Genomic DNA, 44,816 nt, shown 5'->3' with positions numbered 1-44,816 from the left:
CCCGGAACAGATTTCATGCCGCTACAGGTAGAGTACAAAGAAAAATTCTCCGCATTCGGACGTTTTCCCGGCGGTTTTACCAAACGCGAAGGACGCGCATCTGACTACGAAATCCTGACTTGCCGCCTGGTGGACCGTGCTCTCCGCCCCCTATTCCCCGACAATTTCCACGCAGAGGTATATGTAAACATCATCCTTTTCTCGGCTGACGGCGTTGACATGCCCGATGCTTTGGCAGGACTTGCAGCTTCCGCCGCACTGGCAGTTTCAGATATCCCCTTCAACGGACCTATCTCCGAAGTACGCGTAGCACGCATCGACGGACAATTCGTCATCAACCCCACCTTCGAACAACTGGAGAAGGCAGACATGGACCTCATGGTAGGCGCTACATACGAGAACATCATGATGGTGGAAGGCGAAATGAGCGAGGTTTCCGAACAAGACCTGCTGGAAGCGATGAAGGCCGCACACGAAGCCATCAAAGTTCACTGCAAGGCACAGATGGAACTTGCCGAAGAGGTTGGTTCTACCGTGAAACGCGAATATTGCCACGAAGTGAACGACGAAGAGCTTCGCCAGGCCGTTCACGATGCCTGCTACGATAAGGCATACGCCATCGCAGCTTCGGGCAACAACAACAAGCACGAGCGCATGGCTGCTTTCGACGCTATCCGCGAAGAGTTCAAAGCTCAATTCACCGAAGAAGAGCTGGAAGAGAAGGCTCCGCTGATTGACCGCTACTACCACGATGTGGAAAAAGAAGCGATGCGCCGCTCCATCCTGGACGAAGGCAAGCGTCTCGACGGACGTAAGACCACCGAAATCCGTCCTATCTGGTGCGAAGCAGGCTACCTGCCCGGTCCTCACGGATCCGCCATCTTCACACGTGGCGAAACTCAATCCTTGTCAACCGTCACGTTGGGCACGAAGCTGGATGAGAAGATTGTGGACGACGTACTGACTCACGGAAAAGAGCGTTTCCTGTTGCACTACAACTTCCCCCCGTTCTCTACGGGCGAAGCAAAAGCACAGCGCGGTGTAGGCCGTCGTGAAATCGGTCACGGTCACTTGGCTTGGCGTGCATTGAAAGGCCAGATTCCCGCAGATTATCCTTACGTGATACGTGTGATGTCCGACATCCTCGAATCCAACGGTTCTTCTTCCATGGCTACCGTATGTGCCGGAACATTGGCACTGATGGATGCCGGTGTGAAAATCAAGAAGCCGGTATCAGGTATCGCCATGGGATTGATTAAGAACGCCGGCGAGGACAAATACGCCGTATTGTCCGATATCCTCGGCGATGAGGACCACTTGGGCGATATGGACTTCAAGGTAACAGGTACGAAAGACGGTATCACTGCCACCCAGATGGATATCAAGGTGGACGGACTTTCCTATGAAATCTTGGAGAAAGCATTGCTGCAAGCCAAAGAAGGCCGCGAATACATCTTGGGCAAACTGACCGAGTGCATCGCAGAGCCTCGTGAAGACCTGAAGCCGCACGCTCCGCGTATCGAGACGATGACCATTCCGAAAGAATTCATCGGCGCTGTCATCGGCCCGGGCGGAAAAATTATCCAGGGTATGCAGGAAGAGACCGGCGCCACCATCACGATTGAAGAGATTGACAACGTGGGCCGCATCGAGATTGCCGGCACGAACAAGCAGAGCATCGATGATGCCATGCGCTTGATCAAGGCCATTGTAGCCGTTCCCGAAGTGGGCGAGGTTTACAAGGGTAAGGTTCGTTCCATCATGCCTTACGGTGCATTCGTTGAGTTCCTGCCGGGCAAGGACGGCTTGCTCCACATCTCCGAAATCGACTGGAAACGTCTGGAGACTGTAGAAGAAGCCGGCATCAAGGAAGGTGACGAAATCGACGTGAAGTTGCTTGACATCGACCCGAAGACCGGTAAGTTCAAACTTTCGCACAAGGTATTGCTTCCGAAACCAGAAAGAGCCGAACGCCCCGAAAGAAGAGAGCGTCCCGAAAGAAGACAACAATAATTCTTTCTATCTCACATAAAGAATGAAGAAAGCCCGGTGGAGTTGTTCCATCGGGCTTTTATCTTTTTTCCACTCTGCCACTTCCAGCATTCGCTATTTTTTCGGAACTATTCACCTATCGTGACATGTATAACGTATTCATCATCAACGCAGAACTGCAACCTGTGCAACCGTGATTCCGATTATTGGCATGCGAATGAGGTCCATCCAAAATAAGGAGCAATAAGTTGCCGCAATTTGGTTGTCTTGACAAACTCTATTCCGACCATACTTTCATTGATAAACCTGTACCGGCAACTCTCCCCGCAAAGCGCCCAGCGCATTCTGCACCAACGCCTCCAACTCATCCTCACCGGGATAGACATAGACAGGAGCAAGGAACGAGACACGCTCCCGCAAACGGGAAGTGATGTACTCCGAATGTGCCATGCCGCCTGTCAGCAGGATGGCGTCTATCTTTCCGTAGAGCACCACGGATGCTGCTCCTATGCTCTTGGCTACCTGATAAATCAGGGCGTTCAGCACCAATTCAGCATGTTCGTCGCCCGCTTCAATGCGCTTCACAATGGCAGACACGTCTGTGGTTCCCAAGTGGGCGGCCAGACCGGCACGACCGGAAATGCGTTTCTTCAACTCCTCTTTGGTGTAGCGACCTGAGCTGCAAAGGTCTATCAGTTGCCCGGCAGGCAGGGTTCCCGCCCGTTCCGGCGAGAAAGGGCCCTCACCGTCCAATGCGTTGTTCACATCGATGGCACGGCCTTTGCAGTGCGTACCTACCGAAATACCACCGCCCAGATGGCAGATAATCAGGTTCAGGTCTTCGTAGCGCACGGGGTGTTCGGGATTCGCCACCGTGCGTTCGGCAGCATAGCGACGGGCAATGGCACGTTGGTTCAGAGCGTGCCAGATGGTGATGCGAGGCATCAAAGGCGAACCGGTGATGCGCGATATTTCGTCCAGCTCGTCCACCACGCCCGGGTCGGCGATGAACGCCCGGCAACCGGGAAGCAACGCGGCGAGTTCGGAAGCAATGAGGCAGCCTAAGTTGCAGGCATGACTGCGCATGGCGTGGGCGATGTCATCCAGCATCGCGTCGTTCACCTCATAGACACCGCCGGGAATGGGCTTCAGTAGTCCTCCCCGTCCCACGATGGCATCGAACTCAAAAGGAATCCCATTCTTCTCCAACGCCTCCAGCACCAAGCTCTTGCGAAACTCGAACTGGTCGATGATACGGGGAAAATCAGAAAGCTCCTCCACCGAATGGCGGATGTTGAGCACCAGACGGGGAGTCTCATTTTCATAAGTAGCTATCTTAGTCGAAGTGGAACCGGGGTTTATGGCTAGTATTTTCATGAGTTACGAGATACGAGATACAAGTTACGAGTTACAAGATACGAATTACGAGGTATAAAATAGTAAATGAAATCAGCTTGTCAGGCACGCCATGGCAATGCTATAATATTTAGACAAACCGGAATCGCTGCGCGAAGGGAGCACCACCGGACAGATGGGTCCTTGAAGCAGCCCCGCCATATCGGCGTGCGAAAAGAGGGAGACCGCCTTGTAGAAGGCATTACCCGACTCAATGTTGGGAAAAATCAGCACATCCGCTTCCCCGTCAATGGGCGACACGATTCCCTTGATGTTGCCACTCGTCTTTTCGCACGAGGTCTTTACGTCCAACGGTCCGTCAATGATAACGTTGCCAAACTCTCCCGCTTCCGCCAGTTCCACGATGTTCACATAGTCCAACGAATGAGGGAACTTAGCGCTCACCTTCTCTGTGCAGTGTATCAGCGAGATGCGTGGTTGTTCAATGCCAAAATGATGGCAGGCGCGAATGGCATACCAAATCATCTCGATGCGTTGCTGAAGCGTGGGACGGGGGATGACCGCAGCATCGGAAAAGAAGAGCAGTTTATCGTAAGTGGGTATCTGCATCACCGCCAGATGGGTCAGGATTTTTCCTTTGGGCAGCAATCCCTTCTCCTTGTCGAGGATGGCATGCAGCAGGTTGTCGGTATTGATGATGCCCTTCATCAGGATGTCGGCACCGCCTTCGCGAACGATGCGCACCGCCTCACGTGCCGCCTCGTCAGGGTCTTCGATATGCAGCGTCTTCACGTATTGGGGATATTGCTTCAGGGTGGGATATTTCTCCAGAATGGTAGAGTCGCCAATCATCAGGAATTCAGCGATGCCTTCCTCCAAGGCACGGGCGATGGCATACTCCGTATTGGGGTCGTTGGCACAGACCACTGCAATGCGTTTCCGCTTGTTCAGGGTCTTCAGGTGGGCTGTTAGTTGGTCAAAGTTCCGTATTGGTTCCATAATGTTAGTTTTTAGCAAATATCTAAAAAAACATCGAGATACACACCATTTTCCCTGCTATTTTTTTACACTTTGTTCGAAGAAATGGTTCTTTAAGGAGTTATCAGCCGACAAGTCAATTTAGAAGTTAAAGCCAATACTTTCGTAACGGCATCAGGCACAAGAGTATCGGTTTTAACTCCTAATGAAGCGAAGCGAAGTGATAACTCCCGTAATTCCCGTAAATGAAAAAGCCATGCCCCTCTCTGGTAAAATAAACTAAAAAGGCTGTGCATTCTATGGTGAATTGTGTACATTTGCGGAAAATTCATTGAAAGCATACGATATGGACAGTCTTATTTTCCCTCCATCCCTACAAGAAGGCGACCGGGTCATCATCCTCTCCCCCTCGGGCAAGATTGACAAGTCCTTCCTGAAAGGCGCGGAAAAGCGGTTGAAGTCTTGGGGTCTGGAAGTGGTACTTGCCAAACATGCGGACGGTTCGAACGGGACCTATGCGGGAAGCATCCGGCAACGTCTGGATGACCTGCAAAACGCACTGGACGATAAAAAGGCAAAAGTCATCTTTTGCAGCAGGGGCGGTTATGGTGCCGTGCATCTGGTAGGCAAATTGGACTTCACCCGATTCAAGGAACATCCCAAATGGCTTGTCGGATTCAGCGACATCACAGCCTTGCACAACGTACTCCAGCAACAAGGATTCGCCTCCTTGCACGCCCCTATGGCACGCCATCTGACGGTGGAGCCTGAAGACGATTTCTGCACGCAGGCATTAAAAGACATCCTCTTCGGCAACTTGCCATGCGAAGAAGAACGCTTCTGCCACACCTGCCCGGCACACAAGCTGAACCACCGCGGAGAGGCAGAAGGCATCCTGCGCGGCGGCAACCTGGCGGTGGCCTACGGTCTGCGCGGCACCCCCTACGACATCCCCGCCGAAGGAACCATCCTCTTCATCGAAGACGTGGGCGAACGCCCGCACGCAGTAGAGCGCATGATGTATAACCTGAAACTGGGCGGCGTGCTCGAAAAGCTGTCGGGACTCATCATCGGACAGTTCACCGAATATGAGGAGAACCACTCCTTGGGCAAAGAACTGTATGGCGCACTGGCCGACTTGGTGAAGGAATACGACTATCCGATATGCTTCAACTTCCCCGTCGGACACGTCACGATGAACGTGCCGCTGATAAACGGCGCCGCAGTGAAGCTGGAAGTTGGCAAGAAAGAAGTGAAACTAAGTTTTAACACCCATAAAGAATGAAACGGAATTATACCTTTATCCCGCTGTTCCTGCTGCTGATAGTAGCCGCAGTGGCATGCAGTAATCACAGCGGCAAGGCCGCCAACAGCGCCGACGAAACACCTGCGACAGCAGGAGCACCCGCCAACGTCCCCCAGTTCAATGCAGACAGCGCCTACCGATACATCCAAGCACAGGCGGATTTCGGCCCGCGGGTGCCCAACACCGATGCACATAAGGCTTGTGGAACGTTTCTGGCCGGCAAACTGGATCAGTTCGGAGCGAAGGTCTATAACCAATACGCCGACCTGATGGCGTATGACAACACCATCCTGAAGGCACGCAACATCATCGGAAGCTACAACCCCGAAAGCAAAAGACGCGTCCTGCTCTGCGCCCATTGGGACAGCCGCCCCTACGCCGACCAAGACAGCGACAAGAAGAAGCACCGCACCCCCATTTTGGGAGTAAACGACGGTGCCAGCGGAGTGGGCGTACTGCTCGAAGTGGCACGCCAACTGCAACAGCAGGCTCCCGCCATCGGCATAGACATCATCTTCTTCGATGCCGAAGACTATGGCATGCCCTACTTCTACAAAGGGACTTACAAGAACGACACATGGTGCCTTGGCTCGCAATATTGGGGACACGTGCCCCATGTGGAGAACTACAACGCCCGTTTCGGCATCTTGCTTGATATGGTAGGCGGCAAAGAAGCCACCTTCTACAAGGAGCAATTCTCCCAACGGACCGCAGGCAAGTATGTCGATAAGATATGGAATGCCGCACACAGCCTGGGCTTCGCTAGATTCTTCCCCAAAGAAAAGGGCACCGAAGTGACGGACGACCACCTCTACGTCTATAACCTCCGCCAGATTCCGTGCGTGGACATCATCAACTACGACCCGAACGGCGACAGTGGCTTCGGCGATTTCTGGCACACGACGAACGACAACATGGACATCATCGACAGAGCTACGCTCAACGCGGTGGGACAGACCGTGCTGGAGGTGATTTACAGGGAACAATAATGAAGTGGAAAGAGTCACCCGGAAGTTAACTCCCCCTAAAAAATAAACTATAAAACCAAAACAATATGAGCATCAACGAAGTACAAGAAGAAGTAATCGCCGAATTCAACGATTTCGACGACTGGATGGACCGGTACCAGCTTCTCATCGACTTGGGAAACGAACAGGAACCGCTTGACGAACAATATAAGACAGAACAGAACCTGATTGAAGGCTGCCAAAGCCGCGTATGGCTACAGGCAGACGAAGCAGACGGAAAAATCATCTTCCGGGCCGAAAGCGACGCGCTGATTGTGAAAGGCATCATCGCCCTGCTCATCAGAGTCTTCTCCGGCCATACGCCGGACGAGATACTGGAGGCCGACCTCTACTTCATCGACCGAATCGGACTGAAAGACCACCTCTCCCCCACCCGCAGCAACGGATTGCTCTCCATGGTGAAGCAGATGCGAATGTATGCGCTGGCCTATAAGGCGAAAAACGAACGGTAAGCGGCAATGGTGAAGAGCGGGCAGGCTAATCTGCTATCGCCAATGTCAAAACGCTGAAACGCACGTCCTCCACTCCCTGAAACGCGTCGGCGCAAGCGGTGGTGGTGGCTCCTGTGGTCAGCACATCGTCCACCAGCAGGATGTGTTTTCCGACAAAGCGTTCGGGACAAGAAAGAGAGAAGATGCCTTTCATATTCTCCCAACGCTCATAGACGGACTTGCGGGTCTGCGATTCTGTATATTTGCAACGCCGCACGGAAGAAGCGTCAACAGGAATGCCGGTCACGGCAGAGATGCCGCGGGCTATGCACTCGCTCTGGTTATAGCCCCGCTCCCGCTGCCGAAAGGGATGCAGGGGGATGGGAATCAGTACATCCACCCCGCGGAAGAAGCCGGCCTCCGACAATTCCGCCGCCATCAGACGCCCCATAATCTCGCCCAAATCTTTCCGGCCGTTATACTTCAGCAGATGCACCACGTGGCGGAAGTCGCTTCCTTTGCGATAAAAGAACAAGGAGGTGGCACGCTCCGGCGACATTCCCCCCAAAAACAAGCACTCCGCAGGATTGTCCTTGCGACGATGATAATTCGTCCGGGGCATATCCATGTTGCAACGGAGGCAGATTCCCTCCTCAGCCTCCAGCAAAGGCCTCCCACACACCACACAATGGCGCGGGAAAAACAACCGGACAAAAGAAGTGAGCCAGACGGTCAAGGTATTTTTCATTATAATAAGATTATCAGATAATAGTTTCTACCGGAACGGCATCGCCGCATCCATCACAAAAGAGTCCCCAAATATAAGCCTTCTCACGATTCCTCCCAAATAATCTTGCAATACATCCGATTTACACTACCTTTGTCTCCCGAAACCAAACGATTCACAAGCATGGAACATCCTCTTACTCAATTCAGATACTGTCCGAAGTGCGGCTCCGCCCGTTTTGAGGTTCACAACGAAAAATCGAAGCAGTGCGCCGACTGCGGTTTTGTCTATTATTTCAATCCGTCATCGGCCACGGTGGCACTGATTTTCAATGAGCAGGGCGAGCTGTTGGTGTGCCGCCGCGCCAAAGAGCCCGCCAAAGGCACCCTCGACCTACCCGGCGGCTTCATCGACATGTTCGAGACAGGCGAAGAAGGCGTAGCCCGTGAGGTTAAAGAAGAGACGGGGCTGGACGTGACGCAGGTAGAATACCTCTTCTCGTTGCCCAACATCTACATCTATTCCGGCTTCCCGGTACATACGCTGGACATGTTCTACCGCTGCACGGTGGCAGACACCCGCCACTTCCAAGCGATGGACGATGCCGCCGATCTGTTCTTCCTTCCGCCGGATAAAATCAATCCCACCGACTTCGGGCTCGCCTCCATCCGAAGAGGAATAGAGAGGATCTGCGAGACAACTGTTTAGAACGCCCGGAAGCCCGTGTTTTCCTAAAAAAAACAAATATGTAAAACAAAAACGGACTAAAACCCGTATTTTTGCGAAATACCTATTCAGATAGAAGATGAAACATCGAATTTCACGCATACTTTGCACGGCGCTTTGCTGCGCCCCCCTACTCGTCCACGCACAAACCGACGAGAAAGAGACTTCCCCCCAACGACTCTACAAGGAGGGACAAACCCTGTTCCAACAGAAGGCATACGCCGCCGCCATCGCCCCGCTGAAGAGCTACATCGGCCTGATAAGCAAGGAAAACCAACCGCTGCCCGACGTAGGCGACCGACTGGAAGCGGAATATATGCTGGTGTGCGCCGCCTATGAGCTCAGAGATCCGAAAAGCATCGGCCTGCTGCGCGCCTTCCTGAACGAATATCCCGACACCCCGCACGCCAACCGCATCTACGCCCTGATAGCCTCGGCATATTTCTTCGACGGTGACTATGACAATGCGCTTGCCATGTTCAACTCCGCCCGACTCGACCTGCTGAGCGCGGAAGAGCGGGACGACATGACCTACCGCCTTGCCACCTGCCACCTGAAAACGGGCAATGTGAAGGAAGCGGCCGCCTGGTTCGAGACCTTGCGCAGCACCGGCAGGAAGTATGCGGCAGACTGCAACTACTACCTCTCTTATATACGATACACGCAAGGACGGCTGGACGAAGCCCTGGAAGGATTCCTCTCTTTGCAAGACCATGCCAAATACAGAAGCTTGGTCCCCTACTACATCGCCGAAATCTATTTGCAGAAAAAGCAGTACGACAAGGCGGAGATTGTGGCGCAGAACGCACTGTCCGCCCACTCCCGCGGATTGGATGCCGGACATGCCGCGGAAATGAGCCGCATCATCGGTACGGCGGAGTACCACTTCGGCAAGTACCACGAAGCGATGAACTCGTTCCAAACCTATCTGGACCAGAACGGTGAGTCCGCCCCCGACAGACGGGACGCCCTCTACATGATGGGTATGGCATGCTACCAATGCGGTGTCTATTCGCAGGTGCCCGTCCATCTCGGCAAAGTGACCATCGAGGAGGACGCCCTCTCGCAGAACGCCTACCTGCACATGGGGCTCGCTTATCTGCAACTGGCCGACAAGCCCAAAGCACGTATGGCGTTTGAACTCGCCGCCGCCAGCGACGCCGACCTGAAAATCAAGGAACAGGCCGCCTACAACTATGCGCTGTGCATCCACGAGACCTCCTACTCCGCTTTCGGCGAATCGGTGACGGTATTCGAGAAATTCCTGAACGACTTTCCCAACTCACCCTACGCCGACCGCATCAGCAACTACCTGGTAGAAGTCTATATGAATACCCGCAGCTACGAGGCTGCCCTGAAGTCCATCGAACGCATCACCCACCCGGGCAAGTCAATTCTGGAAGCCAAACAGAAGATTCTGTTCCAACTTGGGACACAATCCTTCGCCAACACCCAATTTGAACAGGCAATCGGCTATTTCAACCAGAGTGTAGCATTGGGACAATACAATCTCCAGACCAAAGCCGATGCCTGCTACTGGTTAGGCGAGTCTTACTACCGGCTAAACCGGATGCCGGAAGCCACCCACCACTTCAACAATTACCTGTCGCTCACCCGCCGGAAAGATACGGAAATGTTCGCCCTGGCCTACTACAACCTCGCCTACATCGCTTTCCACCAGAAAGACTACCCGACGGCAGAAAGCCGGTTCCGCAACTTCATCCAACTGGAGAAAGGCGAGAACCCCACCGCACTGGCAGATGCCTACAACCGCATCGGCGACTGCTACCTGCGCGTCCGCCGTTTTGAGGAAGCCAAGCAGTGCTACGCCAAGGCCGAAAACCTGAACACACCTGCCGGCGACTATGCCGTCTATCAGTTGGCACTGGTTTACGGCATGCAGAAAGACTATACGGAGAAGGTGAACATGCTGAACCGGCTTGCCGCCAAATACCCCAACTCGCCCTACGCCGTCAACGCCCTCTACGAGAAGGGACGTTCCTACGTGCAGAGCAACAACAGCCGCCAGGCCATCGCCACCTTCCGCGAATTGCTGAGCAAATATCCCGAAAGCCCCGTCAGCCGCAAGGCCGCCACGGAAATCGGCCTGCTCTACTATCAGAACGATGACTATGACCACGCCATCGAAGCCTACAAACAGGTAGTCACCCGGTATCCCGGCAGTGAAGAAGCGCGTCTCGCCATGCGCGACTTGAAGTCCATCTATGTGGAAGCCAACCGGGTGGACGAATTTGCCGCCCTTGCCGCCCAGATGCCCGGCATCATCCGCTTTGAGCCGAACGAGCAAGACTCCCTGACCTACATCGCCGCCGAAAAGGTCTATATGAAAGGCGAACCCCTTTCCGCTCAAGCCAGCTTCCGGCGCTACCTGCAAAGCTATCCCACAGGAGCGTTCAGCCTGAACGCCCACTATTACCTCTGCGTGATTGGCAAGGAACAACAGGACGAAGAAGCTGTACTGGAGCATGCGGGCAAACTATTAGATTACCCCGACAACCCCTATTCGGAAGAAGCCTTGCTGATGCACAGCGAAATCCTCTTCAACCGCCGGCAATACGACGAGGCACTTGCCGACTACAAGAAGCTGCAAGCCAAAGCCGCCACTGCCGAACGCCGCCAGCTCGGCACCCTCGGCGTGTTGCGTTGCGGAGCGCTGATGCACGATGATACGGAAACCATCCACGCCGCCACCGCCCTGCTTGCCGAAGCCAAACTCTCACCGGAGCTGCGCAACGAGGCACTCTATTACCGCGCCAAAGCTTATCTCAACCAGAAAGCAGACAAGAAGGCGATGGACGACCTGCAACTGCTGGCCAAAGATACCCGTACCCTCTACGGTGCCGAAGCCAAATACCTGGTGGCACAGCAACACTACAACGCCGGCAACTACGCCGCTGCCGAAAAGGAGATACTCGATTTCATCGACCAAAGCACGCCGCACGCCTACTGGCTGGCACGCAGCTTCGTGCTGTTGTCCGATGTATATGTGGCTACCGACAAGAAACTCGATGCACGCCAGTACCTCCTGAGCCTGCAACAGAACTATCACGCCGATGATGACATCGAAGGCATGATTAACGAACGGTTGGAGAAGCTGAAATGAACAAGTGAATAAGTTAACTTGTCCCTTGTCAACTCGTTAACTAAAAAAAACAAAGAAACAAAAACAGACAAAGATATGAGAAAGACAACATACATCCTTGCAGGAGTCGCCCTCGCGATGCTCCCTTTGACAATGCAAGCCCAGACACAGCCGCAAGACACCACACTGGTCCGTACAGTCGTGGTGGAACAAGAGTACACCCCCGACATCCGGGATGCCGCCAAAGTGAACGTGCTCCCCAAAGTGGAAACGCCCACCGTCAGCAAGAAGACGGTAGAGTATGATGCCACCCTGATGCCATCGGATAACATCCCCGCAGGCACGATGCAGGCCTACACGGGAAAAGAGACGCAGGACAAGGCGAAGCCCGGCTATGCCCGTCTGGGATACGGCAACTACGGCAACCTCGACGCACGTGCCAACTACCTGTTCGCCTTCTCCCCCAAAGACCGCCTCAACCTGACCTTCGCCATGGACGGTATGGACGGCAAACTGGAGGTGCCGGAAACGGACAAGAAGTGGAACTCCTATTTCTACCGCACACGTGCCGCCATGGACTACGTGCACGCTTTCAACAAAGTGGATTTGAACGTAGCCGGACACTTCGGTCTGAGCAACTTCAACCATCATTACTATCGCAACAAGCAGAAATACACTTCGGGAGATGTGCATTTCGGAGTGAACTCCACAGACAACGATATGCCCTATCGGTTCAAGGCAGAAACAAACCTGATGTTCTACGAACGTCAGTACTCTCCTTTCACGAACGGAACGGCCAAAGAGGGCATTGTCCGTACCAAAGCAGACGTGGCAGGCCACATCAACGACGAGCAACTGGTTGGCTTGAGCCTCGGCATGGACAATGCGATATACAATGGCGAGCTTTTAAAAAACCATACCGATTTGGGGCTCAATCCCTACTACCTCCTCCAGAATGATGATTGGAAGGTACGCCTCGGCGCACACGTCGATTTGGCTTTCGGCTTCGGCAAGAAGTTCTGTGCCGCACCTGATGTGCAGGCCGAATACACCTTCTCGGACAGCTACACCCTCTATGCACAAGCCAAAGGCGGCAAGCTGACGAACGACTTCCGCCGTTTGGAGATGCTGAATCCCTACGGACTTATAACCGGCCAGCCTGATGCCACCTACGAGCAACTGAATGCCGCCATCGGCTTCAAGGCAAGTCCGGCAGCCGGCTTATGGCTCCACCTTTACGGAGGTTATCAAGATTTGAAAAACGACCTCGTGCTTGCCCCATACGCAAATATGTCGGGAGTTTATCCAGGCTCTGCATCCGCCCATACAAGCAACATCTACGCAGGAGCCGAAGTAAGCTATGATTACAAAGACTTGGTCAGCTTCTCCGCATCGGGCCTCTATCGCAATTGGGATACCGACAAAGAACGCGAAACCATCATGCTCCCCTTCAAACCCGCGCTCGAGGCCAACTTCCGCATGAATGTGCGTCCCGTTTCTGCCGTACTTGTCGGCATTGGCTACCGGCACATTGCCCGTCAGGAGACAGAGGGCCATAAGGAAGCCCCCGTCAGCAACCTCTATCTGAGCGGCAGCTATGAAATTTTCACGGGCATCTCCATCTATGCCCGCGCCAACAACCTGCTGAACAAAAAATATCAATACTACCAGGGATGCACTTCCGAAGGAATCAATTTCTTAGGAGGAGTAAGCTTCCTGTTCTAAGTTTTCAAATCGAACACAGAGACACAGAGACACGGTGACACAGAGATTTTCATAAAATCAGAATTAAATCCTCTGTGTCTCTGTGCCTCTGTGTTCCAAACAAAAAAAACCTTTTTTACTAAATTATCTATCCATTATAAGGTGGGAAAAAAGCTTTTTTCCTACTTTTGTGGCAAATCCGGTGGCAGGAGTCACACAAAAGAAGAAAAAATATGCAGAAAAATCTTGTTATCGTCGAGTCTCCGGCGAAAGCGAAAACCATTGAAAAATTTCTTGGAAAGGATTTTAAAGTTCTTTCCAGTTATGGTCATATACGTGATTTAAAGAAGAAAGAATTCAGCATCGATGTGGACAATGACTTCAATCCGCATTACGAAATTCCCGCTGACAAGCGGAAGCTCGTGGCCCAACTGAAAGAAGAAGCCGAACAAGCCGATATCGTCTGGCTGGCTTCCGATGAGGACCGCGAAGGAGAAGCCATCGCCTGGCACCTGTATGAGGTGCTGAAACTGAAGCCGGAACATACCAAACGCATCGTTTTTCACGAAATCACCAAAGGAGCCATCCTGAAAGCCATCGAGCACCCGCGCGACATCGACATCAATCTGGTCGATGCACAGCAGGCACGCCGCATCCTGGACCGCATCGTAGGCTTCGAACTCTCGCCCGTATTGTGGAAGAAGGTGAAGCCCGCCCTATCGGCAGGACGTGTGCAATCCGTCGCCGTGCGCCTCATCGTGGAGCGTGAGCGCGAGATACATGCCTTCACGACAGAAGCCGCCTACCGTGTCACCGCCGTATTCCTTGTCCCCGACGCCAACGGCGCATGGGTGGAAATGAAAGCCGAACTGAGCCGCCGTCTCAAAACCAAGGAGGAGGCGCAGAAGTTCTTGGAAAGCTGCAAGTCGGCCACCTTTACCATCAGCGACATCACCACCCGTCCGTTGAAAAAAAGCCCTGCCGCCCCCTTCACCACCTCGACCCTGCAACAGGAAGCCGCCCGCAAGCTGGGATTCACCGTAGCACAAACCATGATGGTGGCACAACGTCTGTACGAATCCGGATTGATCACCTACATGCGTACCGACTCCGTCAACCTCTCCGAGCTTGCCGTCAACGCCAGCCGAACGACCATCGTTGACCTGATGGGCGAACGCTACGTGCATACCCGCCACTTCGCCACCAAAACCAAAGGAGCACAAGAGGCGCACGAAGCCATCCGGCCCACCTATATGGAAAATACCAAAATCGAAGGCACGGCACAGGAAAGAAGGCTGTATGACCTGATTTGGAAACGAACCATCGCCTCGCAAATGGCGGAAGCTGAATTGGAAAAGACCACTGTCACCATCAATATCAACAACGAACCGGACACATTCGCCGCCACCGGCGAAGTGGTGAAGTTCGACGGATTCCTGCGTGTCTATCGCGAGTCATACGATGAAGACGCGGAAATGCAGGAGGACGAAACACACCTATTGCCCCCGTTGAAAGAGGGACAGGCACTACAATACAAGGACATTACCGCTACCGAACGCTTCACGCAACATCCCGCCCGCTACACCGAGGCAAGTCTGGTGCGCAAACTGGAGGAATTGGGCATCGGCCGTCCGTCCACATACGCTCCCACCATCTCCACCATCCAGCAACGCGAATACGTGGTGAAAGGTGAGAAAGAGGGCGAAGAACGCCCCTACAACGTGCTCTCCCTGCAAAGCGACACCCATACCATCGCCGACACCACCCGTACCGAAATCACAGGGGCAGAAAAAGGCAAACTGCTCCCCACCGATACGGGCACCGTGGTCAACGACTTCCTGATAGAGTACTTCCCCGACATCCTCAACTATAACTTCACCGCCAACGTTGAGAAACAATTCGACGAGATAGCCGAAGGCGAAAAACAGTGGACCAGCATCCTGAAGACCTTCTACAAGCACTTCCATCCTTCGGTGGAAAGAACCCTTGCCGCCAAAAGCGCCCACAAGGCAGGCGAACGTGTCTTAGGAACCGACCCTGCCACAGGAAGACAGGTTGCCGTCAAGATCGGACGCTTCGGGCCCGTCGCGCAAATCGGTACCGCCGACGACACGGAGAAACCGCGCTTCGCCCAGCTGAAGAAAGACATGTCCATCGAAACCATCACCCTGGAAGAGGCTATCGAGTTGTTCAAGCTTCCCCGCACCCTCGGCGAATACGAAGGCAAGACAGTCATTGTCGGTGCAGGACGGTTCGGACCCTACATCCAGCACAACGGCATGTACGCCTCCCTGCTCAAGACAATGGACCCGATGAGCGTCACCCTGGAAGAAGCCATCGAGCTGCTGCAAAAGAAGCAGGAAGCCGAAAACCAGAGACACATCAAAAAGTTTGAAGAAGAGCCCGAACTGGAAATCTTGAACGGTCGCTACGGCCCCTACATCGCCTACAAAGGCAGCAACTATAAGATTCCGAAAGACATCGTCCCCGAAGACCTGAATCTGCAAGCCTGCATGGGCATCATCAAGCTGCAAAGCGAGAAGGCATCGAGCAAGCCGAAACGAACCGCCAAAGCGGTGAAAAGCAGCAAGACGACGAAAACAGCCGCCAAGAAAGAATAGTTCCTTTAAAGAAAACCAGAAGGAGCCCAAAGGAAGTCAACACTCCACCTCGCTCCTCCAAAAGTTAAAAGGAGGTGTGTCAAAACATGCATTTCACTTTCTTTTAGGCACGGAATTCTAAGACTTCCGTGCCTAAAATCTATCATTATGTCGGTTCCTTTTCGTTTTGACACACCTCCTTTTTATTTCTTCTAACTCCCGAATAACTCCTTCAAAAAAAAGAATCAACCTACCTTCCACTCACCAATGGTGCGCGTGGCGCTGTCGAAGTTCACGCCCACCTTGACCACCCGCCTGCCGTCCGCCTGATAGGGGATGGCATACTGCTTGCTCTCAATCTGCGCCAAAGCCTCCTCGGGCGTACCATCGTACTTGAACTCGAAAACATAAACCGCATCTTGCAGCTTCAGCACCATGTCCGCACGACCGATGGCGCTCTTCACCTCCACATCCACGTATTGCCCCATCAGGCGGAAGAGCAAGTAGAAGATGGTCTGGTAATGCTTCTCCGTCTTGTTCTCCAGATCGTGGGGGATGGAGGCAAAGAAGGCGCGGGTGCGCTCCAGGCAGCTTTCGATGTCACCCTTCATCAGGTCTTTGATAAAGGAGACGATATAGAAGGTGTTCTCGCGCGGAAAGCGCCGGGTGTAGTGAGGCAGAAGGGACTCCGTGAAGCCGTAGCGCACCTCGCTGTTAGGATAGGCAAGGCGGTAGGAACGGAACAGAGGGTCGTACTTCTTGATAGTGAGGTAGCCGCTCTGATAGAGCACGGGGATGGGGTCGGTAATCAAATCCGTGGGCGCGTCGAACTGTTCGTCAGTGGCGTCAAGCCCATCTAAGGCGCGCACGTCGAAATCCGCTTCCCGCAGGATGTCAAGCAAGAAGGTAGGCGTGCCCGTAGAGAACCAGTAGTTCTTGTACTCCTTGGAATTGAATGCGTTGAACAGGCTGTAAGGGTTGTAGATGTCCGGGCAGCGGCCGCTGAAGTGGTAGCCGTCGTATTGGCGTTTCAGGTGGGCGCACGCCTCCTCGTAAGTCTCGCCGTTGGCGGTAGCCATCTGCTCGATATCCGGTTTCAACTGGGTCAGCAACTCTTCCTCTGTGATGCCGCAGAGGGCGCTGTAGTCATCACGCATACTGATGTTTTGCAGGCTGTTCAGCTCGCTGAAGATGCTCAACTGGCTGAACTTGCTGATGCCTGTGATGAAGAGGAAGCGGAGGTAGTTGCTCATGTTCTTCAAGGGGCTGAAGAAGTCGCGCATGATGCCGCGCAACTCGTTCCGCAAGGGCGTATCGCTATTGGTGTCGAGCAGGGGCGAGTCGTATTCATCCACCAGCACCACCACCGGTTTGCCGGTCTTCTGGTAGGCACACATGATGACATTGCGCAGGCGCACGCTGAAAATATCGTCAACAGGCGGGCAGTCGTACTCCTTTTCCCATTCCCTCATAAAACTGTTGATGGCACTGTGCAGATGCTGAGCTGTCAGATACTTGCTGATGCTGAAGTCGATGTGTAGCACCGGATAAGCCGTCCACTCCTTCTCCAGGCGCTCCATCGCCAAGCCTTTGAAGAGTTCCTTCTTCCCTTGGAAATAAGACTCCAGGGTATTGATAAGCAGGCTCTTGCCAAAGCGGCGCGGACGACTGAGAAAATAGACTTGGTCGGTGCTTACCAGCCGGTAAATCAGCTCCGTCTTGTCCACATACACGCAACCCAGGTTGCGTAACTGCTCGAAATGTTGTATCCCCATCGGATACCTGCGTGCTTTCGGTTCCATATTAATTCGGTTGGTTGTTACAGGTTTACGCAAAGTTACACATAATTCTTGTTTCTTACTCCACAATCCATTTCTCGATGTTCCTCTCCTTGTTGCTGAAGTTCACCCCTATCTTGAACAAGCGGTGCGGATCTACCTCGAAGGGAAGGGCGTAACGCTTCTCCTCAATTTGCTGCAACGCCTCTTCGGCGGTGCCTTCCAGTTTGAACTCCATGATGTAGATGAACTTGTCGGTTTGCATCACTAAGTCAATGCGCCCCGCGCTGGTGTGGTATTCCACTTTCGTATAAAATCCCATCAACTTGAAGACGATGAAGAGTACGTTCTGATAATGAAGCTCCAGGTCGCGCGCCAGTTTGTAGGGAGTGTCGGCAAAGAAACTTTGCAGGCGGCGGAAAAAGGCGTCGCAATCGCCTAATTCTATTTCACGGACAAATTTCTGTATTTCGAAAGGAGCTTCCACCTTATTGGTATTCGCATAAAACGGAAGCAGGAATTTGACAAAGCCTTCTTCCACCTCACGGTTCGGGAAGCCTAAAGAGTAGATACCAAAGCGTTCGTCGTAACCCTTGATAGTGAGATACCCGCTCTGGTAAATCACCGGAATGGGGTTGGTTGATTCCGAATCAACGCTGTTCAGTATATCGGCATCGGTCTTTTCGCTGGCCATGCGTTCCAGGTTGTAGTGATGCTTCTTCAGCAGGTTCACGAGGTAAGTGGGGGTTCCGGTCTCGAACCAGTAGCTGCCGAACTTCTTGCGCGCAAAGGCGTTCAACAGGCTGAAAGGATTATAAACACCCGGAGTATCTTCGGTGAAATGGTAACCGTCATAGTATTCTTTCAAATTCCGGCAGAAGGCTTCATACGTGAGGCCCTGCGCCTCGGCGAATTCGTGCATCTCTGTCTCCAAATAACGGTGCAACTCTTGTTCGCTGATGCCGCAAAGGTCAAAATACTTGTCCCACATGGAGAGGTCGTTCAGGTTGTTCAAGTCGCTGAACACGCTGACCTTGCCAAACTTGGTGACTCCGGTCAGGAAGGCGAACTGGATGCAACCGTCCATCGTCTTCAGCACGCCGTAGAATGGTTTCAGCGTGTTGCGGAACTCGCGTTGCAGGGCTTCGTTGCCGATGGCTTGCAGCATGGGCTTGTCATATTCGTCCACAAGGATGACAACACCCCGTCCTGTCTGTTCGTAGGCGCGCCGGACGATGCCTGCAAAACGCAAGGAAAATGAACTTTCGGACGGACTGCTCCCGTACAGGCTTTCCCAGCGCATCAAATTGTCGTTTAGTATTTTATCCAGGCTTTCGGGCGTATCATACCGTTCGATGTTCAGATCGAGGTGCAGGATGGGATGCTGTTTCCACTCCTTCTCCAGCTGCTCGATGGCAAGTCCTTCAAACAGTTCGCGCTTTCCTTGGAAGTAAGCCTCGAAGGTCGAGATAAGCAGGCTTTTGCCGAAACGCCGGGGACGGCTCAGGAAATAGTAGCTGCCGGTTTTCACCAACTGATAGACCAGTGCGGTCTTGTCTATGTAGAGATAGCCGTTCTTACGGAGTTTCTCGAAGTTCTGGATGCCGATGGGATAAAGTTTGTTGCTCATCTTCTTATGCCTTTCAGGTGAATATCAAGAACAAAAATAGACATTTCTTTTCAATAAAAGACTAAAACGGCCAAAAATCGCAACTGCGCTCTTCCGGGTTTTGCCGGAAGTATGGCCGAGACTTGTCGGTATATCGTGAACGCAGGTATCAATACCATCAGACAACAACGGTTCGGAACGTGGAATCCGGTGCAGGTGGGATGAGATTAAAATGAGTTGATAATTCCCTGCCTTTAATTCCCATTCTTAGGGTTATTAACCTCATTAAGCGTTGTTTTTAATTCGTTATATAACCGTTTCCTACTCGTTAGACAGCTGTTTACCATTCGTTAGATATCCGTTTTCCGTTCGTTAGACAGCTATCTAACGAATAAAATTCGCCGTTTCCGTACATATTCTTGTGCAACCGGGTGTATAAAAACGCCTGATTCATGTGTTAATGAGCAACTTGAGCATAGACGGCTATTCGGCAGCCGAAAGCATGCAGATGAGCGGCTGCACCAAGGTACAGCCCTACAAGCTATCGGACTCCAATCGGGTGAATAGAACTGCTACCTGACACGATGGATTCGTTAAATAAATTTAAGTATCAGCAAAAACACTTTCCCGAATAGGCGGTTTTCTTTTTCTTTACTTCATTTGCATCAAATAAAGAATGAACCAATAGCATGAAAACCATAAAACTCCTTTCTGTATGCCTCCTGCTCCTATGCTGTCAAGCCTGCCACCGCAAGCCTTATCCCGCCATCCTGCAAGCGGCAGACACACTGATCTATACCCACCCGGACAGCGCCTGCACCCTGCTGGAGCGACTCAAAAACAGCATCCTCACAGAGCCACAAAGCACACAGATGTACTATCAACTGCTCAGCATAAAAGCACGAGACAAAGCCTACATCACGCACACCTCGGACAGCCTGATACAACAAGTACTCCGTTATTATGAAACGAAGAAGGACAAGAGACACCTGCCGGAAGCTTATTATTACGGAGGACGCGTATATTCCGACTTGGGAGATGCACCGCAAGCACTGGGCTATTATCAGAAAGCCGCGGAACTGCTGGAAGGGGGGACTGATTACAAGTTGCTCAAAGTTATTTATAGTCAAATGGGGGAATTGTTCTTATATCAAGACGTATATGAAGAGGCGATGAAATCATACAAAAAAAGTTTCCAATATCAAGTCCTTCTAAAAGATGACAGAGGCATGGCTATCAACCTTTGCGATATAGGAGATACATTCACCGCATTCGGCAATGCTGACAGTGCTTTATTCTACTATAAACAAGCCTACATACAAGCAAAAGAAATCGGGAAGAAACAACTAATGGACAAGGCGCAAACAGCTTTGGTAAGCCTTTATACACAAATGAAACAATATGATTCAGCACTGATATCTTTGCAATCTTTAGATTCACCCCGGCCTGCACAACAGACAAACAGACATTTCATAACTGCCAATTTATATTTGGAAACAGGAAAAATAGATTCTGCCATATATCACTATAAAAGTATATTAAAAGCCAATGATATCTATGCACAACAGACAGCCCACTGGCAATTAGCGAAAATCAGTCAAGAGCAACTTGATAATCAATCTGCTTCACAGCATCTTAATAAATACATTGAACTAACCGATACCATTAAAACCATTACGGATAGTGAAAACATCCGCAAAATACAATCGCTCTACAACTATCAGTTGCACGAAAAAGAGAATAACCGTCTAAAAATCCAAAATGCACAACAACATTTTGGGATTGTGACCATATTTTTAATCGCCAGTATTTTGTGTATTGCTTTTCTCATTTATTTCCACATCAACAAACACAAGAAACTATTATTACAAAACAGCTTGAAAGAATTAAAACGACAAAAAGAAGAACAATATCAGAAAAGCGCCCAATTCATCAAAGAGAATAAACTGAAAATAGAAAAGTTGGAAACAGAATTGCAACAAAGTAATACAACCAACATCAACATGCAAAAATTACTTTTAGCCCAAAAAGAGCAAATACTTCGCATGAACAGCAAAATAGAAGCAGACCAAAAGGAACAAGCTTTAGCTGAAATAGCCTTCCGTCAATCAGAAATTTACAGCAAATTTATAGATGCTGCCAACAATGATAAAATAGTAAATAGCCAAGACTGGGAAGTGCTCCGCATCGAAATAAACCGCTACTACAAAGATTTCACTGCACGCCTGCAAGCCATCTATCCCGTAAGTGACATCGAAATGAAGATTTGCCTGTTACTCAAAATAGGAATCAATGTAACCGGCATCGCAACGCTCACCGGAAGGAGCAAATCTGCCATCGTCTCTGCCCGCAAAAAGCTGTATGAAAAAACACATGGGGAAACAGGAAAACCTGAACAATGGGATAAAATCATTCAATCACTATAAGCACTTGCAAAAAACAGCACAAACACACACTAGAAACCGCACAAAATAGCATTACAAAACAAGAACCGCACAAAAACCGCACAGATTTCGTATAGGAGACCGACTAAAACCCAATAAATTCGCAGACGAAAATCAAAACATATTATTATGAAACGTTTGCTTATTATTATTTACGCACTATCACTTTGCATAGGGATATGGGCTAATCAAGAGAAAATTCAGCTACATAAAGTAAATACAGGATATGAAAAAGAGCGTTCTATTCTTATAAAACCAACCGCCTACTACGAAGCCTGCACCATCTATCTACAATCCGAAATTTCGATAGAAGGTTTCCAAGTAACCGTCAAAGATGAAGAAGGAAACATCATTTCATCAGAAAGTATCTTCCTCTCTTCACAACAAACTTATGAATTACCTCTTGGGAACCTTGAGAATGGAACCTACATTCTCGAATTAAACGACGGGAAGCATGAGTATTGGGGTTACTTTGATGTAGAATAAGGAATATCGAATAAGCATGTCTGAAGTCACAACGAAACAGCTGACAGTAATCATTTCTTTTCTAAATGAAGGAATAGAAGTGGCACGAACCGTAGAGAGCGTACGCCAATATGCTGCGGAACAAGTAGATATATTGGTAATCAACGATGCTTCCAATCATCTGTATGACTACGAAGAGATGTTGAAGCCCTACTCCGTTGCCTATATCCGAAATGAAAAAAGAATTGGAATTGCTGCTTGCCGCGATTTGGGAGTGAGCCTGATACAAACTCCCTATTTTCTGTTTCTGGACGCGCACATGCGATTCTATCGGGAAGGTTGGGCAGCACAAATAGCAAGTTATTTGAACGAAGATGACAGACAGCTGTTATGCTGCCAAACGTATGCTCTCATCAAAGACGAAAGCGATGAGGTAATCCCCCTTCCAGATCGTGAAGTGTCTTATGGTGCCTACATATCGTTTCAGGACGACTACTTACTGAGACCTAAATGGATATTCGGAGAAAAACCGGAACCGGAGAAAGAGCTCATAGATATTCCGTGCGTGTTTGGAGCAGCCTATGCCGCCAGCAAACGCTATTGGATGCATCTCCGTGGATTGGAAGGCCTTATCCGTTATGGTTTCGACGAAACTTATATATCGCTAAAAGTCTGGATGGAAGGAGGCCGGTGCCGGCTTATCAAGAATATTGAGGCAGGACATATCTACCGCACGCGCTCTCCCTATCGAGTATGTCAAGACGAGTTGATGTATAACCGCTTATGGATTGCAGCGCTGTTGCTTCCCGAGAATCTGAAAGAAAAAGTATTCTCCATCTGCCGACAACAAAACGAGCTCTTGTATCAAAGAATGCTGGAACAACTGGAGGACAACCAATGCCTGCTGGAAGAGTTGAACGAACATTACAAACGGATATTTACCATCGACTTTGACCGCGCCATGCGGCTTAGTAATAATTTTAATACCAAATCATTATGAAAAATTTCATTACAGAGAAAGAAGCTCTATTGCCATTAGAAGGCATAGAGGTAATGGGAGATGAGCTTATGTTCATCTTGGGAGGAACAATTGCAAGCTCTAGTAGCGGTTCCGGTTGCGGGTGTGAATGTGGCACCGGAGCCGGTTGTGGATGCGGATGTAGTTCCGGAGCCGGATGTGGATGCGGGTGCGGTTCCGGAGCCGGATGCGGATGTATTAGCGAAGGTAACAGCCCTGCCGACAACTCTCCTGCCCAGTAGAAAATCAATGAGGGTGAAACACTTCACCCTCATTTTACACCTTAAATACAAAATCTATTATGAAAGTAAGTTATTACAATATATATACTAAAAACAAAAACAACGTCATCTGTTACAATACCAAATGCGATTCGTTCTGTGTCCTCTCAAATGCAGACGCCGAGTTGCTAAAAAACAATCTGCAGAAGCTCTCCCAAGAATCTCCCAAAGCATATAATGATTTGATAAAGAACAAATTTATCGTAGAAGATGAAACAGACGAGTATCAGGAATTGTGCCAGGAATATGACGCAAGCATAAATTCGCCTTACACCTACCACCTCACCCTGCTCCCCTCCTTAGACTGCAACCTGCGGTGCTGGTACTGCTTTGAGAAGCACATTCAAGGCAGCCATCTGACCGCCGAAAATTCTCAAGCCATATTGGAATACATAAAGCAGCTGTTCAGCCGGAATCCGGAACTGAACTACCTCAACGTCGAGTTGTTTGGAGGAGAACCCTTGTTGTATTTTAAGGAAGAGCTATATCCCTTGTTGTCGCAAATCAAACAATACGTCACCGCCCGGCAGAAGCGTGTTTCTTTCTTCTTTGTCACCAACGCCGTTTGCATCACTCCGGACACCCTTCCCCTGTTCAACGATTTAAACGCCACATTCCAAATATCCATAGACGGATATAAGGACCGGCACGACCAAATAAAATTCATACCCGAAACCAAAGAGGGCACGTATGACAACATGGTACGCACCATCTATATGCTTACCGAACAGATGGAAAATACCTATATCAACTTGCGTATCAACTACGATGATGAGACTCTTCCCTACATGAAAGACCTGATAAAGGACCTGATTGACGTGAACCGTCGCAAAATAGGCATTCATCTGGAACGCGTATGGCAAACCGGTACTTTTATGAACTATGACAACGAGGAACTGAAATCGATTATCAACCTGTGGATGCTGAACGGCTTCAAAGTATCGTACATGAATATGGCCAGAAGGAGTTATTCATGCAAGGCATCCGTCCGAAACCAATGTGTCATATCCTACGACGGCGCCGTATATAAATGTTCCGGTCGTGATTTCACTACGGAGCATCAAGACGGAGTCTTGTCGCCCGACGGAAACATACACTGGAACCAACCCAAATTGGACAAACGCCTGTCTATCGTCACTTATGACAATGACCTATGCAGGAAGTGCAAGTTCCTGCCGTTATGCTGGGGACCCTGCTGCCAGAAGCAACTGGAAACTACCCCGAATGACTTCAGAAGATTCTGCCAAAAACAGAATATGGAGTTAAATATTGCCGATTATATGCGCTATCGTTTCAATAATGCGTATATTAGCAACTCGTTTAATCAATAATCATACGCTACTATGACGAACCGCATTCTTTTGCTTATAACAACCATCGCGTGCAACCTCTCCCTCCTGCACGCCCAGACCTCCGTGAGCGGAAACGTGAAGGACAAAGACAAATCTCCCCTGCAAGGCTGTACCGTCTATTTCCTGCAAGCCGATACACTGGCAGGAGGAGGCATCACCGACAAGAAAGGGAACTTCTGCGTGAAAGGTCTGCAACCGGGCAACTACATCTGTCGCATATCCATGGTGGGATTCAAGAAAATAGAGCATTCCTTCAAGCTGGCGGGGGACATCCGTCTGCCCCAGTTCACCTTGGAAGAGGATGCCACACAGCTGGAAGAAGTCACCGTGACGGGCGACAAACGCAACATCGTGAAAAGCGGAGCGGGAAGCACCACCTTCTTCCTATCCGAACACGCCAAGAAAGCACAGACTGCCTATGATGCATTGGTGGAGATTCCCAAGCTGTTAGTGAATCCTATCGACCGCAATATCAAACTCATCACGGGAGACAATCCACTGATTCTGATAGACGGTGTGAAACGTCCAAATTACATTGATGTACTGAGACCGGAACTGATAGAGTCAGTAGAGATTATTGAAACCCCGTCCGCACGCTACTTAGGATCGGAGGGAACAAGTTGCATCCTCAACATCCATTTAAAACGGATACCTACCCCCAGTTATTTTAATGGAAACGTATTCACACAACATGCCGTAACTTCCGGACATGGAACGACAGGTGTCAATCTTGAAACAGGAAACACGCACTCGTCATTATATCTGAACGCCAGACATTTTTATTACGCGAATGAAAAAAGTAATTACTATTCAGAAACTCAATCGGGAGATATCTTACAAAAACTATCCCAAATACGAAACTTTACACAAAACAGCTATTATGCAGGAATAGGGGGCGATCGCATCTTCTCAAACAAAAATTATACAGCTTTCAATATACAATACGTGGAAGCCCCATCGGACAGAAGAATGGAATCTAAAGGAAGTATGGAATACTTGTCCGATGGCAGGAAGTCAAACGTCATCAGCCGTATGCAAAACGACAACAAATACCGCCAAGCCACCGCCTACCTCTACTACAAACATACATTCAGTAAAAAACAGACCTTAGAAGCTACCAGCAATTACATCTACGGTTTTTCCGGCTCCGAAGGAGAACAGGATGATGTCAACGACTTTTATAAATACAACAAATTGATAAATCTGAAAAACAACAACCATTTTGGCAAGTTGAGCCTGGACTATACAAACATCATCAAGAATAAATATACCTTTAGCGCAGGCTCCAATTCCACTTATTCCAGCATTAGTATAAATGACATGGCGGAAAAATTTCCCGTCTATCATTACAAGAAATGGCAAGAGTATCTGTACGCAGGCTTCGACAACAACCGTTCCGGTTCCAAGTTCAACTACAGCATCTCACTGGGGATGGATATGCTGTTCACAAAAGCAGGCCAAAGCAGGAACCACTACATAGACGTACTACCAGCCTTGGCACTAACATACAAATTCAACCAAAAACATACGCTGAGCCTGAACTACAGCCGTGCACGTTTCAGTCCATCTGCCGGACAGCTAAATCCCCGCAACACGTCCACAGACAGCCTATATGTACAACAAGGTAATCCTTACCTGACTCCGCAATTTCTGGACCATGTCCAATTTGCCTATCGGCTCAACTACAAAAGACTCTATCTGGAGCCTTTCATCAGTTACGATTATTCTTCCGACATCATTTCCGGTGTAAGCTACATGGAAGATAATGTATATATCAGTACTTACCAAAATCTACTCTGCGCCAACTTCCTGAAAATCGGTGCCATCCTCAACTACAACCTTCCTTTCGGTAACATAAACATGATGGGCAATTATCAAAAAAAATCTCAAAAAGGAATGGCATTCAATGGTGAATCTTTGGAAATCAGCTTCAACGGGAACTTCTATTACAAGAATGTCTCTTTAAGATTAGCCGGCGGATATTCTCCCGACAGATACACACTTACTCAAAAAATAGAAAAATATCTATGGAGCCAGGCTGATCTTTCTTGGAACCTGCCCAAAGGATGGAAAGTTGCCTTAATGGCACAAAACTTCATACTCAGCAAAAAGAATTACAGAACTTGGGCAAAAGACAAGAATTACAGATTGTTCTTTGCTGGAAGAATGACTGACCGTAACCCCATGCTCCAGATGCACGTCACCTATTCCTTTAAAAACAAGGTAGCACAAAAATGGAGACAAAGAAAAATGTTTTATGGAACAAAAGACTGTGAAGCGAAGGAAATTAAAGTAAATGTAAGGGAATAAATATACAATATCCATGTTACCCCCAAATTGTACTTATCTAAAATTTTTACAAAAAAAATGACGAACCGCATTCTTTTGCTTATAGCAACCATCGCGTGCAACCTCTCCCTCCTGCACGCCCAGACCTCCGTGAACGGAAACGTGAAGGACAAAGACAAATCTCCCCTGCAAGGCTGTACCGTCTATTTCCTGCAAGCCGATACACTGGCAGGAGGAGGCATCACCAATAAGAAAGGAGACTTCTACGTGAAAGGCCTACAACCGGGCGACTACACCTGCCGCATATCCATGGTAGGATTCAAGCCGATAGAGCATTCCTTCAAGTTAGCGGGAGACATCCGCCTGCCCCAGTTCACTATGGAAGAGGATGCCACACAGTTGGAAGAGGTCACCGTGACGGGCGACAAGCGCAACATCGTGAAGAGCGGGGCAGGAAGCACCACTTTCTTCTTGTCCGAACATGCCAAGAAGGCACAGACCGCCTATGAAGCGCTGGTGGAGGTTCCCAAACTGACCGTGAACCCCGTCTCTCGCAGCATCAGCCTGCTTACGGGAGAAAAGCCCCTGATTCTGATAGACGGTATCAAGCGCCCGGGCTACATAGAAGTACTGAGTCCCGAACTGATAGAATCCGTAGAAATCATCGATACGCCATCGGCACGCTACATGGGCGAAGAAGGCGTGACCTGCATCGTGAACATCCACTTGAAACGTACCGGACTCCCTACCTATGTCAATGGAAACGGCTACACGCAACACGCCGTCACCTCCCGCCACGGAGTGACAGGAGCCGGTGTGGAACTGGGTAACGCCAAGTCATCCCTGTATCTGAATCTGCAGCATTTCTATTTCTGTGATGACAAGAGCGACCGATACTCGGAAAGCCGGTCGGGAAACATCGCTCGCAAGACCTCCACAGAGTGTTTCTATAACTCCAACAGCTATTATGTGGGATTGGGCGGCGACCGCATCTTCTCTGACAAAGACTATGCCGCATTCACAGTGAAATATATTGCCAACCCCACGGACACCGAAGACCGCGGACAAGGAAGCGTGGAATACCTCGACAAGCAACAATCATCAGAGAACACTTCCTACAAGGAATCGGACAATAAATACCACCTGGCAACCGCCTACCTCTACTACAAGCACTCATTCAGTAAGCAGCAGTGGCTGGAGACTACCGGAAACTATGCCTACAGCTCGTCCGGCTCCACCGGAGAACAGAAAGAGCAGAATGCGTTCTACCAATACCACAACCTGATGGACTTCAGCAACGACCGCCATTTCGGAAAAGTGGATTTGGACTACACCAACCTGCTGCAAGGCAAATACTCCTTGACCGCAGGTTCGAACACTTCTTTTTCCAGTACCAACATCGATGACACGAAAGACCTGTTCCCGGTATACAACTACACAAAGTGGCAGGAGTACCTGTATGCAGGCTTCAACAACAACCGTTCGGGAGCCAAATTCAACTATACGCTCTCGATAGGCATAGACATGCTGTTCACCGAAGCGGACGGGGTGAAAAACCACTACATAGATGTGCTGCCCGCTGCGGCACTGGCCTATAAGTTCAACCGGAAACACACCCTGAACCTGAATTATCAGCGTTTCCGCTACAGTCCCTCCCTTGGGATGCTGAACCCACGCAACACATCCACCGACAGCCTGTACATCACGCAAGGAAACCCGTATCTGACTCCAAGCTACCAAGACCGAATCCGGCTCTCGTACAAACTCAGCTACAAGAAGCTGTACCTGGAACCTTACCTCACTTACAGCTACTCGTCCAAGCTAATCAACGCCGTCGGCACGATGAAGGATGACATCTACATCCAATCGTACCGGAACTTCTTGTGTGCGAACTTCCTGACCGCAGGCACTTCCGCCAACTACAACCTGCCTTTCGGCAACATAGGTATAAGCACCTACTACCAAAGGAGATTCCAGAAAGACATGGCCTTCGACCATGCGGAAACATGGAACTTCAACCTGAACACCTATTTATACTACAAGCGCGTATCGCTCTCGCTGAATGCGGGATACCAAACCAAAAGTTACGGCTATACCACAAAATCGGAAGGAATTCCTTGGAGCAACGCCAACCTCTCCTGGAACCTGCCCAAGAGCTGGCGGGTCTATCTGATGGCGCAATCGTTCATAGGAAGCGGCATGCGTTCGAAATCATGGACGAAAGACAAGGAATACACTTCGTACAACAGTTCGCGCATGACCGACCGCTCGCCCATGCTTCTAATCGGCGTATCTTATGCGTTCAAGAACAAGGTGGAACACAAATGGAGACAGAAGAAGCAGTTCTATAATGATGACAACACGCTGCAAAGCATCGGTGTCAACTAGTAATTAAAGTTTCGCATATCGTTGATATGATATTCAAACCCCGTTTCCACCACATCAAACAACCGGACGCAATGGAATGCGGAGCCACTTGTCTCCGCATGATAGCCCATCACCACGGCAAGATGTACTCTGCCGAAGCCATGCGCCAGCTATGCGCCGTGGGGCACAACGGGGTCTCCATGCTAAGCCTGAACGAAGCGGCCCTTAAAATCGGCTTCAAGACGGTTTGCGGACGGATGAGTGTGGAGAAACTGGTGGAGCAACATCCTTTTCCATGCATCCTGCACTGGAACCAAGACCACTTTGTTGTGCTATACCGGATAGAGAAAAACCGAAAAGGCAGACTGAAATTCCACATCGCCGACCCGGGAAGACATCTGCTCACCATAGACGAAGAAGACTTTCGCAAGGCATGGGCATCATCCGGCAGCGACACGCAAGACGCAAAAGGGATATTGATGGCACTGCAACCCACTTCTCTCTTCTACTCCCTGAAAGGAGAAGCGGGTACAGAGCATTCCCTGTCTTTCCTTCGGAACTACCTGAAAGGCTATAGAAGCCTGTTTGTGCAGCTGGTTATCGGATTGGCGATAGGCAGCACACTGCAACTGGCCTTCCCTTTCCTCACGCAAGCCATTGTAGATAAGGGAATAGCGGAAAAAAACCTGAGCCTCATCTACATCATCCTGTTGGGACAGTTGATGCTGGCGGCAGGCAGAACCTCGGTGGACTTCATACGCCGGTGGCTGTTGCTGCACATCAGCGTGCGCATCAACATAGCCCTGCTCTCCGACTTCTTCCTGAAACTGATGAAACTGCCGATGGCATTCTTCGACAGCAAACTGAAGGAGGACTTGATGCAACGCATCAACGACCACCAACGCCTGGAACAGTTTCTGGCTGCACAGACACTGAATACGCTGTTCTCCGTCTTCAGTTTTCTCATATTCGGAGGCGTATTGCTCTACTACCATGCACCGGTCTTCGCCATCTTTGCCGGCGGATGCCTGATATATGCGCTGTGGGTCTGTGCCTTCCTGCAGAAGCGCAAAGCCATAGACTATGAATTTTTCGACCTCTACGCACGAAGGCAGAACAAGACCATCCAGATTATAGACGGCATGCAGGACATCAAGCTGCAAAACTGCGAGCAACGCAAACGATGGGAATGGGAAGACACACAGGCAGACCTGTTCCGGACCAACATAGCCTCCATCAAGCTGCAACAGACACAGGAAGGAGGAAGCCTCTTCATCAACGAGGTGAAAAACATTCTTATCACCATAGTCACGGCAACCGCCGTGATAGAGGGAGAACTGACCTTGGGAATGATGCTGTCTATACAATACATCATCGGCCAACTGAATGTGCCGATAGAGCAGTTCATGCACTTCATCTACTCATGGCAGGATGTGAGGCTCAGCATAGAACGAATCAATGAAGTGCGCCAAAAAGAGGATGAGAACACGCATCGCGAAGTAACAGACCCTCTTTGCAACCGGGAAGATATCATACTGGAAAACGTAACGTTCAGCTACAACGGCTCGCATTCGCTCAAGGCACTCGATAACATCTGCCTGAAGATTCCCAACGGAAAAGTGACCGCCATCGTAGGCGCCAGCGGCAGCGGCAAGACCACCCTGCTGAAACTGCTGTTAGGATTCTACCAACCCGCATCGGGCAATATTCTGATAGGACAACACCCTCTGAACGAAATAAACCTGCGGTTCTGGCGCAGCCTATGCGGAGTGGTCATGCAAGACGGTTACATCTTCTCCGAATCGATAGCCCGCAACATCGCCTTAGACAATGAAGAGATAGATTACGAACGCATGAAGTATGCCGCACACACGGCCAATATCACAGAAATGGTAGAACAATTGCCCCTGAAATATGATACCATAATCGGTGCCAACGGACAAGGCATCAGCCAAGGGCAGAAGCAACGCATCCTGATAGCCAGAGCCGTGTACAAAGACCCTTCATTCCTGTTCTTCGACGAAGCTACCAACTCACTGGATTCCGGAAACGAACGAATGATAGTGAACAATCTACAAGACTTCTATCGAGAGAAGACCACCGTCATTGTAGCCCACCGACTAAGTACAGTGAGACACGCCGACCAAATCGTAGTGCTGGAAAAGGGAAGCATCGCAGAAACGGGCACGCACGATGAGCTGATCCGGAAAAAAGGAGCCTATTACAATCTAATCAAAAACCAACTGGAATTAGGAAACTGATGGAGAAAGAAAGAAAAAAGAATTGTCTGACCAATTTCATAAAAGAGAATGATACCCACAGCGAGAAAGTGCGTCGCATCATCGAACAGAAACCGACTTTCATCGTAAGATGGGGCAACACCGTATTGCTGGCAGTCGTATTATCGGCTCTCCTGATGGCCTGGGCCGCCGGTATGCTGAACGGACGGTAATGAGAGGGGAAAACAGAAAAAAGAACCGCAACCTGCCTCACCACATAATTCAGGCACGGAATTCACAGAACACACCGACCTTTTACCAGTCCGTGTATTCCGTGCGATTCCGTGCCTGAAAGAAAACAGAGCGTTTGTTTCGGCGCAACTTCTTTTTACATCCGCTCCGGTACCTCGATACCAAGCAATCCCATGCCCAGACGTACCACCTTCGCCACGTTCGCCGAGAGGGCGAGGCGGAACACTTTCACGGCCTCGTTCTCCTCGCGCAGGATGCTGAAGTCATGGTAGAACTGGTTGTATTCCTTCACCAAGTCGTAGATATAGTTGGCTATAATGGAAGGACTGTAGTCTTCGCCTGCCTGACGGACGATGCCGGCAAAGTCGGCAAGCATCTGAATCAGGCCTTCTTCCTTCTCGCTCAGCTCGATGCCGGCGGGCAGTTGGGCGGGGATTTCGATTCCTGCCTCCTGCGCCTTGCGCAGCACGGACCGGATACGGGCGTAGGTGTATTGGATGAAGGGGCCCGTGTTTCCATTGAAGTCGATGGACTCCTTCGGGTTGAAGGTCATGTTCTTGCGGGCATCCACCTTGAGGATGAAGTACTTCAGGGCACCCAGACCTACGATGCGGGCGATGTCGTCGGCTTCAGCCTGTGTCAGTCCGTCGAGCTTGCCCAGTTCGTTGCTGGTCTCCTTGGCGGTGCTGATCATCTCTTCCATCAGGTCGTCGGCATCGACCACGGTTCCTTCGCGGCTCTTCATCTTGCCTTCGGGCAGCTCCACCATGCCGTAGGAGAAGTGTACGAGACCCTTGCCCCATTCAAATCCCAGTTTGTCGAGCAGGATGGAGAGCACCTGGAAGTGATAGTTCTGCTCGTTGCCCACCACGTATATCATCTTGTCGATGGGGTAGTCGGCGAAGCGGAGCTTGGCAGTGCCGATGTCTTGCGTCATATAGACTGAGGTGCCGTCGGCGCGGAGCAGCAGCTTGTGGTCCAGACCCTCGCCGGTGAGGTCGGCCCATACGGAACCATCCTCCTTGCGGTAGAAGAATCCCTTCTCCAAGCCTTCCATCACCTTCTCCTTGCCTTCGAGGTAGGTATTGGATTCGTAGTATATTTTGTCGAAGGTGACACCCATCATGCGGTAGGTCTCATCGAAACCGGCATATACCCAGTCGTTCATCTTCTTCCAGAGGGCACGCACTTCGGAGTCGCCTGCCTCCCACTTGACGAGCATCTCGCGGGCCTCCTTCATCAGGGGCGATTCGGCTTCGGCCTTGGCCTTGGCCTCTTCTTCGTTCATTCCCTCGGCTTGGAACTTGGCAGACAATTCTTTCACCTCGGCCTTGTAGTGCTTGTCGAAGGCCACGTAGTAGTCGCCTATCAGATGGTCGCCCTTCTTGCCGGAGGATTCCGGAGTCTCGCCTTCGCCGTACTTCAGCCAGGCGAGCATGGACTTGCAGATGTGTATGCCTCGGTCGTTCACGATGTTGGTCTTCACCACACGGTTGCCGTTGGCGGCTACGATGTTGGCCAGAGCGTTACCCAGCAGGTTGTTGCGGACGTGCCCCAGGTGTAGCGGCTTGTTCGTGTTGGGCGATGAGTACTCTATCATCACCAAAGGAGAAGCCTCGGTAGCGGCGGTGATGCCGTACTGCGAGTCGGCGTGGATGCCATTCAGCAGTTCAATCCAGGCGGAGGAGGCGATGGTGAGATTCAGGAACCCCTTAATGACGTTGAACGCCGCCACCATAGGTTCGTTTGCCTGCAAGTATTCGCCTATCTCCTGCGCGGTCTGTTCGGGTCCCTTCTTCGACATGCGAAGGAAAGGGAAGACGACGAGCGTGAGGTGTCCTTCAAACTCTTTCTTGGTTTTCTGCAACTGCACTTGCGCGGGGTCGATGTCTTGCCCGTAGAGTGCTTTCAGTCCGTTCACAACGGACGCTACGAGTTTCTGTTCTATATTCATAATGCTACATATATTTTCGTGCGTGCAAAGATAGTGCAAGGCAAGAGCAGTGACAAATAAAAAAACTTGTTTTTTAGATTTGGCATTGCCGATCCGCATCCAATCCTATTCAAAGATAGTGCAAAATTCTGATTCTGCGGAACAAAGGGGGCCAAGAAGCATTCATAAAAGCATGATTTGCCCTCTTGGAAAGAAATAAAAGGAAATAAGCAGATTAAGAGAGGATAAACCCGACAAAAAATAATCTTTTTTATCGCCGATTGATTAATTTTGCAGCGTAATACTACAACCCTTTTAAAATTCTTTATTATGAATCACATTACGAACAATGTATTGTATTCCTTGACAGGAGCCGCCATGGTGACGTCTTTCTCCTCCTGCAAGGAGCAGAAACAAGTGGAAAAGAAGCCCATGAACATCGTCTATATCATGTGCGACGACCACTCTTTCCAGACCATCAGCGCCTACGACCAGCGCTACATCCAGACTCCGAACATCGACCGCATCGCCAACGAGGGAGCACGTTTCACCAACAGCTTCGTGGCCAACTCGTTGAGCGGCCCCAGCCGTGCCTGCATGCTGACCGGCAAGCACAGCCACGCCAACGGATATACCGACAATGCCGACGGCGCCATGTTCGACGGCAGCCAGCAGACCTTCCCAAAACTATTGCAGCAAGCAGGCTACCAGACAGCCATGATAGGCAAGTGGCACTTAGGCTCAGAGCCTACGGGCTTCGACCATTGGGACATCCTGATAGGGCAAGGCGATTACTACAACCCTACCTTCATCCGCAACGGCGAAAAGCTGCAACGTGAGGGCTATGCCACCAACATCGTCACCGACATGGCCATCAACTGGATGGACAGCATCCGCGACGAGAGCAAGCCCTTCTGCCTCTTCATCCATCACAAGGCACCACACCGCACATGGATGCCCGACCTCTGTGACCTCGACCTCTACGAAGATGTGGTCTATCCGATGCCGGAGAACTTCTATGACAAGTACGAAGGCCGCATCCCCGCTTCCAAACAAGAGATGAGCATTATCAAAGACATGGACCTGGTCTATGACCTGAAACTTGCCGACAAAGAGAACGAAATCCACTCTTCGGAAGCGCTTGAACCGCGTGGTCGCTATATGTACACCGACGCACTGACTCCCGAACAGAAAGCCGCGTGGGACAAGCATTACGACCCCATCATCGCCAAGTTCAAGAAGGACAAGCTGAGCGGAAAGGCGTTGGCTGAATGGAAGTACCAGCAATACATGCACGACTACCTGCGCGTCATCCACTCGGTGGACCGCAACGTAGGCCGTGTGCTGAAGTATCTGGAGGAAAACAACCTTTTGGAGAACACCCTGATTGTCTATACCTCCGACCAGGGTTTCTACATGGGCGAGCACGGTTGGTTCGACAAGCGCTTCATGTACGAAGAGTCTTTCCGCACTCCCCTGCTGGTCCGTCTGCCGGAAGGCAAGAAAGGTGACATCGACCAGATGGTGCAGAACATCGACTACGGCCCTACCATCCTCGATCTGGCCGGCGTGCAAGTGCCCGAAGACATGCACGGCGTATCGTTCCTGCCGCTGCTGAGGGGAGAGGAAGTGCCCGAATGGCGCAAATCGCTCTACTATCACTTCTATGAGTTCCCCGCCGAGCACGCAGTCCGCCGCCACTACGGTGTGCGCACCGACCGCTACAAGCTGATTCACTTCTACAACGACATCGATTGCTGGGAACTCTATGACCTGCAAGAAGACCCGCAAGAAATGAACAATATCTATGGAAAACCCGGTACGGAGGAATTGACCAAGGAACTGAAAGCCGAAATGCTGAAACTTCAGGAACAGTACGACGACCCTATCCGCGAGGTCTATAAAGACTGACGCCGGCACAAAAGCCTGAAAGCGCATCGGAAGAGGGATGCTCCCATCTTTATCCTGATGCACTTTCAGGCTTCATTGCATCTGCACAGGGGCACTTCATTGATTTACGATCCGGCCATCCAGCAAATGGATGATTCGGCCGGCATAGCCGGCATCTCTTTCCGAATGCGTAACCATCACAATGGTAGTTCCCTGCCTGTTAAGTTGCTGAAGCAATGTCATGACTTCGATTCCATTGGCAGAATCCAAATTACCGGTGGGCTCGTCTGCCAGAATCAAAGGACAATCTGTAACGATTGCCCGGGCAATGGCTACCCGCTGCTGTTGTCCTCCCGACAATTGCTGCGGAAAATGTCCGGCACGATGGGCCATGTTCATCTGCTCCAACACATTCCTTACTTTGGGGAGCCGCTCCTTCTTTGGAATGCCCAAGTATATTAACGGCAACTCTACATTCTCGAATACGGTCAGTTCATCTATCAGATTAAAACCTTGAAAGACGAAACCGATGTTTCGTTTGCGAAAAGAGGTGAGCCGGCTCTCATTCATGTCAGTCATTTCTTTCCCAGTTATAAAATAAGTTCCGGAAGTGGGCGTATCCAGCGTACCTAAGATATTCAGCAAGGTCGATTTACCACATCCGGACGGTCCCATGATGGCAACAAATTCACCCTGCCCGATCTCCAAGTTCACATCACTCAATGCCCGGGTCTGTACATCTTCGGTCGTGAAGACCATAGAGAGGTTTTCTGTTTTTATCATATCGTCAAATATTTAATTTAAGTTTCGCATATCTTTGATATGCTGTCAGCAAACAAGTTAACAAGACAACGAGGCGTTACCTGCGTATTTGAAATTATCCGTTTCTCAAAACATGCATTGGTTTCAGACGAATCACCCGCCAGGCCTGACGGGCTACCGTCAACAAAGCAACACACATCATCAGCATAAACGCTATCAGATATCCCCACCAAGGCAACAGGATGTGGAAAGCATAAGTCTTGAGCCATTCATTCATCAAAATAATGGAGACGGGGGTTCCCAATGCCGTTGCCAATGCCGTAAGGAGCAGCAACTCTCGCGTCAGGACCATGAAAAGAGTTCTTTTGCCCGCCCCCAACACCTTTCTGATTCCAATTTCCCTGACACGGGCCATGGTAGAAAAGAGAGTCATAATCCACAACCCCAAACAAGCCACAAATATGGCAAGCAACGCCGCACACGTGAAAATCCAGCTGAAATTACGGTCGGACTTGTATAAATCATCATTGTAGTCGCTCAACCTGAAATAAGAGAATACCGTCGAGGGGAAATAAGTCTTGTATATCCGCTCTATCTCCGCAAGCCGCTTTGAATCGATTTCCGTCTTCAGCAGTATAGAGATATAGGGCGTGGCTATAAGAGGAACGCGCTCCTTCATGAAGAAGATAATGGGCTTATAGGGGTCGGATAGCGACTGCTGGTGATAATTTCTCACGACTCCGATTATCTCAAGCGGCTCTTTCAAGACTTCCATGGCCAGCTGCTTGCCCAACGCCTCTTCTGGCGAAGAGTATCCAAGCAACCGGACAGCCTCCTCGTTCAGGACAACCTTGTTCAATTCATCGCCATAGTTTTCGGAAAAGCCACGGCCGCAAAGCATCGGGGGAGCGTACAGAGCCAGATAATCATCATCCACGGCAAACATTTGCATCAGCTTTATTTCTGAGATGTCGCTTCCATAAGGACGGTTTGTAAAATAGTTTGCCACTTCCACACCCGGCACAGCGCCGGAAACCGCCACGCGGCTTATATAAGATTCCTGTTCCAGCCTCTTCTTGAAGTTCCTCATCTGCACGGACATATTTTCTGTCAAAGCTGGATACTTCAAAACCAATACATGCTCAAACAGGGCAGAAGAAGTCTCCTGCTGCATATAATGTGTCTGCTTAATCACCACAATGGTTCCCGAAACCAATACAAAAGAGGCTATAAACTGGATGACGATTAATGCTTTTCTTATGCCGTTCCCCTTTCGGCTATGCAGCAATTTTCCTCGCATCACGTCCGACGGCTTGATACGGGTAAGCAGCAACGAGGGATACAAACCGATAAAGAAGGTTCCGCAGACAAATATCATCAATGCCATCCCCCAACACTCCGGCGACGTGAGGACATCGAATGCGAAATCTTGCCCGACCCAACGGGAGGCAACCGGCAACAAGACCTCCACCCACCCTAAGGCTAAAATGAACGCCAACAAATTAAACAGGCCCGACTCCAACAATCCCTGTATGACCATTTGACGGCGAGAAGCGCCGAACACCTTGCGAAGTCCGAACTCCCTCCCTCTCTCCAAATAGCGGGCGATGGTCAGGTTCAAAGCATTCACCCATCCAATCAGCAATAAAGCGACGGCCATCATCGAAAGAATCCGCACAGCCGTCCTGCTTCCTTTTTCCTCTTTTTCATAAGACTTACGGGGAGTCAGATGTATCTCTTTCAAAGGGATAAGTTCAACTCTCCAGTCTTTATACTTCAAGGCGGCTGTCTTATACTTCGGTGACAGGACATGAAAGCCCTCTTCTATATCACGCGGATGCTTATCCGGTTCAAGGCGGATATACGTATATACACCATGGATGTACCAAATGTCACGCCGCGCTTCCGGAATGGAAGAGTATGACAGCAGAAAATCGTAACGCAGATGAGAGTTGTAGGGCATATCCGCTATGATTCCGGTGATTTCAAAATGCTGTTCCGACGAGGGTGTCTTGAAAGTCAGGATTTTACCGATAGGGTCGCTGTCGGCGAAATAGCGGTGCGCGGCGCTTTCTGTGATGACGGCAGTATGGGGACGGGCCAATTGTTCCTTCTTTTCTCCTTTAATTACAGGGAAATTAAACAGGTCGAAAAAGGCCGGTTCCGTATAGCAATAGTGTTCTTCTATAAACTGGCGGTCTTTATAGGTCACTTCTTGTTCGCGGTCTTGTGCCGTCACCCTGACATATTGCTCGATGCCGGGAATCTCGCGAGACATGACAGGCGCGTGCCCGAATGTGGTGGTGGCCCAATTGTCGGTCAGCACGTCTCCTTCATAAAGCCGACTTTCCACCCGGTAGATTCGCTCCCCCTCATGAAACGTGTCAAAACTCAGTTCGAACCTCACGTAAAACAGAATCAACAAGGCCGCGCCAATACATACGGAAAGACCAAATACATTGAGAGCGGAAAGCGACTTCTTCGCCCGCTGACTTTTAATAATCTGAGATAGATATTCCATTACCGTAAATTTAAATGTTCGTTCTTACCAAATAAGTCATATCCGGAGATTATGACTTTCTCTCCGGGATTCAAGCCATCCAGCACTTCATAATACAAAGGATTCTGCCGCCCCAGGCGGACCTGCCTCCGACGGGCAACCTTTTCTTGCTCATCGACCACATATACATATTCCCCACCACTTGACTGATAGAAACTTCCACGTGGAATGAGGACAGCTTCCAGAGGGTCACCCAGTTGCAAGTCCAAGTGATACGTCTGCCCGGACCGGATATTTGCCGGCCTGTCGGAAATGAAATGCAAATCTGTACGGAATTGCCCGTTCCGCACTTCCGGATATACTTTTGTCATTTTCATGCCATATTTTTTCCCCTCACGCTCAAAGTCGGCAGAGAGTCCGGGATGGATGCGCTCCACATAATGCTCATCGATTTCGGCTTCCACCTTCAGGGCCGGAGTAAGAATTTGCCCGATACGTTCACCCTGGGATATAGACTGCCCTATCTGAGCCTCTATGTTTCCCAATTGCCCATCGACAGGCGCTTTTATCTTCAGATTCTCCAGGCGTTCACGCACAAGCAGAAGCGTCTTCTTGATGTTCCGGATATTTTCATTCAGGCTTTGCAACTGGTTATCGCGCAACAACACGTCCTGTTTGATTCTCTCGTCCAAGACATTGATTTGCTCCGACGCTGCGCGATACTCTTCCTGAGCTTGCAGCCAGTCTTCCCGTGACACCAGCTCCTTTTGGAACAAATGCGAATACTGCTTAAAGCGGCGCTCTTTTTGCACCCAATCTTTATGCAACGCAATGCGCTCCTGCTTCAAGCGGAGGTGTTCCTGCTCCATATTCAGGCGGGTATTGCGGAGTTCATTCTCTTGATAAGCCAGGTTTGCTTCGCTTTGCAGAATGCCGATATTCAACAAGGGATTGCTCAGACGGATGATTACGTCTCCGGCTCTTACCTGCGCCCCCTCCTCTATCAGGCGCTCTTCGACACGCCCGCCCTCTATGGCATCCAAATAGATGATATGGTCGGGAATGACTTGCCCGACCACACGGATGTAATCATTGAATTCCCCTTTTTGTACGGTAGCGATTGTCACCCCCTCCTTGTTGACATTCATAGAGGAGGAGGTGTCACGGAATACGAGCCATAACAGGCCTAAAAAAACGGCAATCAAGCCTATCGCCATAACCACAGTCTTACTTAACGACCTTTTCTTCTCGATTCTTGTATCCATCCCATTATAATCAATCTGCTTCATCGTTATTTTATGATTTAATGCCAATACATTCGTTTCACTTACAGGAGCGATAACTCCGCTAACCCCATCCAATGAAAAAGTACATCACTACAAGAATGTCCCCTCCCGATAGAATCGTATCACTCTTCTCTTCAGATTATATTGCAGCCTTGTACGTATTATCTCCGCTTTAGCCTGCATATACCGATTTCGTTTTTCCAATAATTCGAACATGGATATCATGCCTTCCTTCCATTTTTCCTCACCCGCTTTCCATGTTATGGAATCCGCACGAAGTTGTTCCTTCGCCAATCGATGCTCCTGAAACGTAGCCCGAAAAGAGAGGTATGTGTCATGAATTTCTTTAGAAAAGGACAAACGCTGTCGCTCATTCTCATTCCGTACTTGTTGCAAACGAAACTTTTCCTTCCTGTCGGTCTCCAAACGGGCCAACCCGTTGAATAACGGTAAAGATACGCATATTCCGATATACTTGTTCAGATTATTGTTCAATTGTTCTCGAAACGGAACAATACCTCCCGATCGGGTTCTCTCCGTATCATAATAGCCCGTATTCAGATTAAATTCCATGCGGATGGAAGGGTAAAAATCCCCCTTTGCCACAGCCCTTAACCGGCGGGCGGCTTTTTCTTTCATATTCAGCATGCGATATTCAGGAAGAACAATCTCGGCGGCGGAACAGAGTTCATCGGGGCTTAAAGAGCAGTCGGCCATATCCTTTTCCATTTCCCTATCGGGTATAACAACACACAGTGTATCAACATCTTTGATATTCATGAGTTCCTTTAGAGCCAGTAGCGAAAGCCGGCAATTGTTGGATTTCACCGTTTCTTGATAGATGTCGGATTGCAACCGTGCCTTCACTTCCTGCAAGTCGGAAAGGGAACGCATTCCTAAATCGGCATACTCCGTCATCTGCCTGCAATAATACTCGCCCAGCTTCCGCTGCTCAACAGCAAGCTTGTGCATTTCTTTATCGAAACAATAGCGATAAAATGCTTCATGAACCTCAAAAGCCAAATTGTTTTCCTCCACTTGGCGCAATAATACATTGATTTCCTTGTTCGCTCTGTAGAACTGCAGTTTATGGATGCGCGAGAAACCTTCAAATATCGGAAGAGAAAGATTCAGGCCGACCGTAGTCTTAAAAAAAGACTCAGAAGTATATTGATTCGTTCGCGGGTCTATAGAACGTCCGAACTGGCTTCCCCATGCGCTGATCGCATTCATTGATGGTAAAAAATTCCCATAAGCGGTTACAACATCCGCATGAGCGATTTTTACATCCAATTTCTTATTTTGTATCCGTAGATTATGTTCAATGGCATATTGCATACAGTCTTCTTCGGTCCATTCGGATTGGGCTTTGCCTGTTTCCGGCAGGACAGCATAGCAGATTGACAAAAGAATCAATAAACGTTGTTTAACTGATGTTTTAACACTCATATCGGTTGCTTTATGTGATTATATCCGCTTTTTGCCATACAAATTGCATGCCACTTTCATAAACCACTAACAATTAATATATTACAAAAATCCATATAAAACAAACGTCCATATTATGGACACCTGAACGTCCATGTTTTTGACAGATTCATGGAGCATTCAGCCATCCCGTCCCTTTTACGTTCCATTGGTTGCGGGAAAGTCTCATGACAATGAAATATCAGTTTATGGCATACACGATTTACCGTCATGGACACAGCGCGAAGGGCGCAATAAAATTCCCGAATGTGTCAAATAATTAGGCGTTTTTTTGCCCGGCATCTGCGAAACAGGTATTTTTACCCATAAAAAAGAGCCGATGCAAACAAGTACTATCCTAATTGTTGATGACAATAAAAGCGTATTGACTTCGCTGGAACTTCTTTTGGAAAGGGAATTTGAGAAAATAGAGACCGTATCCGACCCCAACCAGATATTTCCTATTTTAGAGGAGCAGGTGATTGACTTAGTCATTTTAGACATGAACTTTTCTGTAGGATTCAATACCGGCAACGAGGGTTTGTTCTGGCTTCAGCGCATCCATGAGATGAAGCCGGAACTACCTGTCATCATGTTGACAGCATACGGAGACATTGACCTCGTAGTGAAATCATTAAAAAACGGAGCCGCGGACTTTGTATTGAAGCCTTGGAACAATGACAACCTGATAAAGAAAATACGGGCCACGCTACAGGAGACAAGACACAGATTACCCGCCAACCCCACTAAAGGCCCCAGTGAGCCGGCAATGATTATCGGCCATTCGCCTGCCATGATGAAGATAATAAAACTGGTGACCAAAGTTGCCAAAACAGATGCCAACATCTTAATCTACGGCGAAAATGGCACCGGCAAAGAAATATTGGCGCGTGAGATTCACCGGCTTTCACTCCGCAGCCGGCACGAGTTGTTTCATGTGGACATGGGAGCCATCAGCGAATCATTGTTTGAGAGCGAACTGTTCGGGCATGAAAAAGGGGCTTTTACGGATGCGCATGAAAGTAGAATCGGCAAATTTGAAGCGGCAAGCGGAAGTACGCTCTTCCTTGATGAGATAAGCAACCTGTCGGTAGGATTGCAAGCAAAATTATTAGTTGCCCTACAAAACAGGGAAATAACCCGGCTTGGAAGCAACAAGAAAATCCCAATCGATATCCGGCTGATTGCCGCCACCAACCGCAATCTGCATGAGATGGTGAAGCAAACCCGTTTCCGCGAGGATTTATTTTACCGCATCAACACGATACAAATCGAGATTCCTCCTTTGCGACATCGCAAAGAAGACATCGCCGCTTTTGCGGAATACTTCCTAAAGAAATACGCCAGCCTGTATAAACGGCCCGGACTGACCCTGCACCCCAAAACATTGGACAAACTGGAGAACCATCATTGGCCGGGAAATATCAGGGAATTGCAATATACCATGGAGAAAGCTGTCATCTTAACAGAAAAAGATGTAATCAGGCCTTCTGAAGTATCCATGCACTCGGACAACACATTTTCTTCCGACAAAGTCCCCCATCTAAAGGAAGTGGAAAGAAAAGCCATATTGACAGCCATCTCACAAAACGCCGGAAACCTGACAGCCACGGCCGAACAATTGGGCATCAGCAGACAAACATTGTACAACAAGCTGACACGCTTTAATTTTTAATGGTAAATGTTCAGCACCCGTTTATACATACACACCCTTCTATTCGTATGCCTCATTGTCCTGACATTCGGGCTTGGACTTGCAGGCATCCTCTCACGACGGGCCATCATATTAGGCACGATTGCCGTCATAGCCGCGTTGTGGCTTATTGGCGCACTTGTTTACTACCTGAACTCCTACAACCGGAAAATAAAACTTTTTTTCGATTCCATAGAAGACAACGAGTCCATGCTTCATTTTCCGGAACACTTCGGCACCAAAGAGCAGCGCTATCTATATGCCTCCTTCAACAGGATATACACATTGGTTTCGGCGCATAAAAAGCATGAGTTCGAACGTAAACTGCATCAAAAAGAATACGAGTCCTGGGAAAAGCTCATGCGGGTATTGACCCACGAAATAATGAATTCCATCACTCCCATCGTCTCACTCTCGGAAACCCTTCTTTCTTATTTCCAAACGGAGCACGGCTCAAGGCCCGCCAAAGAGATCACCGACCTCACCATCGAAAAAGCAATACGCGGTCTGGAAACCATCAAAAGCCAAGGACAGAACTTAATCTATTTTACAGAATCCTACAGACAGCTTTCAGGCCTGAAGCAGCCCGAATCCAATCATTTCTCCTTGACCGCTCTGATAGAAAGCATTCAGATACTTCACCAAAAAGATTTGCTGCGACAGCACATAGACCTTTCCGTTGACCTTTTCCAACCGGAAATACAAGTCTATGCGGACGAAAAGATGTTATCGCAGGTTTTGAACAATCTGTTGATAAACGCCATGCAAGCCCTTGCCGAACAAGCAGACAGAAAGATACGCATAAAAGTGTATAGCCGGGGAATGACGCTGTTCATAAAGATGGCCGATAACGGTCCGGGCATCCCCTCCAATCTGCTCGAGGATATCTTTATCCCGTTTTTTACTACCAAAAAGAATGGAACGGGTATCGGTCTCAGCCTTTCCAGGCAAATTGTACGCATGCATGGCGGAGAATTGTCTGTAAGTTCCCAACCTTTTCATGAAACTGCATTTACGATTTCCCTACCGCTATCCGGATTGCCCGATTGCCAACAGGTGTGAGGGTGACGTTGAGTCCGGTGCCTCCTCCCCTGAATGTAAATTATTTTTTCGTCTCTTTTTCGCAGCCGGCATGCTCTGGTGAAAAAATGTCTTTTTCCCTCCTTTCCGCGGTTCTTCCTGTCTGCATCTTATCCCACCCCTACCAGGGCCTATTCGGCTTCGGACGTTCTTCGGACAAACTCCACTCCCTAGGACCGA

The 44,816-nt window shown here is 49.7% G+C and carries 30 protein-coding genes; 20 read left to right on the top strand and 10 right to left on the bottom strand.

The window, feature by feature from the left end; all coding sequences use genetic code 11:
- A partial coding sequence (pnp, locus tag K2G43_RS08525) for a polyribonucleotide nucleotidyltransferase (RefSeq protein WP_300154201.1) occupies positions 1-2,013 on the top strand: 2,013 nt, incomplete at its 5' end.
- Between the two features lie 273 nt (positions 2,014-2,286).
- Here pnp and buk read toward each other — a convergent pair.
- Both buk and K2G43_RS08515 read right to left on the bottom strand, forming a co-directional pair.
- On the bottom strand, positions 2,287-3,369 hold the full coding sequence (gene buk / locus K2G43_RS08520) for a butyrate kinase (RefSeq protein ID WP_297642347.1): 1,083 nt from the start codon (positions 3,367-3,369) through the stop codon (positions 2,287-2,289).
- Positions 3,370-3,441: 72 nt separating this feature from the next.
- On the bottom strand, positions 3,442-4,347 hold the full coding sequence (locus K2G43_RS08515) for a phosphate acyltransferase (protein WP_297642349.1): 906 nt from the start codon (positions 4,345-4,347) through the stop codon (positions 3,442-3,444).
- A 325-nt stretch (positions 4,348-4,672) separates the two neighbouring features.
- On the opposite strand from K2G43_RS08515, the gene K2G43_RS08510 reads away from it, so the two are divergent.
- The 3 genes from K2G43_RS08510 (at position 4,673) to K2G43_RS08500 (ending at position 7,112) form a co-directional block, all read left to right on the top strand.
- A complete protein-coding gene (locus K2G43_RS08510; RefSeq protein ID WP_297642351.1) occupies positions 4,673-5,611 on the top strand; it encodes an LD-carboxypeptidase in 939 nt (312 codons plus the stop codon).
- Positions 5,608-6,621: a M28 family peptidase gene (locus K2G43_RS08505; RefSeq protein WP_297642353.1), complete on the top strand. Its 1,014-nt coding sequence runs from the start codon at positions 5,608-5,610 to the stop codon at positions 6,619-6,621. Before K2G43_RS08510 ends, K2G43_RS08505 begins: the two co-directional genes overlap by 4 nt.
- A gap of 65 nt (positions 6,622-6,686) precedes the next feature.
- Positions 6,687-7,112 (top strand): SufE family protein, encoded by a 426-nt coding sequence (locus K2G43_RS08500; RefSeq protein ID WP_297642354.1) that lies wholly within the window; start codon positions 6,687-6,689, stop codon positions 7,110-7,112.
- Positions 7,113-7,137: 25 nt separating this feature from the next.
- On the opposite strand, the gene K2G43_RS08495 is transcribed toward K2G43_RS08500, so the two are convergent.
- On the bottom strand, positions 7,138-7,839 hold the full coding sequence (locus K2G43_RS08495; protein ID WP_300154194.1) for a ComF family protein: 702 nt from the start codon (positions 7,837-7,839) through the stop codon (positions 7,138-7,140).
- Positions 7,840-8,001: 162 nt separating this feature from the next.
- Between K2G43_RS08495 and K2G43_RS08490 the strand changes: the two genes are divergently transcribed.
- From K2G43_RS08490 to topA, 4 genes are all read left to right on the top strand, one after another.
- Positions 8,002-8,526: an NUDIX domain-containing protein gene (locus tag K2G43_RS08490; RefSeq protein WP_297642357.1), complete on the top strand. Its 525-nt coding sequence runs from the start codon at positions 8,002-8,004 to the stop codon at positions 8,524-8,526.
- A gap of 97 nt (positions 8,527-8,623) precedes the next feature.
- A complete protein-coding gene (locus K2G43_RS08485; RefSeq protein ID WP_300154191.1) occupies positions 8,624-11,668 on the top strand; it encodes a tetratricopeptide repeat protein in 3,045 nt (1,014 codons plus the stop codon).
- 75 nt (positions 11,669-11,743) lie between these two features.
- Positions 11,744-13,372, top strand: a complete 1,629-nt coding sequence (locus tag K2G43_RS08480; protein WP_300154188.1) for a TonB-dependent receptor — start codon at positions 11,744-11,746, stop codon at positions 13,370-13,372.
- Positions 13,373-13,584: 212 nt separating this feature from the next.
- On the top strand, positions 13,585-15,972 hold the full coding sequence (gene topA / locus K2G43_RS08475; RefSeq protein WP_297642362.1) for a type I DNA topoisomerase: 2,388 nt from the start codon (positions 13,585-13,587) through the stop codon (positions 15,970-15,972).
- A 224-nt stretch (positions 15,973-16,196) separates the two neighbouring features.
- Here topA and K2G43_RS08470 read toward each other — a convergent pair whose 3' ends face one another.
- Both K2G43_RS08470 and K2G43_RS08465 read right to left on the bottom strand, forming a co-directional pair.
- Positions 16,197-17,753 carry an ATP-binding protein gene (locus K2G43_RS08470; protein ID WP_300154184.1) on the bottom strand — a complete coding sequence of 519 codons (1,557 nt, stop codon included), beginning with the start codon at positions 17,751-17,753 and terminating at the stop codon, positions 16,197-16,199.
- Positions 17,754-17,808: 55 nt separating this feature from the next.
- Entirely contained in the window at positions 17,809-19,359 is a 1,551-nt protein-coding gene (locus tag K2G43_RS08465; protein WP_300154181.1) for an ATP-binding protein, read from the bottom strand.
- A gap of 668 nt (positions 19,360-20,027) precedes the next feature.
- Here K2G43_RS08465 and K2G43_RS08460 point away from each other — a divergent pair.
- The 9 genes from K2G43_RS08460 to K2G43_RS08420 all read left to right on the top strand — a co-directional run bounded on the left by K2G43_RS08460 (position 20,028) and on the right by K2G43_RS08420 (position 32,006).
- Positions 20,028-21,764 carry a tetratricopeptide repeat protein gene (locus tag K2G43_RS08460; protein WP_300154178.1) on the top strand — a complete coding sequence of 579 codons (1,737 nt, stop codon included), beginning with the start codon at positions 20,028-20,030 and terminating at the stop codon, positions 21,762-21,764.
- A gap of 147 nt (positions 21,765-21,911) precedes the next feature.
- A complete protein-coding gene (locus K2G43_RS08455; RefSeq protein WP_300154175.1) occupies positions 21,912-22,268 on the top strand; it encodes a DUF3244 domain-containing protein in 357 nt (118 codons plus the stop codon).
- 16 nt (positions 22,269-22,284) lie between these two features.
- Entirely contained in the window at positions 22,285-23,247 is a 963-nt protein-coding gene (locus tag K2G43_RS08450; protein WP_300154172.1) for a glycosyltransferase, read from the top strand.
- Positions 23,244-23,507, top strand: coding sequence for a hypothetical protein (locus K2G43_RS08445; protein ID WP_300154170.1), 264 nt, complete (start codon positions 23,244-23,246; stop codon positions 23,505-23,507). The genes K2G43_RS08450 and K2G43_RS08445 overlap by 4 nt, the downstream gene beginning before the upstream one ends.
- A 59-nt stretch (positions 23,508-23,566) precedes the next feature.
- Entirely contained in the window at positions 23,567-24,877 is a 1,311-nt protein-coding gene (locus K2G43_RS08440) for a radical SAM protein (RefSeq protein ID WP_300154167.1), read from the top strand.
- A gap of 12 nt (positions 24,878-24,889) precedes the next feature.
- A complete protein-coding gene (locus K2G43_RS08435) occupies positions 24,890-27,208 on the top strand; it encodes an outer membrane beta-barrel protein (protein WP_300154164.1) in 2,319 nt (772 codons plus the stop codon).
- 57 nt (positions 27,209-27,265) lie between these two features.
- Positions 27,266-29,575: a TonB-dependent receptor gene (locus K2G43_RS08430; protein ID WP_300154160.1), complete on the top strand. Its 2,310-nt coding sequence runs from the start codon at positions 27,266-27,268 to the stop codon at positions 29,573-29,575.
- A gap of 26 nt (positions 29,576-29,601) precedes the next feature.
- On the top strand, positions 29,602-31,815 hold the full coding sequence (locus K2G43_RS08425; protein WP_300154157.1) for a peptidase domain-containing ABC transporter: 2,214 nt from the start codon (positions 29,602-29,604) through the stop codon (positions 31,813-31,815).
- Positions 31,815-32,006, top strand: a complete 192-nt coding sequence (locus tag K2G43_RS08420; protein WP_297642601.1) for a hypothetical protein — start codon at positions 31,815-31,817, stop codon at positions 32,004-32,006. The genes K2G43_RS08425 and K2G43_RS08420 overlap by 1 nt, the downstream gene beginning before the upstream one ends.
- A gap of 155 nt (positions 32,007-32,161) precedes the next feature.
- Here the strand turns inward: K2G43_RS08420 and argS are convergent, their stop codons facing one another.
- Positions 32,162-33,979, bottom strand: coding sequence for an arginine--tRNA ligase (gene argS / locus K2G43_RS08415; RefSeq protein WP_297642602.1), 1,818 nt, complete (start codon positions 33,977-33,979; stop codon positions 32,162-32,164).
- A 309-nt stretch (positions 33,980-34,288) separates the two neighbouring features.
- Between argS and K2G43_RS08410 the strand changes: the two genes are divergently transcribed.
- Complete coding sequence (locus K2G43_RS08410) at positions 34,289-35,869, top strand: sulfatase (protein WP_300154152.1); 1,581 nt, start codon at positions 34,289-34,291, stop codon at positions 35,867-35,869.
- A gap of 96 nt (positions 35,870-35,965) precedes the next feature.
- Here the strand turns inward: K2G43_RS08410 and K2G43_RS08405 are convergent, their stop codons facing one another.
- The 4 genes from K2G43_RS08405 to K2G43_RS08390 form a co-directional block, all read right to left on the bottom strand.
- Positions 35,966-36,631, bottom strand: a complete 666-nt coding sequence (locus tag K2G43_RS08405) for an ABC transporter ATP-binding protein (protein ID WP_297642605.1) — start codon at positions 36,629-36,631, stop codon at positions 35,966-35,968.
- A 94-nt stretch (positions 36,632-36,725) separates the two neighbouring features.
- Positions 36,726-39,131, bottom strand: a complete 2,406-nt coding sequence (locus K2G43_RS08400) for an ABC transporter permease (RefSeq protein WP_300154147.1) — start codon at positions 39,129-39,131, stop codon at positions 36,726-36,728.
- Positions 39,131-40,375, bottom strand: a complete 1,245-nt coding sequence (locus K2G43_RS08395; protein WP_300154144.1) for an HlyD family efflux transporter periplasmic adaptor subunit — start codon at positions 40,373-40,375, stop codon at positions 39,131-39,133. Before K2G43_RS08395 ends, K2G43_RS08400 begins: the two co-directional genes overlap by 1 nt.
- 111 nt (positions 40,376-40,486) lie before the next feature.
- Positions 40,487-41,845: a TolC family protein gene (locus tag K2G43_RS08390; RefSeq protein ID WP_297642609.1), complete on the bottom strand. Its 1,359-nt coding sequence runs from the start codon at positions 41,843-41,845 to the stop codon at positions 40,487-40,489.
- Positions 41,846-42,203: 358 nt separating this feature from the next.
- On the opposite strand from K2G43_RS08390, the gene K2G43_RS08385 reads away from it, so the two are divergent.
- Positions 42,204-43,538 carry a sigma-54 dependent transcriptional regulator gene (locus K2G43_RS08385; protein WP_300154140.1) on the top strand — a complete coding sequence of 445 codons (1,335 nt, stop codon included), beginning with the start codon at positions 42,204-42,206 and terminating at the stop codon, positions 43,536-43,538.
- 6 nt (positions 43,539-43,544) lie between these two features.
- Complete coding sequence (locus K2G43_RS08380) at positions 43,545-44,618, top strand: HAMP domain-containing sensor histidine kinase (RefSeq protein WP_297642611.1); 1,074 nt, start codon at positions 43,545-43,547, stop codon at positions 44,616-44,618.
- The last annotated feature ends 198 nt before the right edge of the window (positions 44,619-44,816 follow it).

The organism is Bacteroides sp., from assembly GCF_029057325.1.
In the GTDB taxonomy this organism is placed as follows: domain Bacteria; phylum Bacteroidota; class Bacteroidia; order Bacteroidales; family Bacteroidaceae; genus Bacteroides.
Note: the sequence above shows the minus strand (reverse complement) of the source record. Positions and strands in the feature narration are given on the sequence as shown.

What these genes read in the sequence shown, in the direction of transcription:
- K2G43_RS08440 (WP_300154167.1), top strand. Translation starts at nt 23,567, where the DNA reads ATGAAAGTAAGTTATTACAATATATATACTAAAAACAAAAACAACGTC.
- K2G43_RS08425 (WP_300154157.1), top strand. Translation starts at nt 29,602, where the DNA reads ATGATATTCAAACCCCGTTTCCACCACATCAAACAACCGGACGCAATG.
- K2G43_RS08390 (WP_297642609.1), bottom strand. Translation starts at nt 41,845, where the DNA reads ATGAGTGTTAAAACATCAGTTAAACAACGTTTATTGATTCTTTTGTCA.
- K2G43_RS08395 (WP_300154144.1), bottom strand. Translation starts at nt 40,375, where the DNA reads ATGGATACAAGAATCGAGAAGAAAAGGTCGTTAAGTAAGACTGTGGTT.
- K2G43_RS08420 (WP_297642601.1), top strand. Translation starts at nt 31,815, where the DNA reads ATGGAGAAAGAAAGAAAAAAGAATTGTCTGACCAATTTCATAAAAGAG.
- K2G43_RS08435 (WP_300154164.1), top strand. Translation starts at nt 24,890, where the DNA reads ATGACGAACCGCATTCTTTTGCTTATAACAACCATCGCGTGCAACCTC.
- K2G43_RS08505 (WP_297642353.1), top strand. Translation starts at nt 5,608, where the DNA reads ATGAAACGGAATTATACCTTTATCCCGCTGTTCCTGCTGCTGATAGTA.
- K2G43_RS08410 (WP_300154152.1), top strand. Translation starts at nt 34,289, where the DNA reads ATGAATCACATTACGAACAATGTATTGTATTCCTTGACAGGAGCCGCC.
- K2G43_RS08445 (WP_300154170.1), top strand. Translation starts at nt 23,244, where the DNA reads ATGAAAAATTTCATTACAGAGAAAGAAGCTCTATTGCCATTAGAAGGC.
- K2G43_RS08455 (WP_300154175.1), top strand. Translation starts at nt 21,912, where the DNA reads ATGAAACGTTTGCTTATTATTATTTACGCACTATCACTTTGCATAGGG.
- K2G43_RS08480 (WP_300154188.1), top strand. Translation starts at nt 11,744, where the DNA reads ATGAGAAAGACAACATACATCCTTGCAGGAGTCGCCCTCGCGATGCTC.
- K2G43_RS08380 (WP_297642611.1), top strand. Translation starts at nt 43,545, where the DNA reads ATGTTCAGCACCCGTTTATACATACACACCCTTCTATTCGTATGCCTC.
- K2G43_RS08500 (WP_297642354.1), top strand. Translation starts at nt 6,687, where the DNA reads ATGAGCATCAACGAAGTACAAGAAGAAGTAATCGCCGAATTCAACGAT.
- K2G43_RS08490 (WP_297642357.1), top strand. Translation starts at nt 8,002, where the DNA reads ATGGAACATCCTCTTACTCAATTCAGATACTGTCCGAAGTGCGGCTCC.
- K2G43_RS08495 (WP_300154194.1), bottom strand. Translation starts at nt 7,839, where the DNA reads ATGAAAAATACCTTGACCGTCTGGCTCACTTCTTTTGTCCGGTTGTTT.
- K2G43_RS08465 (WP_300154181.1), bottom strand. Translation starts at nt 19,359, where the DNA reads ATGAGCAACAAACTTTATCCCATCGGCATCCAGAACTTCGAGAAACTC.
- K2G43_RS08510 (WP_297642351.1), top strand. Translation starts at nt 4,673, where the DNA reads ATGGACAGTCTTATTTTCCCTCCATCCCTACAAGAAGGCGACCGGGTC.
- K2G43_RS08470 (WP_300154184.1), bottom strand. Translation starts at nt 17,753, where the DNA reads ATGGAACCGAAAGCACGCAGGTATCCGATGGGGATACAACATTTCGAG.
- buk (WP_297642347.1), bottom strand. Translation starts at nt 3,369, where the DNA reads ATGAAAATACTAGCCATAAACCCCGGTTCCACTTCGACTAAGATAGCT.
- argS (WP_297642602.1), bottom strand. Translation starts at nt 33,979, where the DNA reads ATGAATATAGAACAGAAACTCGTAGCGTCCGTTGTGAACGGACTGAAA.
- K2G43_RS08405 (WP_297642605.1), bottom strand. Translation starts at nt 36,631, where the DNA reads ATGATAAAAACAGAAAACCTCTCTATGGTCTTCACGACCGAAGATGTA.
- K2G43_RS08385 (WP_300154140.1), top strand. Translation starts at nt 42,204, where the DNA reads ATGCAAACAAGTACTATCCTAATTGTTGATGACAATAAAAGCGTATTG.
- K2G43_RS08515 (WP_297642349.1), bottom strand. Translation starts at nt 4,347, where the DNA reads ATGGAACCAATACGGAACTTTGACCAACTAACAGCCCACCTGAAGACC.
- K2G43_RS08450 (WP_300154172.1), top strand. Translation starts at nt 22,285, where the DNA reads ATGTCTGAAGTCACAACGAAACAGCTGACAGTAATCATTTCTTTTCTA.
- K2G43_RS08460 (WP_300154178.1), top strand. Translation starts at nt 20,028, where the DNA reads ATGAAAACCATAAAACTCCTTTCTGTATGCCTCCTGCTCCTATGCTGT.
- topA (WP_297642362.1), top strand. Translation starts at nt 13,585, where the DNA reads ATGCAGAAAAATCTTGTTATCGTCGAGTCTCCGGCGAAAGCGAAAACC.
- K2G43_RS08430 (WP_300154160.1), top strand. Translation starts at nt 27,266, where the DNA reads ATGACGAACCGCATTCTTTTGCTTATAGCAACCATCGCGTGCAACCTC.
- K2G43_RS08400 (WP_300154147.1), bottom strand. Translation starts at nt 39,131, where the DNA reads ATGGAATATCTATCTCAGATTATTAAAAGTCAGCGGGCGAAGAAGTCG.
- K2G43_RS08485 (WP_300154191.1), top strand. Translation starts at nt 8,624, where the DNA reads ATGAAACATCGAATTTCACGCATACTTTGCACGGCGCTTTGCTGCGCC.